Here is a 49314-nt window from a genome sequence, read left to right on the forward strand (position 1 = left end):
ACAGGATTTCGCAGTTAGGAAGTTTGCATGTGTCCAGCGCCCGTCAGCGACGGAGATCGTCGCGGCTATATCATTCCCATCGGCGGCGGCGAAGATAGAGGGCTCGAACCCGCGGTATTGAGCCGCTTTGTCGAGATCGCCGGCGGCGACAAGGCCGATATCGTGATCCTACCGACCGCATCGACGCTGGAAAGCACCGGCCCGCTTTACGAGGAACTCTTCGACGGGCTAGGCGCGGCGTCCGTCCGCTCGATGCCGATCGCCACGCGCGAGGATTGCAACGATCCGGCGCATGTGGAGAGTTGCGAACAAGCCACCGGCATCTTCATCACCGGCGGCAACCAATTACGGCTGTCTACCATTCTCGGCGGCACCGATGTCGCGCAAACTTTGCGCCGGGTGAATGCGCAAGGCGTGCCGATCGCCGGGACCTCGGCGGGCGCGTCGATCATGTCGGAACATATGATCGCGGGCGGCGAGGCGGATGCCGGACCGGCGGAAGGTGGCGCGGTTCTGGCCCCGGGTCTGGGGCTCACCAACGCCGGCGTGATCGACCAGCATTTTTCCGAACGCTATCGCTTGGGCCGGCTGCTCTCTGCGATCGCGCTCAATCCGTTTCTCCTCGGCATCGGTATCGATGAGGATACCGGCGCCTTTATCGATCCCGATGGCGTCGCGGAGATTGTGGGCAGCGGCACGGTAACGATTGTTGACGGCGCGGACTTGAAATATTCATCGGCCCATGCGGCCAATCGCAAAGAGGGGCTGGGCATGCTGGGGCTCAAACTGGATATCCTGCATGAGGGCTGCCGCTATGACCTGAACGCCCGCAAGGCCTTTGCACCGGGCGAAGGATAGGGCAATCATGCGTATCGGCGCGTAGAAGCCAGACAGGTTAGCAAGGGGACGGACCATCAAGATACTGAGCACCAACCTCTATGTCGGCCCCAACCAATATGCGAGTTTTCGCGTCATCCGGCATGTCGTGGATATTGGCATCCTTGAGGAATGGCCGTCGGCGCGGCTCGGAAAAGACTTCATCGATGGCCTGATCGCGGCGCTGCCCGGGATTGAGGAGCATGGCTGCTCTTATCGCACGCCCGGCGGTTTCGTTCGCCGTATGCGCGAGGATGAGGGCACCTGGATCGCGCATATCGCCGAGCATGTCGCGCTCGAGCTGCAATGCGTGGCCGGCAACGAAGTGAGTTTCGGCCGGACGCGGTCAGCCGGCGAGGTTGGCCATTATAATCTGGTCTATGCCTATATTCACCGCGATGTCGGGCTGGCCGCTGGGAAGTTGGCGATCAAGCTGCTCATTCATCTGATGCCCGAAGAGGTGCAGCAGCAGCTCGATTACGAACTTGATCCCGATTTCGATTGGGACGAGGAGCTGCGAAGTTTCATCAAACACGCGCAGCGTCATGCCTTCGGGCCGAGTACCGCATCGCTCGTCGCGGCGGCCGAAGAACGCGACGTGCCCTGGCTCCGGCTTAACAAGCACAGCCTTGTCCAGTTCGGCCATGGCAAGCATCAGCAGCGTATTCAGGCGACGATCACCAGCGAGACCAAACATATCGCGGTGGAGATCAGTTGCGACAAGGAAGACACGCACCATCTGCTCAACGATCTCGGCCTGCCCGTGCCCAAGCAATATATGGTCTATGGCCCTCGCGAGGCGGTGCGCGCCGCGCGCAAGATCGGCTATCCGGTCGTGGTGAAACCGCTCAACGCCAATCATGGCCGCGGCGTCTCGATCAATCTCGACAACAAGACGGACGTTGCCGCGGCCTTCGATGTCGCGCAGGAGGCGGGCACGAGCGCCGCGGTGCTCGTCGAAAGCTATATCACGGGTTTCGATCATCGCATGCTGGTGGTCGGCGACGAACTGGTCGCGGTCGCCAAGCGCGTGCCCGGCCATGTCGTCGGCGACGGCAAGTCGACGATCGAAGCGCTGATCGAGAAGGTGAACGAGGACCCACGGCGCGGCGTCGGCCATGAGAAGGTGCTGACCAAGCTTGAGCTCGATCATCAGGCGATGCGGCTCATGAAAAATGCCGGCCATACGGCTGAAACCGTCCTCCCGGAAGGCGAGACCTTCTATCTGCGCGACACGGCCAATTTGTCGACGGGCGGCACGGCGATCGACCTGACCGATGTCGTCCATCCCGACAATCGCGACATGGCGATCCGTGCCGTCGGCGCGGTCGGCCTCGATGTCGGCGGCGTCGATTTCCTGACCGACGATATTTCCAAATCCTACAAGGCTATCGGCGGCGCGATCGTGGAGGTGAATGCCGCGCCCGGCTTCCGCATGCATGTCGCGCCGAGCGAGGGCGAATCGCGCGATGTGGCAGGCAAGGTGCTCGACATGCTCTTCCCGCCGGATCGGCCGCGCCAGATCCCGATCGCCGCGATCACCGGGACCAACGGCAAGACGACGACCGCGCGCATGCTCGCCCATATCATGAAGAATTGCGGCCATACCGTTGGCCTCACGACAAGCGATGGCGTCTATGTCGATGGCAAGCAGATCATGAAGGGGGACACCACCGGGCCGCAATCCGCGCAGATGGTGCTCCGTAACCCGACGGTCGATTTCGCGGTGCTTGAGACCGCGCGGGGTGGCATTGTGCGCAGCGGGCTTGGCTTCCAGAATTGCAATGTCGGGGCATGCCTCAACGTCTCATCGGATCATCTCGGCCTGGGCGGGATCGACACGATCGAGCAGCTAGCGCGGATCAAGCGGATCGTGCCAGAATCGGCGACGGACACGGTCGTGCTCAACGCCGATGACAAGAACTGCCTGCTCATGGCCGATTATTGCGACGCCGAGCATATTCTCTACGTCACGATGAACCGCGAACATGCGCTCGTGAAACAGCATATCGATGCGCATGGCAAAGCCGTGGTGCTTGAAAAAGGCATGAATGGCGACATGATCGCCATCTACGACAATTGCACGCACCTTCCGGTCATCTGGACCCATCTGATCCCGGCGACGGTCGAGGGCAAGGCGATGCACAATGTCGAGAACGCCATGTTCGCGATTGCCATGGCCTATAGCTTCGGTGTCGATGTCGAGCAGATCGAGCTGGCGATGAAGAGCTTTAATACCACCTTCTCGCAAGCGCCGGGGCGGATGAACGTCTTCGAAAAGCTGCCGTTCCGCGTGGTTCTCGACTATGCCCATAACGCCGCGGCGTTCGAGGAGATCACCGGCCTGGTCGACAAGCTCGACACGCATCACAGAAAAACCATCGTCGTCTCTTGCCCCGGTGACCGGCGCGACGAAGACGTTACCGAAGCCTGCGAGATACTGGCCGGTCATTATGACCGCTATATCCTGAAGGCCGACGATAACCGGCGCGGGCGGGGCGAAACCGAGATTCCGGACATGATGAGGGCGCAACTCCTCGGTCACGGCGTGGCCGAGGATGCGATTACGATCATTCCGGACGAGCAGGAGGCCGTCGCACATGGTCTCGAAACGTCCGAGGAGGGTGACCTGCTGCTTGTCATCGGCGACAATGTCACGCGCTCCTGGAAGCAGATCGTCCGCTTTGGCAAGGATAAGGAGCCGGTCTTCGAAGCCAGACAACCGGAAAAGTCGAAAAAGACGGCGGCTGCTCTGGAAGAGCTGATCGATTTCGATGATCTGCTTGTCAGCGACGATCGGGGCGTCCGGCTGGCGCGCAACGAAGACGAGGATGGCGACTGAGGTGGCGGAGAATACGCGCGCCGACATCGAGACGATCGAAACCTATCTTGAGATACCGATACCGGAGTCGGACCGGCTGATCCTCGAGGAAAGCCGGCGGATTACCGGGCCGGGCATGATTTGGGACCGGCGCGGGGCGCTGCTCGATATTCTCGTCGAGGGGTTTGACAAGGCGGCGGTGGTCGCCGCCTGGGAATCCGATATGCAGCGCGTGCTCGATGCGCTGGGCTGGACGGGCAGCCGGCGCATCTCGCGGATCTTCGAAAATGGCGTGACGCTGATGATCTCTGCCCCGGCGGACCTGCTCTACAGCGCCGTGTTCGCGATCGAGACGGCCTGGCATTTCACGGCGAACGCATTGCTCGGCGAGGCGCCGGACGATTTCGAGAGCATGATTGCCGATCTCGAAACGGTCATCGCGATGGAGCGCAACCCCCCGCTGATCGCCCTGGAGCGCGCAGCAACGGAGTGCGGCATCGATTTTCTAAGCGACGACGATCATGTTTCGCTCGGCCATGGCACGGGGTCTGTCGTCTGGGGTGTGGGTGAACTGCCCGATCCCGACGCAGTCGACTGGGGTTCGTTGCACAATCTGCCGGTCGCGTTGATTACGGGCACCAACGGCAAGTCGACGAGCGTGCGGCTGAGCGCGGCAATCGGCGAGGCGGCGGGCCTCGTCGCGGGGTCGACCTCCACCGACTATGTGAAGCTTGGCGACGATATCCTCGATTATGGCGATTATTCCGGGCCGGGCGGCGCGCGTATGCTGCTGCGCGACAAGCGGCTGGAAATCGCGTTTTTGGAAACTGCACGTGGCGGCATTTTGCGTCGGGGTCTGCCGCTCTTTCAGGCGCGCACGGCGCTCGTGACCAACATCGCCAACGACCATCTCGGCCAATATGGCGTGAATACGGTCGAAGCGCTGGCCCAGGCCAAGTTCGCCGTCGCGCGTGCCGTTTCGAAGGACGGTGTGCTCGTGCTGAATGCCGACGACCCGCTCGTGGTCGAGAATGGCGAGAAGTTCGACAAGACCAAATGCTGGTTTGCGCTCTCGCCGGATAATCTGAAGATCGTGGCGGCGTGGGAGAAGGGCGCGCCCTGCTGCTGGTATGAGGCGGAGGCCATCCGCTATTTCGACGGCACCGATATCGCCTTGCGGATAGCTGTCGCCGATATCCCGATCACCATGGATGGCGCGGCGGCGTTCAACGTGCAGAATGCAATGGGCGCGATGGGCCTCGCCAAGGCGATGGGCATCGACAATGCCGCAATCGAGAAGGGCCTGACCACATTCACGGCCTCGCCGGACGATAATCCCGGCCGGTGCAATGAATTCGACGTGAAAGACGCGCGGCTATTCGTCGATTTCGCGCATAATCCGCATGCGATTGGGGCCATGTCGAGCCTGCTCGATAATCTCTCGGCCAACCGCAAATATCTGATGATCTGCCAGGCCGGCGATCGGTCCGATGCCGAAATCGGCGAATTGACGCGCGGTGCGATCGGCTTCGGGCCCGATCAGGCCGTGATCGTGGAACTGTCGGACTATCTGCGTGGTCGCGAGCCCGGCGAGGTTCCGGCGCTGATCGAAGCGGCTTGCGTCGACTCGGGCATCGGGAAAGACCGGATCGTCCATGTCGGGTCCTCGGCCGAAGGCGCGCGATATATTCTTGATGCGATCGGGGAGGGCGATGTCGGGCTGCTGCTGGCGCTGGCGGATCGCGACGAGGTGTTCGAACTGATCCGCGCGGCCCAACACTAGGCTAGCGGCAGGGTTCGAAAACCGCCGTCATCATCTGCATGTCATCCGATACCGCTGCTCGCTTCATACCGTCCGAGTTATAGAGCATGGCAATCTCGCCGCTGCGCAACACCGCGATCGCGCCGCCATCGCCGCCCAGGCTTTCGACATCATCCAGCATCGCCCAGAGCGCTTGTTCCAACGTATCGCCGGCAAGCTTGAACCGGTTCGCCGCAGTTAGCGCGCCGCCCGCGCGAATAAAATGCTCGCCGGTGCCGGTGCAGGAGATGGCGACGTCCTGATCGGCCCATGTCCCGACGCCGATAATCGGCGTGTCGCCCACGCGCCCTGCAGGTTTTCCGAAAACTCCGCCCGTCGATGTCGCGGAGGCCAGATTGCCATGTATGTCCAACGCGACCGCGCCAACCGTGCCATGGACCATATCGCGCACGCTGACATCCTCTTCGCTCACACCGACCGGGAGGACGTAATAGTCACCCGCTTCATCGATTGTTTCAAAGCCCTCTTGTGTCGCAAAGGCGTTCGCGCCCGCCCCGGCCAGCATGACGCTGGCCGACCGTTCCATGACCCCACGCGCCACTTCGACCGGGCTGACGACATCGCGGATCGCGGCGACCGCACCGGCATTGCGTGTCGCGCCGTCCATGATGCTGGCATCCAGCTCGACCGCACCCGATGTGTTGCGCGCCGAGCCCTTGCCGGCGACATAGAGCCCCGAAACCTCCATCTCACGGACCATGGATTCGACGACATCGAGGCCGGTCCGGCCGCCCCGCAACATCGCCTCCCCTTGGGCAGTCAGCTCGGCCAGATGCGCTTCGACTGGCGCATAATCCGCACCGAGCTTAGCGCCCGCGCCGCCATGCAGCGCCAGCGCAAATCGGACGGTACCATCGGACATCGCGTAGACCTCAGCAATCTAGAAACTGCGGGCTATACCTCTGTTGAAGACATCCGACACATAAAATATCTGACGCAGATGCTGCGTGACGTGTTCTCAGCGCGTACTGGCGAACAAGTGGGTAGTCCTGGGTCGCAGCCTTGGTGCTGGCACGGCGTTTTCCGCTCCCGCAATATGATCCGATTTGCTCGAATTCCGCGCTTATCTTGGTGAGACCCATTTAACGGCCCTCATCGCTGTCTGGCACCAGGCCAGCGAAGGGGGCAGCCGAGATTGAGGGGATGCCATGGCTAGCGTGGCAGTGCGGGGAGATCACTGCGATACAGTGAAACTGGACAACCTCAGGGCTGCCGGGCAATGATCGTGTTCGGTGGTCATTCGGCGTTGGGGGACGCGTGGCATGGGCGAGGAAGCGGACGCACCGGCGACGCAGCTGCTGCGCCAATGGCGCAATGGCGACGAAGACGCCCAGGAAGCGCTCATCCGCCTGTTCTATCCGCGTCTTCAGAAAAAAGCCGCCGGGCTGCTCGCGCACGAAAACCAGATATCGCTGGCGCCCGGCGACCTCGTACATGAATCGATCATCCGGATCATTAACAGCGAACAGCTCGACTGGCAGGATCGTGCGCACTTCCTCGCGCTCTCGTCCCGTCTCATGCGGCGCGTGCTCATCGATCATATTCGCGCGAAAAATGCCGACAAACGCCGGCATCGGAGGGTTACCCTCATGACGGGCCTGCATAACGGCCAGCGCATGGATCTACAGGCTTTGCACCATGCCCTACTACGGCTCTCCGCTATCGATCGCGAAAATGCGGATATTGTTGAGATGCGCTTCTTCGGCGGCATGTCGATTGCCGATGTCGCTACGGTGACCGGCCTTTCCGAACCCACTGTAAAGCGGCGCTGGGCGGCGGCGCGCGTTTGGCTGGCGGACGCGCTGGGGAATGGCAATGTCGGCTGACGACATAGCGATCGAGAAACAGGCTCTCGCCCTACTGGAACAAATACTGATCGTGCCGGAAAGCGAACGTGAGGCATGGCTTACCGACAACCGGCCGGAAGACCCCAAGGTCGAGGCACGGTTGCGCAAACTGCTGGAATCGGCGGGCGTCGCGGACGGTCTGATCGAAACGGGCGGTATGGGTACCATGTCCGATGCTGACGATCCGCCTGAACGCGTTGGCGCCTATGCGATTGAGGGACTTATCGGTGAGGGCGGTATGGGCGCGGTATTCCGCGGGCGGCGCGATGCCGGGGATTTCGACCATGAGGTCGCGATCAAGCTCATCCGGCCGGGAGCGCTGACACCGGCGCTGATCGAACGGTTCGAGCGCGAACGCCAGATTCTCGCCGGGCTATCACATCCCCATATCGCGCGCCTTTACGATGGCGGGACGTCGGACGACGGCAATCCCTATATCATCATGGAATATATCGAGGGCATGCCCATCGTGAAATGGGCCGATAGCGAAAGGCTCGATCTCGACGCGCGTATGGCACTATTCGAGACCGTCTGCGAGGCCGTGCGCTTTGCGCATCAAAATCTGATCGTACACCGGGATCTGACGCCGTCGAACGTTCTCGTCACGCCCGAGGGTCAGGCCAAGCTCATCGATTTCGGTATCGCCAAACCGCCCGAGTTGGAGGACGGGCAGGGCGGCAACAGCAAGGGATCGCTGACGGGCTTAAGCCTCACCCCCGGTTTCGCGGCACCTGAGCGTATCGCCGGTGCGCCGACATCAACGCTGACCGATATCTATTCGCTCGGGAAACTGCTCAAACTTCTTGTCGTGCGATGGATGGGTGATGGCGATATCGCGGCCATCGTCGCAAAAGCGACCGCCGACGAACCTGACAGTCGCTATCTTTCGACCGACGCGCTGTTGGACGATGTCCAGCGCTTCCGCTCCGGGCGCGCCGTGGCGGCAAGGGGCGGTGGCCGGGCATATGTGTTGCGCAAATTTGTCAGCCGGCAGAAATTTGCCGTTGCCGCGATTGCCGCGATTGTTCTTCTGCTGGTCGGCGGTCTGACGGTCTCGCTGATCGGGTTCGGCCAGGCCCGCACCGCACAGGCTGAAGCCGAAGCGCGCTTCGGCGAAGTGCGTGAAATGGCGAATACGCTGCTTTTCGATATCTACGATTCCGCCGAATCCGTACCAGGCACGACGGAAACCCGGCGGATGCTCGCCGCCACCGGGCAACGCTATCTCGATGCGCTGGCCGCCGACCCCGATGCACCGGTCGATGTGCGGCTCGAGGCCGGACGCGGCTATACGAGGCTTGCGGACGTGATGGGCGGGGCAGGCGGCGGCAATTTGGGCCTACGCGATGAAGCGCTGGCGAACTATGAGCGCGCGGACGAGATTCTAACGGCTCTGTACGAGGCGTATCCGACGAATGAGGATGTCGCGCTGGCGCTCGCCAATTTGCGGTATCGGCGTTCGCTTGCAATGGTGCATATCACGAGTGAGTATGAGCGCGGGATGGCGTTTGCCCAATCCATCGGCCCGATCCTGGATCGTGCATGCGAAGACCGGGATCAGTGCGTTCTGCTGCGGGCGCAGGCCTTTGTTCTCGAAGGCGAGAATCTGCACTGGCTGGAACGGCCGGATGACGCACTCGCGCGTTACGATCGCGCGCTCGCGGAGATCGAGGGGATGAGCGCCGATTTCCGGCAGACGGAAGATGCGGTTCGCGCAGAGGCCCGCGCCTATTTCCTGAAATCGCGGGCATTTTACGCGCAGGAAGATTTCGAGGAAACGGTCCGGCAGACAGAAACTGCGGCGCAATTGCTCATCGATGCACAGGAACGCGACATGGTTTCACCTGGGCTCGATCGGGACTTGGCCGGCGTGGAATTTGTGCGCGGTGGAACGCTGAACGATCTGGAGCGTACAGCCGAAGCGCTGCCGGCACTTAACCGCGCTCATGCGATCATGCAGCGGCTTGTCGCGGCAGACCCGGAAGATATGGGCAGTCTTAGACTGCTCGCGGTTGCCGGCGGAACGCGTGCGCTGACGTTAGCGTCGGCGGGTGACTATGAGCAGGCGATCGAGGGTGGCCGCGCGGCTCTGGACATTCGTCAGCGGCTCGCAAGCCAGCATCCAGACCAAGTCGGCTTCTTCCGGGATGTCGCAATCCAGCTCAAAGATCTTGGCGACATATACAGTCGCTCCGGGCGAGTCAGCGATGCCTGTCGATATTGGCGCAGGGCGATCGAACAATTCGATACGCTCGATAGGCGATGGGGACTAAGTGATTTCGATCGCAATTTTGCTTATGCGCAGGCACAAGAATCGCTCAATTCATGTTGACTTGAAGCCTGCGCGCGGGCGGTTGTGACTGGTGTAAGGTTTTCGATGCATTTTCGAAAAAATGGTGCCCGGGGACAGAATCGAACTGCCGACACTGCGATTTTCAGTCGCATGCTCTACCAACTGAGCTACCCGGGCATCGCCGCAAGATCGTGCGGGAACAGCGCCTATAGGCCGGGTCAGCCGTCGCTGTCCAGCCCGTTTGTGCGGGCCGCGATAGCGTCCGGATCGGCGGGCGGACCGGGCACGCGATAGCCGTCTCCCAGCCATTGCAAGAGATCGCGATTGCGGCAGCCCTCGCTGCAAAACGGCTTATACTCCATGGTCTGCGGCTTGCCGCACACGGGACAGCTTTTGGAGCGGGCGGGCTGTGTCATCCTCGATGCGATATGGGAGGTACGAGCGTGTTGGCAAGTCAGGATCAGATACTCAAAATGATCCGAGACCATTTAGATCCAATATCTGCTGCGCCGGGCGTTCGGCCATGACAGCAAACATCTCGTCGCCGCGTTCGGTGCGCTCGACATTCATCGAGGCGAAGATCGCCATGACAAAGCCGGAAAAGCTGCCGCGGCGATAGGCCATGCGGCAGTCTTCGTCCGTGATCTCCACGCCCTGCGCGCGCAGCTGCGCGGCATAGTCATCGAGTAACCGAAACTCCTCGGCCTTGCGCACTTCCGGGTCGGCGATGCTGGTGCCGATCAGATAGGCGATGTCGGTCGGCCCGGAGCCGAGTCCGACGGTTTGCCAGTCGACGACCGTCGCCGCGCCGGTTTCCGGGTGAAAGAGGATATTGTCGATGCGGAAATCGCCATGGACAATGGTCGGCGCGGCGAGCGGCTGGTCGAGATAATCGTCGAGGCGCGCGATGAAGGCATCGCCCATTGCGAAGATGTCCGCGCCGAGCCGTTCGCGGTACCGTTCCTTGAAACCCTGATAGAGGCCGGGGAGAAGCGTGCGGACCAGCTCTTTGTTCGTGGCGCCAAAGCCTAGCCATGCATAATCGGCATGCCGCGGCGAATCCCAGAGCGGCGCATGAAGCTTAGCCGCCTCTGCAATTGCCGCTTCGATCATCGGAATATCGGCGCCTTCGAGTTGATCGCCCTGCTGGGCTGGGCTCATATCGCCGAGCAGCAGCGCGAAATCGACATCATCATCGGCGATCTCGGCATGATAGCAGGGCGGACAGGCGACCGGGATCTCGTCGGCCAGATCGCGGTACCAACTGATTTCGAGCGTGTAGTTGCGCAGCGTCTTGGCGATATGCCGACTTTCTGGGTTGGTGCTCGGGCATTTGGCGACGATGCGGTCCGGGCCGTCATGCCCGTCCCAGTCCAGCGTCAGGCGAAAGCTGTCGCACATCTGGCCGGTGCCGATCGTCTGGTGCGCGAAGCCGGTTAGCGAGCCGGTCGGCGCGCCGATTTTCTCCTCGAGCCAGGCGGTCGTGAACTGTTCGGGTCGGGTCGGAATGACGGACATATCAGACAGCAGGATCCAGCAGGCCGGTAAAGCCGCTCGGCGCATGCGGCCCGATCAGCAATTGCTCGAGCACGCCATGACCATGATGCTCTTCGCCGCCGAGTGTCAGTGTGGCGCGCGAAAAGGCCTGGATATGCCAGTGGAGCTGCTCGTGCGGGTTCGCGCCCGCTTCGATCGTGTCATAGGCGGTCTCGATATCACCATGGTCCATCCCATGGCCCCAGATCGGGTGAGTGTAGCCGAGGCCCGACATATGGAAATCGGGGCCCACCGGTTCAATCAGAAGCCGCGCATCGCCGGCCGGATCGAGCGCAACGTCGAGCGACGCGACCCGGCGCGTGCCGTCCGCATAGCGCACCGCATAATCGATGCGGTCGTGATCGACCGGCGCGCCATCCAGCGCATCGATTACGGCGCGCCGGTTCCATCCCGCGCCTTCGGCGTCGTCATTGGTGTGAAAGAAGGTCGCGTGATCGGGGAAGTTCAGCGGCGCCCAGAGCCAGTAGAATTGCGGCAGGCTCCCGCTGGGTGGCGGCTGGGATTCAGGGGCGCCGACCGGGCGGATGCCCCAGCTCCGGTCCCGCGTGCCGAAGTGCGTATCGCCGGCAAGCGCATGATCCTGCCCGTCATGGGTGATCGTGCCGGACCAGCTGCCGCTCTGCGTCATGCGCGTATAGTCCATGAACATGCGCGGGCCGTTGCGGCGCGTGAAACGCGGTTCTTCGATCGGCGCGTGGCGTGCAGTGAAGGTGATATCGGCGGTGACCGGGCTGTCATTGTCCGAAACGGTGAGGCGCAGCTTTTCCAGCGCCTCGACGATCTCGATACGGATCGGGCCGACTTCGAGATCGAGCCGCTCCGACCCCATCCTGCGTGAGGCACGGACATTATACTGCACGCCGTCGATCAGCAGGCAAAAGCTCGCATCGATGATATCGAGTTGCGGATAAAGGCCCATCGCGGCAGCGAAGAACAGGCTGCCGTCCGCGCTATAGCCGTTGAAGAAATAGCGGTCGTAGAAATTCCGGTCGGTGCCAGAAACGGCCATCGGCTCTGGCGTCTGGTGCAGCGGGAAATCGTCGCCCTTGGTCAGCATTCTGCTCTCTCCCCTTTCCCCTTTCCCTCTCTTTGGGCGACGTTGGCACATTCTGCGTCGTACGCAAATATCAGGCCGGGTGGGCTGCACTCGCATGTCCGCCCCACAGGCCGAGCGCGGGATCGGCGGCGAGCAGGACGTCCGCGCCGATGCGGCGTTCGAGCGCGGTGCGCCAGTCGGGATGGGCCTTGATCTGCGCGATGACGGCGGGGTGGGCGCTCAGCGTTATGGTACCCGAACCGCTGGCGCGTTCCGCCCTGCGAAGCAGCGCCCGGGCCGCGCTCGCCGCGCATTCATATTGCGCATATTCAAGGAGCGACGGGCGGACGCGCTTGCGGACGACCTGAAGCAGCCCGAAGCCGTTGACCGATGTCCGCTCGAAAGGCTGGGGCAGTACGGCGTCGAGCGCTTCCGCGGCCGCTTGCCGTTCGGCCTTGGCCGACAGGCTCGGCAGATCGATGACGATCGATCCGCCGATATCGAGCCGCCGGATCGCTTCACCCGTCGCCCGGGCTCCGGCCTGTGCCAGTTCGGCGGGCGGTAGCGTGCCGTCGACATCGGCCACGGTCATCGCCGGTGTCAGGGCGATGCGCAGCGCTCCGCCTGGAAAAGGCACCGCACCCGTCGCCGCCTGTTCAATGAGTTCCGACCATCCTGCCGCTTCCAGCGCATCGGGTTCGTGGTTGGCAAGCGTGCGGACCGGTAGGCCGCTCGCCTTTAGCCCGTCGAGCAGGCTTGGCGCAGGCGATGCCGTTCGTCCTTTGGCCGCCATCCGCGCCCGCGCGATCTTGCGCTTGCCCGGCTCGGGGATCGCGCTGCGGACGATCTCGACGAGTAGCGCTTGGCCCTCCGTCGGATCGGCGGGTAGCGGCTCCATCAGCGCATCTTCGCCATTTTCCAGTTCGAGGCGCCCGGCGCGGCGGCCCGGCAGGATCTCGATCAGCCGCGCCTCGCAAACTACACCGGGCTGCACTCCCGCGTCATCGGGCCCGATACGGGCTTCGAGGATCGCATCGCCGTCGACCAGCGCCGCGCGCGTCTCGCCAATGCCATCCTCATAAAGCCATTCAGCCAAGGGGATATCCCGCGCTTTCGAGCAGCGTTCGGGTTTCGTAGAGCGGCAGGCCGATCACCCCGGAATGGCTGCCCGACAGGAAGCGGACCCAGCTTTCGGCAAAACCTTGGATCGCATAGCCGCCCGCCTTGCCGCGCCATTCGCCGCGCGCGAGATAGGCTGTGACTTCGCGTTCGGTCAGCCGTTTGAAGGTGACGATGGTCGTCGAGAGTTTGTGGCACGCACGGCTTTCCGCATCGATCACAGTCACCGCAGACAGCACGCGATGTCGCCGCCCGCTCAACAGGGTCAGACAATCGCGCGCCGCATCTTCCTCTTCTGTTTTCGGCAATATCCGCCGGCCCGCTGCTACGACGGTATCGGCGGCCAGCACGAGCGATCCGGCATGGTGCGGCGCAACGGCCGCCGCCTTCTCCGCCGCCATCCGCATCGCATAGTCGCGCGGCAGCTCTCCGGCGTGCGGCGTCTCGTCGATATCGGCGGGGTCAATCGCATCGGGCTCGACGCCGATGCGCGCAAGCAATGCCTTCCGGCGCGGGCTGGCCGAGGCGAGGACTAATCGTTTCGGGCGCACGGGCGCGCGGCCTGCTTATTTGAAGCGATAGGTGATACGGCCCTTGGTGAGGTCGTAGGGCGTCAGCTCGACAAGCACTTCGTCGCCGACGAGCACGCGGATGCGGTTCTTGCGCATCTTGCCGGCCGTGTGGCCGAGTATCTCATGATCATTTTCGAGTTTGACACGGAACATTGCATTCGGAAGCAATTCCATCACATGTCCGCGCATCTCGAGCAGTTCTTCTTTAGCCATAATCGTCCATATAGTGCCAAAAATCCGCGCCGCCATAGCGGCAAGCCGCGGAAAAGGGAAGGGATCGCGCGGTTCCGAGCCGCGGAGCAACCGCGCTTCCCCTAGGGCGGTTTGCGACATGGTGCGACACTTTCGGCGCGAACCGGTATAATCCTGGAACATATCGGCCCTAAAGACAGGGTTGGTTGCAAACGTTTCGATGCTAGTGACGTCATGATCGGCCGACATATGGGAAGCCCTTGGTAATGCTGTATAATCCTGCGCCACGCGCATCACGGGGCATCGCTGCGATATCCTACGGGGCGCTGGCCGTTGCGCTGCTGATATCCGCACCGCCGGCGCACGCGCAAAATGCCGATCCGCCGTTATTCGGAGAAACGCTCGATCCGGGCGAAGGCGAGCCGCTGATCGTCGTTTTGGGCGGCCGGTTGAGTGGGCAGGTTATCGGCGACATTCCGGCCGAGCTGGACCTGGGCGAAGACGATATCGCCGCCTATGGGGCCTCCTCGATTCAGGACCTGCTTGAGGCGATCGCGCCGCAAACCGGCTCGGCCCGCGGCAGAGGCGGCGGCGGACGCCCGATCATCCTGCTGAACGGGCAGCGCATATCGAGTTTCCGTGAGCTGCGCGATCTGCCGCCCGAAGCGATCGAACGGGTGCAGGTGTTCCCCGAAGAATTGGCGATCCGCTATGGTTTTCGTCCCGACCAGCGCGTCGTGAATTTCATTCTCAAGCCCAATTTCGCGGCGATTGCCGGCGAAGTCGAACATGGCATGGCGACCCAGGGCGGGTTCGCGATGAGCGAGATCGAGGCGACACTAACGCGGATCGGCGAATCCGGCCGGCTCAATATCGATATCGAATATCAGCGCGAAGGCGCGATCCTGGAGAGCGAGCGCGATATCGTGCAGCCTGAGATCGACGCGCTGGGGCTGGTCGACAATGCGGATTTCCGGACGCTTAGAGGCCAGAAAGACACGGTCGAATTCAACGCGACATATAGTCGCCGCTTCTCCGAAAACACGACTGCGACGCTGAGTGCGGAATATACGTTCGAAGACACGGTCGCGCAGCTTGGTCTGCCCGATGTCGATCTGACAGTCCCGGCGTCCAGTCCGTTTGCGCAATCGCCTGTCGACGAGATGATTACGCGGCTGCTGCCTGCTATCGGCGGCACGCTTGAACGGTTCACGACCGAGCAGAATGCCGAAGCCGGGCTCACGGTCAACGGGCAGTTGGGTGATTATCGCTGGGCGTTCACCGGCAATTATAGCCGCGAAATTACCGAAACGCGTACCGAGCGGGCGTTCGGGCTTACCAGCCTGCAAACGCGGATTGCGGCGGGCGATCCATCGCTCGATCCGTTCGCGGCTGATCTCGGCGCGGGCCTTGGCTTCACGCGCGACGATGCACGCGGCGTGGTGCAGAATGCGGATGCGGAGTTCAATATTACCGGGAGCCCGTTCGCGCTGCCTGCCGGGCCGGTCAATATCAGTCTGACCGGCGGTTTCGAATGGCGTGCAATTGACAGCCGCGCGACGCAGGGCGGTATTTTGAGTGTTGCCGATCTCGACCGCACCAGCGGCGTCGGACGGGCCAGCGTCGATATTCCGCTCACCAGCCGAAGCGAGGGCTTTCTCGGCGCGATCGGCGATATCTCGCTCAATCTGAATATCGGCTATTCCGAGTTCAGCGATTTCGGCGGGCTGCTCGAATATGGCTATGGGATCAACTGGGAGCCGATCGACGGGCTCACCTTTCTCGCCAGCATTATCGGGGAAGAGGCCGCGCCGACCGTTCAGCAGCTCGGCAATCCGATCATCGCGACGCCGGGCGTAAGCGCGTTCGATTTCACCAATGGCGAGAGCGTTCTTGTCGAGCGGACGACCGGCGGCAATCCCGCGCTGCTCGGCGAAGACCGGCGCGATTTCAAGCTCGGCGTGAATTTCGCCCCTGGTGATTCGAGCGAGATCCGCTTCATCGCGGAGTATATCAATAACGATAGCGAGAATGTCACCGCCGCCTTTCCGCTGCTGACACCCGAGATCGAGGCGGCGTTTCCCGATCGCGTGACCCGCAACGGCGCGGGAACGCTGATCGCGATCGATGCGAGGCCCGTGAATTTCGCCGAAACCCGCGCCGAGCGTATCCGCTATGGCATGAACCTGTCGGGCCGGATTGGCAGCGAGCGTGAGAGACGCGGCCGGGGCGGTCCGCCTTCCGGAGCCCGACGTGCGGGCGAAAGCGGCGAGGCGCGCGCGAGCCGCGGACCCGGACGGCCACGGGGCCGGCCTAGCCGCTGGCGGCTATCCGTGTTCCACACATATCGGCTGGACGAAACCGTGCTGATCCGCCCCGGCGTCGCCGAACTCGATTTGCTCGACGGGTCGGTGACCGCCAGCGACACACCGCTCGCGCGCCATTCGGTCGAGCTCGAAGGCGGCTTCTTCCATAATGGTATCGGCATGCGCGTGAACGCCGAATATACGGGAGCGGCGCGGATCGATGGCGATCCACTGCTCGGCACCGACAGCCTCTTCTTCCGCGATCTCTTCAAGATGAATGTGCGTGCCTTCTTCAATTTCGACAGCCGGCCTGGACTGGTCGAGGACGTGCCGTTTCTTGGCGGCGCGCGTCTGGCGCTACGCGTCGACAATCTGTTCGGCGGGATTCGCCGGGTGACAGACCAAAATGGCGATGTCCCGCTTGCCTATCAGCCGGGATTCATCGACCCGCGCGGCCGCTATATAGAATTGAGCTTCCGGAAGCGGTTTTAGGCTTCGGACTCTAGTTTCGGCCCAATGCGCGTTGGGCCTTGGCCATGGCGCGCCAGGCCAGCGATTTCATATGGTTCTGGTGCGGGAAGCGTTTGGGTGGGGCAGGATTGAGGCCTAGCCGCCGCAGCGTCGCATTGAGCGAGCGGGCATATTTCTCGCGATACACCCATTCCGAGCGCCATGTGATCGAAAGCGAGAGGGACGCCGCCGGACCGTTTTTCACCCAGTGCGGCGCCTTCACCGGGACGTAGATGGCTTTGCCGGCCGGCAAGGCGTGCGCCATGCCCCGCGCCGCGAAATTGTCGCGCCATTCGAGATTGCGATGGCCGCCTTCGTGAAAGGCTTCATGCGCCTGGCTCGGCGCGAGTTCCTCGTCATCGGCCGGGAACACGGTCATCGTCTTGCTGCCGCGGACTTGCAGCAGGATATTGTGCTCCGGGTCCATATGATAGGGGGTCACCGCACCGGGCGAGGAGAGGAAAATAAAGCCTTGAAGGTCGATCATCTCGCCGGTGATATCCCGGACGATCGGTTCGATCTCCGCCAGCGTCTCGTGCAGCAGGTCGCGATAGGCGGGCACCTGCTCGATGAATTTGAGCACCATCCAGCTGCCATTGGTTTCGATATTCTCCAGCGTTTCGAGAATGCCGAGGCCGTTGGCCGGGACATCGGCGGGGTTGATGCCGACGGGCAGATCGCCGCGATTATATTCGACATCCTCGGGCCGCATCGCCCGGGCGAGATCGGCCAGCGCGGCATTGGTAAGCAGCGGGTGTTCGGACAGTCGGTGATCGAGCAGAGCGGGCGTTTCCGGATAGGCGGCGCGCAACGTGGCGCGCGCATTGTCGGTGAAGATCGCTTCAGTCGCCGTCATTGTCGCTACCCTTCATCTTTCCGGCGATCCCGCGCGCCCGCGACGCCATATCTTCGGCGGACCGGCAGGCGCGGAACACCGCCCGATGCCGGCGGCCGCCCAGTGGGACGGACACGCGGACGATATCGCGGCGCTCGGCCCACAGGCTGTCGATCATGGAATGGCCCTCTTCCGCGCAGCTATCGAGCCATTCGATATCGCGGCGCTCCAGGATTTTCAGATTATAGCGCTCGATCAATATGCCGGGGGAATAACGCGCATAGCGTTCGTCGAATGCGATCTTGTAAGAAAAACCGCCGGGCGCGGTCAGGAAGTTGACGAGCATCGCGATCGGCGCGCCATCGAGATCGATCCGGTGAAAATCGAGCTTGCCCGCCGCATGGGCGCCAGTGGCCACGATTTCGAAAAATTTCGCGAGCGTCGCCTCGCAGGCCATTGCCGAGCCGTTTTTCCCCTTCCAGCCTTGTCTTTCGAGCGCCAGAAACGCGCCGATCCAGGGGTCTGCATCCTCGTCTGCGCCGAGCGTCGCGTAGCGGACCTCGCCCTGATCGGCGAGCCGGTTCGCCAGCCGGTTCATCTCTTTGCGTTTCTTCTTGCGAACAGTGTCCGTCCAATAGTCGTCGGGCGTCTTGTCGCTGCGCAGCAGCGCGCGGCGCGTCCGGTAAACGACGTCGCAAGGCCGGTCGAGCGCGGCGCTCGCGCGTTCGAGACCGCGCACAATGCGTCCGTCCGCCGGCAGGCCGCGGATGTGCAGAAGGCCGGTCGCCCAATCGGTTTCGTCGAGCGATTGGAGCAATATCTGCCAGAATCGGTCCTCCATGCCACGCCGGATGAGCGGCGCATCGAGGAAGCTGTGATGATGTGTCCAGTTCTGCACATGGCGGAGAGGAATTCGGCCATAGTCCGTTTCGATCATCAGCGGGATGAGACCAACGAGAAGCCCGCTTGTCGATGTGACGACTGCGAGTTTGACCGTGTCCGGCTCGGCGAGCAGCGCCAGCGAGGGTTGGAGGAACCAGCCTTCGGCGAAACAATTGGGTTCCGACGCTTGATCGGCCAGCACCGACCATTGCGCCACAATGCTTGCAGACAGGGATTCCGGCGTCTGGAAAGTGCAGGCGAGCTTCCACTCGTCGGTCGCGCTTACCGGGCGTGTCGGGGCTCCCAACAGGCGGCGCCGCGAAGCGTGGGTCGTTTCCGACGGTATCGAAATGGACTGACCCGTAAACATGCATCGCTCTCCGGCATCTGGCGAACCGGTGTTTAGGCGGATGAGGTTAAATCAATTTTGAAGAGCGCGGTTTGCGGAAACGGTTAATCTGTAAACCATGTCCGTCATCGAGCCCAAAGAAAAAGCCCCACCGGACGAATCCGGCAGGGCCAAGGTTCAGGAAAGCGCTAGTTGCAACATTTTTGACGCAATTGCAAGAATTGCATGTTTGCTGACCTATACCGTGCTTCGTGGTAGAAGACGGAATGGATATTGATCCGATAGCTGCCATTCAGCAGATCATCGACGGCACGAGTGAAGGGCGTGGTCCGCCGCCCTATGTCGCCGGTTTGCGGCTTGAGCGCATGGTGTTCACCGCAGTCGAACGCGGCAAGTTCACGCTTGAATGGGTGCCTGAGATGCATCATTGTCAATATGACGGGATCGTCCAGGGCGGGGTGCTCAATGTGGTTGCCGATACTGGGTAATCGTTCGCGCACTGGTCTACGGCTGTCGAAAGCGAGAGCTATTCGACGGCGGAATTTTCGACCAGATTTTTCCGGCCAGTCAAAGCGGGCGACAAGATGATTGTCGAAAATGTCGTGCTCAATCGTTCGCGGCGAATAGCCGTAATCGAATCGACTTTCGTCCACGCCGAGACAGGTAAGCTGCATGCAAAGGTGACCGGCAGTTGGATGATCACCCAGCGGAATTTCGGGGACGGATAAGCGGGGCGAGGTCGCGGTAAGAAAAAGCCCGCCCGGATCGCTCCGAACGGGCTTTTCTGTTAGCGTGCTTGGTTAAGCTAGTGCGCGCCGCCCGCCAGGGCCGCGAGCAGCAGCAGGGCCACGATGTTCGTGATCTTGATCATCGGGTTCACCGCCGGGCCGGCCGTATCCTTGTAGGGATCGCCGACCGTATCGCCGGTCACCGCGGCCTTATGGGCTTCGGAGCCCTTGCCGCCATGATGGCCGTCTTCGATATGCTTCTTGGCATTGTCCCAGGCGCCGCCGCCGGCCGTCATCGACAGCGCGACGAAGATGCCCGAAACGATCACGCCGAGCAGCAGCGCGCCCAGTGCGGCAAAGCCGTTCTCCTGGCCGCCAACGGTCGTGATCACAAAATAGACCACGATCGGCGCGAATACCGGAAGCAGGCTCGGCACGATCATTTCCTTGATCGCCGCCTTGGTGACGAGATCGACGGTCCGCGCATAGTTCGGACGGCTCGTGCCCTCCATGATGCCCGGATTGTCACGGAACTGACCGCGCACCTCTTCGACCACCGCACCGCCGGCGCGGCCCACGGCCATCATGCCCATCGCACCGAACAGGTACGGCAGCAGCGCGCCGAGGAAGAGACCGACGATTACGTACGGATTGCTCAGCGAGAAATCGACGGTGAGGTCGGGGAAGAAGAGATCGAGGTCGGTCGTATAGGCGCCGAACAGGACGAGCGCGGCGAGACCGGCCGAGCCGATGGCATAGCCCTTGGTCACGGCCTTGGTCGTGTTCCCGACAGCGTCGAGCGCGTCGGTGCGGTTGCGGACTTCTTCGTCGAGCTCGGACATTTCGGCGATACCGCCGGCATTGTCGGTCACCGGGCCATAGGCGTCGAGCGCGACGACCATACCGGCGAGCGCCAGCATCGAGGTTGCGGCAAAGGCGATGCCGATGATGCCCGCGAGCTGATAGGCGACGATGATGCCGATGCAGATCACGATGGTCGGCAGCGCTGTCGCTTCGAGACTGACGGCAAGGCCCTGGATCACGTTCGTGCCATGGCCCGTTTCCGAGGCCTTGGCGATCGACTTCACCGGGCGATAATTGGTGCCGGTGTAATATTCGGTGATCCAGATGATGATGCCGGTGATGGCAAGGCCGAGCAGCATGCACCAGAAGAGGTTCATGCCGGTCAGCGCCGTTCCGGCCACTGTGCCGAGGGTCGCGGACATGTCGCCGAGCGTCATCTGCGTCGCGAAATAGAGCGCGATCGCCGACAACACGGCCGTGACGATAAAGCCCTTATAGAGCGCGCCCATGATGCTCTGCGACGAGCCGAGACGGACGAAATAGGTGCCGATGATCGAGGTGATCACGCAGACGCCGCCGATTACGAGCGGCAGCGCCATCAGCGGCAACAGGCTCGCACCCGCGCCGACAAGCAGCGCGATCAGCACCATCGTCGCGCCGACGGTCACAACATACGTCTCGAACAGATCGGCCGCCATGCCTGCACAGTCGCCGACATTGTCGCCGACATTGTCCGCGATCGTGGCCGGGTTGCGGGGATCGTCTTCCGGGATGCCGGCTTCGACCTTGCCGACAAGGTCGGCGCCGACGTCTGCACCCTTGGTGAAGATGCCGCCACCCAGACGCGCGAAGATCGAGATCAGCGAAGCGCCGAAGGCCAGAGCGACCAGCGCATCGACGACGATACGGCTGTTCGCCTCTTCGCCGAGCGTGCCAACGAGGATGTAGAAGAAGACGGCAATCGAAAGCAGCGCGAGACCGGCGACGAGCAGCCCCGTCACCGCACCGGCGCGGAACGCAACCGTCAGGCCGTCTTGTAGGCCTTTCGATGCGGCCTGCGTCGTGCGGACATTGGCGCGGACCGAAATGTTCATCCCGATATAGCCAGCGACGCCGGAAAGCACCGCGCCGAGCACAAAGCCGATTGCGGAGAGATAGCCGAGAAATACGCCGACAAGGACCGCCACGACAACGCCGACAATGGCGATCGTGCGATATTGGCGGCCGAGATAAGCCTGCGCGCCTTCCTGGATGGCGCCGGCGATTTCCTGCATACGTTCATTGCCGGCAGATGCAGCGAGCACCTGGCGGCTGGTCACGAAGCCATAGATGACGGCGAGAACGCCGCACGCAATGGCCACGATAACGAGTGTCATCGGATCAATAGGCATTTGGGTCAGAACCCCCTTATACGTTTGGTTTCCCGCATAGAAAGACGCGCCCGGAATCGGGCGCGTTGCGGAGTTGCGGGCGCTATAGAGGCAGTGGCAGGGTCAGTGCAAGCCGAATGATCGTTACTAACCTTCGTGTCGTTCGTTCTCTCAATGCTCCCAGCCGAGGGTCTCAGGTAGCGGGACGGGGCGGCCGCCTTCCTGCAGCGTAATGCCCGCGCCTTCTTCCACGATCCCGACGCAATGGATGTCGGCGCCGACCTCTTCGGCGACCATCTCGATATGTTTGCGCGAGCGCGGCGCGGCGGCGAAGAGCAGCTGATAATCGTCGCCCATGGTTGCCGCTTCGATCGAGGTTTCGCGCGTATCGCCGCGCGCGTCCACAAAGGCCGGCGATAGCGGCACATCGATGGTTTCGATAACAATCGCGACGCCGCTCGCTTCGGCCATCCGCCTGGCATCGACCAACAGGCCGTCGGACAGGTCCATCATCGCCGAAACGAGAGGCGCAAGCTTCTGGCCCAGTTTCAACTGCGGCACGGGCCGGCGATAGGCCTCAACCAGACTATCCGCGCCTTCGAGTTCGCCCTTGGCAATTGCGAGACCGAGTCCCGCATCGCCGAGCGTGCCGCTGACCCATATATCGTCGCCTGGCGTTGCGCCGCCACGCGCCGGAACGATATCCGCCTCCCCGATGGCGGTCATGCCGAAATGCCGGGCCGATCCGGCCGGGCTGCGCACCGTATCGCCGCCGATCAACGGGCAGTCGAACCTGCCGAGCGCCGCGCTGAGGCCATCGATAAAGCCGCGGTCCCAGTCGGTGTCGCCCGACAGATCGTAGGACATCAGCGCGCCGACGGGCTTCGCGCCCTTAGCGGCAAGATCGGATAGATTGGCGGCGACAAGCTTCCAACCGACCGTATCGGCCGGGTCGGCAGGCAGGAAATGGACGTGCTCGACGATCGTATCATGGGTGAGGACGAGCGTGCGCCCGGCATGGATCAATGTCGCCGCATCGTCTTCCAGGCCGCGCGCGCCCGGATGCGTGGCGAGCGCCCGCAATTGGCCGATAAAGTCCGATTCCCCGCTCATTAGTATATTCGCTAGCAGAAAAGCGGCGCGATATCCGCTCAAATGCGGGGCCGCTTTCAGGCGCCGTTAACCACGCACATCCTTGGCGATGGCATCGAGCAGGCCGTTGACGAAGCCCTTTTCGCGCTTCTCGTAAAAGGCGTCGGCGACATCCACATATTCGCCGATGATCGCGGCAACCGGCACATCCTTGCGCGCCAGCAGTTCATATGTGCCTGCGCGCAATATCTGTTTTTGCGGGCGGTCCAGCCGGTCGAGCGTCCAGCCCGTGGCGAGTTTTGCTGCGATCATATCATCGATTTCCGCTCGGCGTGCATTCACACCGGAAACCACATCGTCGAAGAAATCGACTTCGGCATCGGCGAATTCGATATCCTCGATGATCGCGCCCAAGCGATGATCGTGAAACTCCTTGAGCAGGCGCGCGAGCGGCGTGCCCTCCATTTCCTGCTGATAAAGGGCCTGCACGGCCGCGAGCCGCGCCGCCGAACGGGACTGGGCGCGCGTATTCATCCCGGCATCTTCATCCGCAATTGACCGAGAAAATCGAGCTTACCGATTTCGAGGCCCTGCGCGCGGAGAATGTCGTATCCCGTCGTCGCGTGGAAATAGAAATTGGGCAGGGAGAAGGAGAGCAGGAAATTTTCGGCGGTGAAAGGGATCTCCGTTTCGCCGAATTTGAAGACCATGTCTTTGCCGATAAAGCGCTCCATCTCCTCACGCTCGATCGCGCTAAGGCCCTCGGTCGCACGGGAAAGAATGTCGCGAAGTCCATCGAAACTGTCCGGCGGCGTGCTCGCATCGGGCGTGCATAGCCCGGCTCTGACCGACTCGATCGCGCCGAGGGAATGCGTGCCGACCCATTTCGCCTGAAATGCAAAGGGCAGCATGTCCTCCGCCAGCCGCGCCTGGATCAGGGCTTCGGGCGCAAGGTCATGCGCGTCGCAATGGGCTTCGGCCTTGTCGATCAGTTTGGCAAAGGCGCCGATGGTCTGGAGATAACTCGGTATCGTTGCATCATAGAGGGAAAAGGCCATGATCGTCTCCTGTGGTTCGTTTATCGCTGCGCCAAGCGGATAGCGACAGATCGGGCGTGGGCGGGTAAGCCCTCCGCTTCGGCCAGCCGCACCGCCGCGGGGCCAATCTCGCCGAGCCCGGCCGCATCGCATTCAAGAAAGCTTGTGCGCTTCATGAAATCGAGCACCGATAGTCCCGACGAAAAGCGCGCGCGCCGGCCGGTCGGCAGGACGTGATTGGGTCCGCCGACATAATCGCCGACGGCTTCGGGCGTCATCCGGCCGAGAAACACCGATCCGGCATGGCGGACGCGGCCGAACAGCGGATCCGGATCGGCGACGGCCAGTTCCAGATGTTCGGGCGCCAGCCGGTCGCAGAGCGGGATGGCGTCTTCGAGACTTTCAACGACGATAATCGCGCCATTGGCGTCCCAGCTCGCGCGCGCGGTCTCCGCCGTAGCGAGTTCGGCGATCTGCCGGTCCACCGCTGCGGCAACGGCGTCGGCGAGACCGGCATCATCGGTGAAGAGGATCGACTGGCTGGTCGGGTCATGCTCGGCCTGGGAGAGCAGGTCGGCGGCCATCCATTCGGAATCGTTCTCGCCATCTGCGACGATCACGATCTCGGACGGACCGGCGACCATATCGATGCCGACCGTGCCGAAAAGCTGCCGCTTGGCTTCCGCAACCCAGGCATTGCCGGGGCCAACGATGACGTCGGCGCGCGGGATCGTGTCGGTGCCGTGGGCGAGGGCGGCGACAGCTTGCGCGCCGCCGATGCGGAAGATGCGGTGAACGCCGGCAATCTCGGCTGCGGCGAGGATCAGCGGATTGATCTCGCCGCCCGGCGTCGGCGTCACCATCAGGATGTTCTCGACGCCTGCGACCAACGCCGGAATCGCATTCATCAGCAGCGAGGAGGGATAGGCCGCCCGCCCGCCCGGCACGTAGAGCCCGGCCGTTTCCACCGCTGACCAGCGCGATCCCATACGGATGCCAGCATCATCGCTTGATTCGCTGTCTTGCGGTTTCTGCTTTTCGTGAAAGGCGCGGATACGCGATGCGGCGAGCGCCAGCGCTTCGCGGAGAGCGGCATTGAGACCGTCCAGCGCCATGCAGCATTGCTCTTTCGCAATTTCCAGATTGAGCGAGGCGGGATCGAAGCCATCGAATTTTTGGGTATATTCGGCGACTGCCGCATCGCCGCGTTCACGAACATCGGCGATAATCGCTGCCACGTCGCGCGCGACGTCCGGATCGGAGCCGCGCCGCGCTTCGACCAGCGCGTCGAACCGCGCCGCGAAATCGCTATCGGTGGTTGAGAGACGGAAAGTCATAATAGCCCTCCCCCTTGATGGGGGAGGGTTGGGTGGGGGTGATCTATCGGTTGAGAGCTCACCCCACCCCTAGCCCCTCCCCATCGAGGGGAGGGGAATGTCATCCCTGCACGGCGAAACTCTCTAAGCATCGGCTTTATCGCTCACGATTTCGCGGAACCGCTCGACGAGCGCGAGGATCTCGGGCCGCGTCTTGAACGCCGCCCGGTTGACGATCAGCCGCGACGTCACCTCGCACAGCGTATCGACTTCGACGAGATTATTGGCTTTCAGGGTCCCGCCGGTCGAGACGAGATCGACGATCCGCCGCGTCAGGCCCAGCGCGGGCGCGATCTCCATCGCGCCGTTCAGCTTCACGCATTCGGCCTGCACGCCCTTCGCCTCGAAATGGCGGCGCGTGAAATTGGGATATTTGGTGGCAATGCGGACATGGCTCCATTCGCTGGGATGGTCGGTCGCGGCGAGATCCTTCGGTGCGGCGACCGAGAGCCGACAATGGCCGATATCGAGATCGACCGGCGCATAAATCTCCGAATAGCGGAACTCTTCGAGCACATCGGAGCCGACGATGCCGAGTTGCGCCGCGCCATGCGCAACGAAGGTCGCGACATCGAAGGCGCGGACGCGAATGATGTCGATATCGGGATTGTTCGTCCCGAAACGCAGCGCGCGCGAATCTTTGTCGTGGAAATCGGCATTGGGTACGATTCCGGCTTCCGCGAGGATAGGCAGGGCCTCGTCCAATATCCGTCCCTTGGGGATTGCAAAAATCAAACCTGCGGTCATGCGATGCGCGCTTTACTTGGGGGCGATGCGGCGGGCAAGCTAGGGGCGTGTCCGACAAAGAGTCAGAAATTCGCCAAGCGTTTCGCGATCAGGCTCGTTTCTGCCGCGGTCTGGGATCGGAACTGACCGCCGATATCCTCGATACGGTGGCCGAAAAGATCGACCGGAGCAGCGAAACCGGGCGCCGTCTGCTCGGCTGGGACGGCGATCCGCGCAGCAATGCCGACAATGTAACGCTGCGGCTCGCGGGCGGTCTCCACGCCCTCGCCCGTGCCGAAAAGGACGCGGCATTGACCGCCGCCTATCGTGGCGACGGGCCTGTTGGACCGGCCGTCGAACAGGCTTTGATCGCGCATGACGACGAGTTGGTACAATGGCTCGATCTGCCGCCGCAAACCAACGAAGTCGGCCGGGCGGCGGCAGTAATGGCGGGGTTATTGGTTGCGGCCGACCGCTATCCCCTGCCGATCGATATCTTGGAGCTCGGCGCGAGCGCGGGCCTCGTGCTCGATCTTAACCGCTATCGCTACGATCTCGGTGGCGTCGAAACGGGCGAGCCGACCTCTCCCCTGCTGCTCGCTCCTAAATGGCAAGGCCGTGCGCCGCCCGCCTCAAAGGTCGATATCATCACGCAAAGCGGCGTCGATCGCAGTCCAATCTATCTCTCGACGCCTGAAGCGGCCGAGCGGCTGGTCGCCTATATCTGGCCCGATCAGCCCGAGCGGATAGACCGCGCGGAAAAGGCGATCCGGCTTGCCCGCGCCTTCACGCCGCCAGTAGTCGCCGGGGAAGCGGCGGACTGGACAGAGCAGCGGCTGGCGCAACCTCAAGCGGAGGGCGTGCTGCGCATTCTCTATCACACCATCGCCTTTCAATATTTCCCGGAGGAACAGAAGCAGCGTATTCGCGCCGCCGTCGAGCAGGCGGCAGCCGAAGCGAGCGCGGAGCGGCCATTGGGCTGGCTGTCGCTGGAGACGAACCCCGAGACCGGCGCGATCGAGTTGCGTCTGAAGTTATGGCCAGCGGGCGAGGGTCTGCACCTCGCCAATACCCATCCGCATCTCAACTGGGTCAGCTGGCTGCTCTAGCCGATCGGCCGCTTCGGCAGCCACTCCTCGATCGCTGCAGTCACCGCATCGGGCGCTTCCCAGGGCAAGAAATGTGCGGCATCGATCTTCACGAGCGTCAGATCGTCGATAATCTCGTCAAGGCCTTCGATCTGCCCGGGCAGCAATGCATGGTCCCGCATGCCCCAGGTCACCAGTACCGGCATTGTCAGGCGCGGGAAGGGCGCATCGAGAAAGGCGGGGCGCTCCGCCGCTTCATCGGCTTCGGGAACGATCATCGGCGATCCGCGATACCAGTTGAGCATCGCGACCGCCGCGCCCGGCCGCGCCCAGTCTTCGAGCATGATATCGCGCTCTTCGTCTTCCAAAGCGGGCGAGCGCTGCCAGTTCATGGTCTTCTTGAGAAAAGCGGCGAGGCCACGGTCTGCGACGAAGGCGTCATTTTCCGGTTTACGGAATTCGCGCATATAGGCCGAGGCGAGGCGCTGGTCGCGATCCTCGATCAGCGCCTTCTGGAAGATCAGCGGATGCGGCGCATTGGCGATGATCAATCGCTTGACGCGATCCGGATGGCCGAGCGCCGTGCCCCAGGCGATGGCGCCGCCCCAATCATGTCCGGCTAGGGTGAACCCGTCGATCTCCAGCGCGTCGGCGAGCGCGAATATGTCGCCGATCATCTTCTGCGGCTGATAATTCTCGACGCCCTCGGGCTTGTCCGACTTGGCAAAGCCGCGTTGGTCGGGCGCGACGCAGAAATAGCGATCGGAGAGCGCGGCGATCTGGTGCCGCCAGGTGCGGTGCGATTCGGGAAAACCGTGCAGGAATATGATCGGCGGTCGGTCGTGCGGTCCGACCGTAGCGACATTGAGCGTTACGCCGGTGGACAAAGCGATTTGGCGTTGATCGAACTGGGGCATACCGGTCCTTCGGTTATCGAGTGTCGGCGCGGCGCGCTTACGCTTCGCTGTTGGTTTTGGGCGTTCCGGGCATCGGAATCCGCTCCTCGCTGTCGCTGGGCACTACCGGGAAGCGTTCGGCCTTCCAATCCTCGACGGCTTGGCTGATCCGCTCTTTGCTCGACGAAACGAAATTCCAATAGACATGACGCTTCGTCGTAAAGGCCTCGCCGCCGCACAGCATCACCTGCGCGCCATTCTCAGACCGCAGCGTCGCGGCGGTGCCCGGTTTCAGCACGTAGAGCGTTTGCCCGTCGAGCGGCGTCCCGTCGAGCGTCGCGTCGCCAGATGTCATGTAGAGCGCGCGTTCTTCGGCATCGGTATCGATCGGCAGGCTGCCGCCCGGATCAAGCTGGATATCGGCGTTGATCGTCTCGGCATAGGTCGTTACCGGCGCACGCGATCCCCAAAGTGATCCCATGATAATGCGCGCCATGGCGCCATCGCCGTCTATTATCGGCAAATCCGCCTTGGCGACATGTTCGAAGGCCGGGTCGATCTCCTCCTGCCCGTCCGGCAGCGCCAGCCAGGTCTGGATCAGTTTCAGCCGCGTTTCGATATCGCGATCACCCTCGACCGTTCGTTCGGAATGCACGATGCCCTTGCCGGCCGTCATCAGATTGACCGCGCCCGGCTCGATCACCTGTTCGGTGCCGAGCGAATCGCGGTGCATGATCCGCCCTTCGAGCAGGTAGGAAACGGTGGCAAGACCGATATGCGGATGCGGGCGCACATCGATCCCGTCGCTTGGTTCGAACACCGCCGGCCCGGCATCGTCGTAGAAGACGAACGGGCCCACCATGGTGCGGCCCCTGGCGGGCAGGGCGCGATGCACCTTGAAGCTACCCAGATCGTGGCTCGTCGGGGTAATAGTTTCGAGGATGGAGTCCGTCATGTCAGCTCGCTCGGCGACTTGGCGCGGATCTGCATGGCGTGGATGCGCTCTTTCATGAGATCGCCGAGTGCCGTGTTGACCGCCCGCTGCCGCTCGAGCCGGTTCATATCCTCGAACTGCAGCGCCACGATCTCGACCGTGAAATGCGATTCGCCGCTGCCATCGTCTCCGGCATGGCCGCGATGCTGGGCGCTGTCGTTGATCACGCGCAGATGAGTGGGGCCCAGCGCCTCGGTCAGCCGCTTTTCGATTTCGGCCGCGACGGGGCCTGTCGATTCTTCCTTCATCGCGCCTATATAGGATCGTTGGACGAAAGGAGCACCCTTGGCCTCGCGTACGCGACACGAAAAATTCCATGGCCGGATTTATGACAGCGAACGGATCTGCGATTATCCTGGCTGCACCAAGCCGGGCGAATTCCGTGCGCCCAAGACCGGCCATCTCCGGGGCGGATTCGACGGGCCGGGGGACTATTACTTTCTCTGCCTCGACCATGTTCGCGCGTTCAATGCGGACTATGATTATTTCGACGGGATGAGCGAGGACGAGATTCACAATCAGCAGCGACCCTGGTCGGGCTGGGAGCGCGAGACACGCGCCTTCGCTGCAAACGGCGCGAGCGCCACGCCGCGCTGGCAGGATTTCACCGATCCGCTCGATGCGATCGGCGCGCGCTTTCGCACCGGTGTTCGTGCGCCGCGCCGGGACGGCAAACCGCTGACCGACCGTGATCGGGAAAATTTACAGATACTCGGTTTGAAGGCCGATGCTGACCGAAAGACGCTACGGCGCCGCTATGCCGCGCTGGTTCGACAATATCATCCGGACAAGAATGGCGGGGACCGGAGCCGGGAGAAGATGTTGCAGCGCGTCATCGACGCCTATACTCAGCTCAAGGACTCGCCCGCATTTTCCTGATGCTGGCCGAACGACAGGACGCAGAATGAACACCATCGCCAATACGCAGCCCGACAGCCGCACCGAACCGATCATGGCCGAGCCCGATCTCATGGTGAACGTCCGCGAGGTGTTCGGCATCGATTCGGACATGGAAGTGCCCGCATTCAGCGAGGCCGATGAACGCGTGCCCGACCGCGATGAATCGTACGTTTTCGATCCCGATACCACGCTCGCGATCGCGGCGGGCTTCTCACACAACCGACGCGTCATGATCCAGGGCTATCATGGCACGGGCAAGTCGACGCATATCGAACAGGTGGCCGCGCGCCTCAATTGGCCGTGCATCCGGATCAATCTCGATTCGCATATCAGCCGTATCGATCTGGTCGGCCGCGACGCCATCGTGCTGCGCGATGGTCAGCAGGTCACCGAGTTTCGCGAAGGCCTGCTCCCCTGGGCGCTGCAGACGCCGACCGCGCTCGTCTTCGACGAATATGATGCGGGTCGCCCCGACGTAATGTTCGTGATCCAGCGCGTGCTCGAAACCGACGGCAAGCTGACCCTGCTCGATCAGAACCGCGTGATCCGACCCAATCCCTGGTTCCGCCTGTTCGCCACGTCCAATACCGTGGGCCTCGGTGATACGACGGGCCTCTATCATGGCACGCAGCAGATCAACCAGGGCCAGATGGACCGCTGGAACATCGTGGTGACGCTCAACTATCTACCCGCCGCGACCGAGGCGAAGATCGTCCTCGCCAAGAATAGCGACATGGACACCGAGGAAGGCCGCAAGACCGTCGACGACATGGTCAAAGTTGCCGAGCTGACTCGCCAGGGTTTCATGGCCGGCGATATCTCAACCGTTATGAGTCCGCGTACGGTCATCACCTGGGCGCAGAATGCCGCAATCTTCGGCGATATCGGCTTCGCCTTCCGCCTGAGCTTCCTGAACAAGTGCGACGAGGCCGAACGTCCACTGGTTGCGGAGTACTACCAGCGCGTGTTCAATACGGACTTGCCGGAGAGCGTTGTAGGGAGTGCTGAGTGAGGGTTAGCCCCAACTCCCCTTCTCCCTTGATGGGAGAAGGATATGGAGCCTTGGCGAGGAACGAGCCTAGGCGCAGTTGGATGAGGGTGAACGAGCCCTTGGCTCGTGCAGTCGTGCAGCGACTGCTTACCCCTCACCCAGCTCCGACTAGGCAGCAAGCTGCCAAGTCTGCACACCCCTCTCCCACAAGGGGAGAGGGATAAGAAGATGACCGACCCCAATCCCCTCGACGATCTAAAGGCCGCGTTGGCAGGCTGTGCGCGGGCGATGGCCGAGGATCCCGAGGTCGAACTCGCCTTTACCGCCGATTTGCCGATTTCCAACGGCAGGCATATCAAAGTTCCGATGCCCTCGCGCGCGCTGCCGCCCGACCAAGTCGCCGAGGCGCGCGGCTTCGCCGATGCCGCGGCGCTGATGCTCCGCTATCATGACGACGATGTACACGCCTCGGGGCGCCCCACGGAAGCCATCGCCCGCTCCGCATTCGACGCCGTCGAGAAAGCACGCGTCGAGGCGCTGGGTGCGCGGCGCTATGCCGGGGTGCGGGAGAATCTCGCCGAGGCGCTGGATCACCGGCTGAAATCCGATCCCATTTCCAAGGCGCGCAATCGCGACGAGGTGCCGCTCGCCTCGGCCATCGCCCTGATGGTGCGCGAGCGGCTGACCGGCCAGGCCGTGCCCGATCGCGCGCAGACGGGCGTCGATCTCGTGCGCGACTGGATCGAAGAGAAGGGCGGTGCCGATCTCGATGCGCTCGAAATGCTGCTCGACGACCAGCGCGGCTTTGCCGAGCTGACGACACGCCTGCTCGAAGACCTTGAGCTGATCGACGGCGATATGCAGCCCGACGATGCGGACGAAGGCGGCGAGGAGGATGAGGGCGAAGACGAGGATGAGGGCGATACGGACGAGTCCGACGAGGGCGATGCCGGCGCTGAATCCCAGGCCGATGCCCGCGCGGAACAGTCTGAAGAGGAGGGCGATGAGGGCGACGGCGAATCCATGGACGATGATTTCGGCGACATGGACGGCGATCCGATGGACGAGGGCGAGGAGGGCATGCTCCCCGTTCGCCCCAACCGCCCGTTCAGCGAACTGACGCCGGACTTCAACTATCGCGCCTATACGACCCAATATGACGAGATGATCGCGGCGACCGAGCTGTGCGACGATGAGGAGCTGACCCGGCTGCGCGCCTATCTCGATCAGCAGCTCGTCCATCTGCAGGGCGCGGTGACCAAGCTCGCCAACCGGCTGCAGCGGCGGCTTATGGCGCAGCAATTGCGGTCCTGGAATTTCGATCAGGAGGAAGGGCTGCTCGATGCGGCGCGGCTTTCGCGCGTCGTCGTCAACCCGGCCCATTCACTGTCCTACAAGGTCGAGACCGACACCGAGTTTCGCGATACGGTGGTGACGCTGCTCATCGATAATTCGGGATCGATGCGCGGCCGACCGATCTCGATCGCGGCGATCTCGGCCGATATCATGGCGCGGACGCTCGAACGCGTCGGCGTGAAGACCGAAATTCTCGGCTTTACGACCCGCGCCTGGAAGGGCGGGCAGGCGCGCGAGCAATGGCTGGCCGATGGCCGCCCCGCGCATCCCGGCCGGCTCAACGATTTGCGCCATATCATCTACAAGCAGGCCGACGAGCCTTGGCGGCGGGCGCGCAAGAGCCTCGGCCTGATGATGCGCGAGGGGCTGCTCAAGGAAAATATCGACGGCGAGGCGCTGCTATGGGCGCATAACCGCCTGATCGGCCGGCCCGAGGAACGCCGCATTTTGATGGTGATTTCGGATGGCGCGCCGGTCGACGATTCCACGCTGTCGGTGAACAATGGCAGCTATCTGGAAAAACATCTGCGCCAGGTCATCGCCTGGATCGAGAACCGCTCACCGGTCGAACTCGTCGCCATTGGCATCGGTCATGATGTAACGCGATACTATGAACGCGCCGTCACGATCATGGACGCCGAGCAGCTGGGCGGGACGATGGTCGAGCAGCTCGCCGGCCTTTTCGACGAAACGCCGAAATAAGCCCCGCCACGCCTCTACTCTGTCAACTTATGGTGGTGGCGCTGCATAGCCCACAGAAGTTTCGGGGGCCGGTGCAGATACGCGCGCCGGCCCCCTCATCCTCGATACGCTACCCGAGGATTAGTCTCGATACTTTGGTTGCGATCTAGCAGTCCCGGTCGATTGCCCGGCCCGCGATCGCGCCGGCCACACCGCCGATAACGGCGCCGGCCGTGCCGTCTCCGCGCCGGCCATAGCGGCCACGGCGATCGCCCCGGGCGATTTCGCGGCCGAGCAGCGCGCCGGCGATCCCGCCGATTATCGTTCCGCCCGTGCCATTGTCGCGGCAGCGGCCACGATAATAGCGCCGGTCGCGATAATGACGGCCGCCATAATAGTCGCCGCGCCGGTAGCGCCGGCCCTCATAATAATCGCCGCGGCGATAGTCCCGACGGTCGTAGCGCCGATCATACCGCCGGTCGTAGCGGTCGTCGTAACGGCTCTCATAGTAGCGGCCGTCATGATAGCCGTCGTCATAATAGCGGTCGCCCGCATGGGCGGCCGCGGGCACCAGCATCGCGCCAAAGGCTGCGGTTGCGGCAAGGACAGTTTTCTTCAAGGCCATTGCGATATCTCCAGGCGTGGTCCGTTCGGCGTGGCGGTTTTGCATCCCTGCATCGTCCGTCGACACCGGGCCTTATGGAGATGGTTAGCGGAACCTTTGCTGAACGGCGCTGTTGTCCCGCGTTCAGCTTGCGCTTTCGGCTGTGCGGGGCGGCGGCGCGGTGATAAGAGGCCGGCATGATCCGCCGCATCGCCGCTGCACTCGCCATTCTCGTCATCGCGGGCTCTACGCTCGTGATGACGCAAGGGCGGGGAGAGCCATCCGTCGGGCCATTCGCGATCCATGCCGAGCCGGTGCCGCTGCGGTCCGGCGATCCCGACAATCGCGATATCGGCAGCTTGCGCTATCTGGGCGGCTGGGTGCTGACCAGCGACGATCCCGATTTTGGCGGTATCTCGGCCATGGCGCGGGACGGCGATGGTTTCGTCGCGATAGGCGATGCCGGCGGCGTGTTCCGCTTCGCGCTGGATGCGGACGGCGCCGTAACGCGCGCCGATATAGCGGAATTGCCGGCGGGGCCGATCCCGGAAGGCGGCGGCGACGTGCAGAAGCGCGACCGGGATGCCGAGGCCATGGCCTTCGATCCGGAAACCGGCCGCTACTGGGTCGCGTTCGAACGCGCAAACGGGTTCTGGCGGTTCGACAGCGATTTCGCCGAATCCGATGCCGACAACGCGCCCGAGGCGATGGCGGACTGGCCGAACAATGGCGGGCCCGAAGCGATGATTCGCTTGGACGACGGGCGGTTTCTCGTTTTTTCGGAAGAAGGCAATGGCCCGGGCACATCTCGCGAAGTGTTTTTGTTTGCCGGCGACCCAAGCGTCGCGGGCGATCCGCCGGTCCGGCTCGGGTACCGGCCGCCGGATGAGTATAGAATTACCGATGCCGCCCAATTGCCGGATGGCCGCCTGCTCGTTCTCAATCGGTTCTTCAGTGTGCTCGAAGGCGTGTCGATCATCGTCTCGCTTGTCGAAGTTGGCGACCTGCGGGAAGGCACCATTCTCACTGGCACGCAGATCGCGCGGCTCGATCCGCCAATGACGATCGATAATATGGAGGCGCTTCTCGTCGAGGAGCGCGATGGCCAGACTATTATCTGGATGGCGTCCGACGACAATTTCAATCCATTGCAGCGAACATTGCTGCTGCAATTCGCCTTGCGTGACGATTGAGCCTCCGCCGGGTGGCGGAGGCGTATTTTGGTGCTCTGGTAAACTGGTGGGCAGGGCAGGAGTTCCACCTGCATCTAACCGTAATCTGCGGCTCGCTCTGGTTGAGCTACCCGCCCGAGCCCATAGATTTCTTCTATTCGTGAGATATATCAATACTATTATCGCGGTCTGAAAACGCTGTCCCGGACCGGGACAACCGGCGCATTTCGGCCGGTATCGGATTCCGGATATAAAACCGACGCTTAACGCAAAAAGCGGCGACAGCCGCCAAGGCTGCGCCGCTATATTGCCGCTATCTTTTCGCTATGCCGAATCGGCAAAGGCGGTCCGCGCGAGTCGGCGCGTTATGCCGCCTGCTTGCTCGCGATCTGGCGCTTCACCTTGCGGGCGTTTGCGCTGAGCTTGTCGTCCGATGTCTTGAGCAGCCAATTGTCGAGGCCGCCAACATGTTCGACCGAGCGCAGACCGCTCGTCGAAACGCGGAATTTGAAGCTCCGCTCGAGTGTCTCGGACATCAGCGTGACATTCTGCAGGTTGGGCAGAAATGTCTTCTTGGTTCTGTTGTTCGCGTGGGACACATTCATTCCCACCAGCCGACCTTTGCCGGTCAGTTCGCAAATACGCGACATAGTCTCAATCCTGAAATCTCGGGGTTTCCCGGAAAGCGGCGCAGATAGCGTTACGAAGCGCTTTCGTCAACCGGTCCGGCGGCGCGTCTGCGGCATATGTAGTTGGTCAAGCGCGCCCCGAGGGGATAGGGGAAGATCATGGCTTTTCCGCTTCCCGAACCCATGCGCAGGGCGCTTGCGCTCGCCGAACAGGCAGCCGCGGCATCAGAAGTGCCGGTCGGCGCCGTGATCATGCATGGCGACGAGATTCTGGCGGAAGCCGCCAACACCATGCGAGCGAGCGGCGATCCGACGGATCATGCCGAGATGCGGGTTATCAAGGCAGCGCTTACCCGGCGCGGCACGGGCCGCCTCGACGGCTGCGATCTATGGGTGACACTGGAACCCTGCGCCATGTGCGCCGGGGCCATCGCCCATGCACGCATCGACCGGCTCTATTATGCCGCACCCGACCCGAAGGGCGGGGCCGTCGAGCATGGACCACGCTTTTTCGGCCAATCGACCTGTCATCACCGGCCGGAGGTTTTCTCGGGGATAGGCGAAGACAGGGCGGCTGCACTATTGACCAACTTTTTTCGATCGAAGCGCGCGTAAAGGAAAGGCGGCCGGCGTGTGCCGACCGCCTCCTTCTTTTTCCGGCTTTCGCCTTAATCGCCTACCGCGTTCACATCCTGTTGGGTGATCGGCACGATGCGGATCTCCACGCGGCGGTTCTGTTGTTTGCCGGCGGCCGTCGCATTGCTGGCGATCGGTTGGCTTTCGCCAAAGCCTTCGGTGGCGATGCGCGCGCGGTTGACGCCGCGGCCGGTCAGATAGTTGGCGACGGATTCGGCACGCCGGTTCGATAGGCCGAGATTATAGGCGTCGGACCCGTCCGAATCAGTGTGTCCGTAAATATCGATATAGGTTTCCGGATAACTGGCGAGCGTTTGCGATATCTCGTCCAGCGTCGCGCGGAATTGCGGGCGGATCTGGCTCGAATTGACATCGAATTCCGCGACCGATCCCGGCATCTGCAGATAGAGATTGTCGCCTTCGCGGATAATATTGGTGCCGGTGCCCGCCGTCGCTGCTTCAAGCTCGCGTTGCTGCCGGTCCATATAGGTGCCGACCGCGATGCCCGCGACCGCGCCGAGCCCGGCGCCCACGATCCGTTCGGTCCGGTCGCGCCGTCCGCCGACCAGATCGCCGATCAGATATCCGCCGACCGCACCAGCAACGCCGCCGATCGCGGCGCGCGAAATGCGCTGCTCGCCGGTCTGCGGATTGGTCGTGCAGGCCGCCGTCGCGCCCATTAGCGCGATCGCCGCCGTACCCGTCAAAAGCCCCTTGGAAATTCTCATTGTCGTCCTCCTTCTTGCGCATCCATTATGATCAACAACCCCGCAATATCGCGCTTGTTCCCTGTCCATGGTGAACAGAAGCTGATCATATGCTTGTCCCGCCTGCCAAAAGCGGGCTAATGGCGGAAGCGGTCCCATCATGCCACCCGACCTATCTCCCTTTCCCTGGTTCGATCTATGCATCATCCTCGCGCTGGTGTTCCTGAATGGCATCTTCGCCATGTCCGAACTGGCGATTGTCTCCTCGCGCCGGGCGCGGCTGCAGGCATTGGCGAAGGACGGGCGGTCCGGCGCGCAGACGGCGCTCGATCTGGCGGCCGAGCCGGGCCGTTTTCTATCGACTGTGCAGATCGGTATCACGCTGATCGGCATTCTCGCCGGCGCTTATTCTGGTGCGAGCCTGGGCGGACCGGTGGGCGAAAGGCTGGAGTTAATCGGGGTCGAGCCGCCTCTGGCCCAGACACTGGGTTTCGCGGTCGTGATCATGCTGACCACCTATGCGTCGCTGGTGATCGGCGAGCTCGTGCCGAAACAGTTGGCGCTGCGCAATCCGGAGCGGATCGCGGTCGTCATCGCCGTCCCGATGCGCTGGCTCGCGACGCTGACCGCGCCGCTCGTCTGGCTGCTCGACGGGACCAGCGCGCTGATCTTCCGCTTGCTGCGGATGACGCGCGAATCGCGCCAACGGGTGACGGCCGAAGAGCTACATATGCTGGTTGCCGAAGCGACCAAATCGGGCGTGATCGAGGAAAGCGAACGGGCGATCATCTCGGGCGTGGTTCGGCTCGCCGACCGGCCCGTGCGCGAAGTGATGACGCCGCGCACCGAGGTCGACTGGATCGAGGCATCCTCCAGCCCCAACGAAATCCGCGAGGCGTTGCTCGCCACACCGCATACCCGTTTGCCCGTCGCCGAAGGGTCGATCGACGAGATTATCGGCGTTGTGCAGGCGCGCGATATCGTTTCGGCGCTGTTCGAGGGCCGGTCGCTGGACCTGCGCGCGCTGATGCGGCAGGCGCCGATCATTCCCGATCAAGTGGATGCCATGGACGCGCTCGAGGCGTTGCGCGAATCCGACGTGCCGATGGCGCTCGTTCATGACGAATATGGCCATTTCGAGGGCATCATGACGCCGCTCGACCTGCTGATCGCGATCACCGGTGAATTCGTGTCCGATCAGGAGGTCGGCACCGATCCGGCCTTTGTCGAACGCGCGGACGGCAGCTGGCTGTTCTCCGGCTCGCTTTCGGCGGACAATATGGCAGAGAAGCTCGGTTTCGATCTGCCCGAGGACCGCGACTATGCGACGGTTGCCGGTTTCGCGCTGTCCGTCCTGAAGCGGCTGCCGAAAACCGGCGAGATATTCGAAACCGATGGCTGGCGTTTCGAAGTCGTCGACATGGATGGGCGCAAGATCGACAAGCTTCTCGCCGAGGAAAGCGGCGGCGACAGTTGAAACCGGGCCCCTGATGTATTATATTGGTAATACACTAGGTGGAGAATACACGTGTTGCGGATCATTCTGTCCATCGTCGCAGCGATCATATTGATCATCGTTGCCGTTGCCGTCGTCCGGTCGATCCTGTCGATGGTCCTGTACGGCTTTGCGCTATTACTGATCGGCTATGTCGTCTGGTATTTCCTGAGCGGGTCGAAACGCGCGAACTAGCCCGTCTAGCGAGAGGCAACCTCTCAAGCGGCGCGTGTGCTGAGCTTTCTCTGGCGCCGCCGCTCGACCGATGAGCCGATTCCCATCGCTTCGCGATATTTGGCGACCGTACGCCGGGCGATGTCGAAACCCTGCTCCTTGAGCAGCGCGACGAGCTTGTCGTCCGAGAGGATTTTCTCCTCATTTTCGATCAGAGTCCGGATATGACTCTTCACAGCCTCGGACGATGCCGCTTCGCCGTCTTCACCGGTGCTGATGCCGCTGGTGAAAAAATATTTGAGCTCGAATATCCCGCGATCGCAGGACAGATATTTGTTCGACGTCGCCCGGCTGACCGTCGATTCATGCATATCGATCGCGTCGGCAATCTCCCGTAGCGTCAGCGGCTTGAGATGGGTCACGCCCTTGCGGAAGAAATCCGCCTGACGCTTCACGAGCTCGCTGGCGACCTTGACGATGGTCCGCGCGCGCTGATCGAGGGCCTTGGTCAGCCAATTGGCATTGACCAGGCATTCGTTGAGCCAGGCCCGGCTTTCCGCATCGTCGCCGGCTTCGGACATTTCGTGATAATAGCTGCGATTGACGATCAGTTTGGGCAGCGTCGCATTGTTGAGTTCGACCGCCCAGCCCTTTTTCCGCTCTGCCACGAAAATGTCAGGGACGACAGCCTGGACGGGATCGCCGCCGAACCGGCTGCCGGGCTTCGGATCATAGTCGCGCAGCTCGGCAATCATGTCCGCCATATCTTCATCGTCGACCCGGCACATGCGCTTGAGCCGCCCCAGTTCGCCGCGGGCGACGAGGTCGAGATTGTCGATCAGTTTCGCCATGCACGGATCGTAGCGATCCGCTTCGCGCGCCTGGATCGCAAGGCATTCGGATAGGTCGCGCGCGCCGACACCGGTCGGTTCGAACGTCTGGATCACCGCCAGCACGTCTTCGAGCGCCGCCATCGGCACGCCGAGCTGATGCGACAGGCGGAGCAGATCGGCGCGCAGATACCCGCTTTCGTCGATCCGCTCGATCAGCTGGCTCGCGATCAGCTGGTCCTGGCCTGACAGCGTCCCGCCGGCCTGGGCCAGCAAATGATCGTGCAGTGACAATTCTTCGGCGGCCAGCAGATCGAGATCGGGTCCGTCCGCGCCGCCGGCCGCGCCATCGATCCCGCTCATACCGAGCGCGCCGTCCATGCCAGCATCCGAATCCCTGTCGTCCGACAGCGCGCTATCCTCGATATCGAGCCGGGCTTCGTCGTCTGCGCCGCCATTCTGGAGCAGGCTGTCGGCCGTGGCGGGATCGGGCGTATCTTCGAAACCGTCGCCTTCGCTTTGCGCCGCGGCCTCGGTCCTGTCCCCGTCATCGGTGTCGAGTAGCGGGTTCTTCTCCAGCTCCTCGGCGATGAACCCCTCGATCTCGAGATTGGAGAGCGCCAGCAGTTTGATCGCCTGCTGGAGCTGCGGCGTCATTACCAGAGACTGGCTTTGTTTGAGGTCGAGGCGAGGACCTATGGCCATAACGCGGCCTTAGCGCTGAAACCCTTCGCCGAGGTAAAGCCGTCTCACCTCGTCATTGGCCACCAGATCGTCCGGCGATCCGGAGAAAAGCACCTTGCCGTCATAGATGATGCAGGCCTGATCGACGATGCCGAGCGTTTCGCGGACATTATGATCGGTGATCAGAACCCCGATATTGCGGTTCTTCAGATCGGCGACGAGTTCGCGAATATCGGAGATCGAGATCGGATCGATTCCGGCAAAAGGCTCGTCGAGCAGCATTATCGACGGATTGGCGGCCAGCGCCCGGGCAATCTCGCAGCGTCGCCGCTCGCCGCCGGACAGAGCCATCGCAGCGGAATCGCGCAAATGGCCGATCGAAAACTCGTCGAGCAACTGTTCGAGCCGTTCGGTGCGCGCTGCGGGGTCGGGCTCGCTCATCTCGAGCACGGCCGAGATATTCTTCTCGACGCTCAGCCCGCGAAAGATCGAGGTTTCCTGTGGCAGATAGCCGAGGCCGAGGATCGCGCGGCGATACATGGGCAGTCCGGTGATATCCGCGCCGTCGAGCATGATGCGGCCGGAATCGGGGCGGACAAGCCCCATGATTGAGTAAAAACAGGTCGTCTTACCCGCGCCATTGGGGCCGAGCAGGCCGAGCACATGGCCGCGGCCTATGTGCAGAGAGACATCGGACAGAACCTGCTTCTTGTCATAGGATTTGGCGATCGAAATGACGGACAGGCCCTCGGTCTCGGAATCGAGTCCTTCGGGCGCTGCGGGCGGTTCGATGATCTCCGCTTTGTTCATCGTTTCGCTATCTGGCATCATCCATGCATGTTGGAAAGCGCAACCCGCGATTCAATGGGTTTTCGGCAGATTTCGGGTTAGATAGTGCTCACGTCAGTTGCCGCGCTGCGGCACGGTGAAACGGCCGGTGACGCGGCCCGAGGGCGTGCCCTGGGTGACAAGGCCGTCTCCACCCTGCGAGCGTCCATCGATGACGGCGCGGCCGCTATCGAGATCGATCACCAGCCGGCCACCGCGAATGATATTCCCGCCCTGGTTGAGCTCCACGCCCCCGACCAGCGTGATCAGCCGGCGATTGAGATCGTACACCGCGAACTGGCCGCGCGCCGTTTCGCTGGGGCTGCGGACGAATACGCCGCCGCTCGCGTCCAGCCTTTGGACTTCGACGCCGCCCGTGACGCTTCCGGTATAGGCGACGGTGATCCGCGCGGCGTCGAGCGAGAGATTGCCCTGGCGGACCTGCACATTGCCCGAGAATATCGCGCGGTCCGCCCGGTCCTGCACCTCGATCCGGTCCGCGGCGACATCGACGGGTGCATTCGTGTTCATGCCGCCCAGCGCCGACTGGCTCGACGCGGGGACCGCGGCGAGCATCGCCAATGCGAATCCGGTGGCAAAGGGCGCAAGAAGATTTCTGGCCATGGCCGCTATCTGCCTGTCCCCTGCTCGATCCGCAAGCGGGCGCGGCCGTCGAGAAACACCGTTCGCGTCGGCAGGTCTACGCGCATCCGTTCGGCGCTGAACGCGCCGAGCGGGATTTCTCCGTCGACCTCGCCGGCGCTGCGCATCTCGCGTTCGTCGAGCTGGACGAGAACGTTGCTCGTGCGCAGCCGATAGCCGTCTGCCGCGCGGAATTCGAGCGGCCCGTCGATCGTCACTATCTCGTCTTCCAGATCGTACAATCCGCGATTGGCGACGATGAAGGCGAGGCCGTCATCAAGTTCGAGCTGCGCGGACAAATCGTCGAGCTCCACGATGGGTGTCGCCGAACTGCGTTGCAGCGCCGAGGCGGCATTGAGCTCGAAAGGCCGGCCGACACCGTCGATGCCGCTATAGCGCGCGGCCTCCACGCGCAGCCTTTCGGTCGCGACTTCGACATTGTCGCGCGACAGGAGGAAGCTCAGCTCGTTGCTTTTCTGCAATGGCGCCATTGCGAGAAAGGCCGCGAGAATGCCGACCGCGGCCGGCAGGATAAACTGCAGATATTTGACGATACGATCATGCCGCCCGCCCGGCGCCGCCCAGTCCTGGCGCCGGTTCAGTCGCTCTTCGGCTGCCTCAGACATGGGCGAAAATGTCGATCTCGGGCCAGCCGGCCAGATCGAGGCGCGCGCGATGCGGCAGGAAGTCGAAACAGGCCTGGGCGAGATGCATTCGGCCCTCGCGTTCGAGCCGGGTATCGAGTTCGTCCTTCAGCCGGTGCAGGAAGCGGACGTCGGAGGCCGCATAATCCTTTTGCGCGTCGCTAAGCTCCGGCGCCCCCCAGTCGGACGATTGCTGCTGTTTGGAAATCTCCGCGCCGAGCAATTCGCGGCACAATTCCTTGAGCCCATGCCGGTCGGTATAGGTGCGGACGAGCCGCGAGGCGATCTTGGTGCAATAAACGGGCGCGGCCACCACATCGAGATAATGTTCGATAGCGGCAAGATCGAACCGGGCGAAATGATAGAGTTTGAGCCGCTCGGGATCGCCGAGCAGCGCCTTGAGATTTGGCGCTGCATAGTCGCTATCCGGCGCGAAGCGGACCAGATGCTCATCCTCGCTGCCATCCGATAGCTGGACCACGCAGAGGCGGTCGCGCGGCGTCTGCAGGCCCATCGTCTCTGTGTCGACGGCGATCGCGCCAGCGCCGAGTGCATCGGCGGGCAGGTCTTCTTCGTGGAAATAGACTGTCATGTCTGCGCACATAGGCGCAAAGCCGCAGGTGCTCAATGGCCCGGCCCGCATTGCCTTGGCGACGGCGACGGGGCACATATGGTCCGTAATCCGGGCAGAATAGGTAATGGGCATGAATGACGATCGCGAGCGGGGCAGCAAATTGGAAGTCGAGGCGCCCAATACGTCCCGGCCGCCACGCGATGAGCGTGAGACGGTCCGGCCGCGTACCGACGAGGCGGAGCCTCACGATATACCGCCCCGCTCCGAGCCGAGACAGAAAGCGGCACCGGCCAACACCGACACCGGCACGAACCGTCCGGTCATCCTGTCGATCTTGTATATGACCAGCCTGCTGGTCGGCCTTACCGGCCTCGTCGCCTTCATTTTGGCACTGGTCTGGAAGTCGGAACCGGGCGAAGCATGGGAAGCTTCGCATTATGATTATCATATCATGACATTCGTGCTCTGGATCGGGACGAGCATCGTGGCGATGGTCTTGATCTTTACGATTATCGGTGCCTTGCTCGGCATTCCGCTATTGCTGTTGGCACTCGTTTGGGTCCTCATCCGATCGATCATGTCGCTGACCCGGGCTCTCAACCGGGAGCCGATGCCCAATCCCGGCACGTTGCTCGCGTAAATCGCTCGCGAAACAGGCTGATTTCGGCTATACCGAATCGCGGCACGGCTGAATCGTGCCATGAAGTTGGCGCGCATTGCCCGGCGCGAGCGCCTTCGGTTGAGAGCTTTGGGCAAACAGGAAGATTACTAGACAGATGAGTTTCGACAGGGACCGGCGGGGACGCCGGCGGGATAAGCGCGACAGTTTCGGCGACGAAAACTACCAAGGCTATAATGAGCCGTCAGGCGGATTTGGCGGTTTTCGCGAATCCGGTGGATATGAGGATCGCGGCGGAGGCGGCGGTGGATATCGCGGCGGAGGCGGCGGCGGAGACCGCATGCCGGCGCAGGTCGTTGGCGAAGGCAAGGGTGTCGTCAAATTTTTCAACGCCCAGAAAGGCTTCGGTTTCATAGTCCGCGACGATGGCGGTGACGATGTGTTCGTGCATATCAGCGCCGTCGAGCGGGCCGGCTTAACCGGCCTCGCCGAGGGTCAGCCGCTGAGTTTCAACCTCGTCGATCGCAATGGCAAAGTGTCCGCGAGCGATCTGGTCATCGACGGCGAACCGCTGCCGGTTCCCGATCGCCAGGATCGCGGGCCGCAGCGCCAGCTGACCGGAGAGAAGGCCAGCGGCACGGTGAAATTCTTCAATGCGATGAAGGGCTTCGGCTTCATTCAGCGCGATGACGGCCAGCCCGATGCGTTTGTCCATATCAGCGCCGTGGAACGCGCCGGCATGCCGACGCTCAACGAAGGCGACCGGCTGGACTTCGAACTCGAGGTGGATCGGCGCGGCAAGCATGCGGCGGTCAATCTGGTACCGAAGCATGATTAGCCGTTAGTCCGAAGCGCGGTTTCGGCCGCGCGGATTGCGGATAGAAAAAGGGCCCCGGCAGAATGTCTGCCGGGGCCCTTTTTGTTGGGACCTGGTGCTTCTCTAGAAGCGGAAGGTCGCCGTTGCGCGGTAGCTCTGGTTGCGCACATCGCTGCGCCAGACCGTCGTGTCCGCGGCAAGATCGATATCGATCGAGCCCGTCTCGATGACGAGGCCGGCGCTGACTTCGACCCAATCCCGATCCTGGCCGGCGGACAGCGCGAACGGCGCGATCCCCGTGTTCGGCCCGCCAACCAGATTAGCCGTGAACAGTGCCGGGTTCTCCGAGAAATCGTGGACATAGGCCATATTCAGCCGCGGCCGGATATTGGCCGAGCCGAAGCCGAGATCGAACCCGAACCGGCCCTGGAAGCTGTCGACCGATTCCGTGCGCCGCTGGATCGCGAGAGCCAGCGGACCGCCGGTTTCATTGGCGTTGTCGAAATCGAGTATCGCGTAACGCAGCGCCACATTCGGGGTCAGCGTGAAGTTCCCGCTGTGGATGTTGTAACCGACCATGCCTTCGGTCGAGAAGCTGAACACATCCTCGTCCAGCGCGAGATTGTTCGTCACGGGGCCCACGGTCGCCGTACGCCGCGAGGACGAATCGAGCTGGCCGATGCTGGTCTGACCGCTCAGCACGAAATTGCTGGCCGTCGTCCACGAGCCGTAGATCGTGCCCTGAAGCAGTTCGCCATTGGCCGTCTGGCCCGCCGATGCATCACCATCGAGATCGGTATAAGCGATCGAGATGCCGATTACCGCATTGGCGTGCGGCATATATTCAAGGCCGCCGGCGAGGAAATAGCCGTCGAACTGATCCCGGCCCGTTGCTAGTGCCGCGGGCATCGGAGACAGACTGCCGTCGATGAAGCCGCCGGCGAGGAAGATCGCCATGCTGTCATCGATGCTCGTGTTGTCGACTACTTGCCCGCCACCATTCGCATCCTGTGCAACCTGCTGCTGCCACGGCGCCGCGCTGGCACCATTGTCTGCCAGAGCCGCAACCTGCACCGGATTGCCGACCATCGAGATCGTACCGCCACCGCCATAGCCAGAGCCGCGCAGGGCCGACATGCGATCCCGGTAGAAACGCGACATGTGATCGATCGCGGCGATGCCGAGGCCGGTCCGCGTATTCTCGTTAAGCGGAGCGAGACCTTCGAACGTCGCCTGGATGGTCGCAACGTCCGCCAGATCGAGGAAATCGTAGATCGCGCTTAGATCGGCGCGGCCGCGATTGCCGTCGAAGATATTGGCATAGGACGTCTGCACCAACGAGGAGCCGTCGACTATGTCAGCGAAATCGCTGGCGAAGATACGGATCCGCACATCGTTCGCATTGTAAGCGACATCGGCGCGCAGAATGGCGCTGATGGTGCCAACCGTATCGAACGTGCCGGTAACACCGCCGCCCGCCGTGATCAGCGTGTAAATATCGCCTTCACGCGGCGTGGTGCCGGCGACCGGTGCGAATGCGATCGTGCCACCGAGATTCGCTGCGCGGGTAACCGCGAGCAGATCAGAGGTCGGCGCATCGCCGATATCGAACATCGTCGTGGCGCCGGACGAGAGGATCAGGTTGCCGTCCACCGTCAGCGTGCCGACTGTGCCCATGCCGCCCGGTGCGATACCGCCCATGACGCTCGTCAGGAACGGCGTCTGGACCGTGCCCGTACCCGTCAGCAGGCCAGCGACCTGCAGGAAGTCACCGAGCGTGTTCAACGAGCCGTCGACATTGATCATGCCGCCCGTCTGCGTGATGTCGATCACCGTCGAAAGGTCGCCAGTCGACGCGACATTGAGACCCGCATCGCCGGTGACCGTAAGACGGTCGATCGTAACCGCGCTGCTCAGCGTCGTCGTGCCGGCTGCGCTTAACGTGACGTCGAAATAGCGGCCATTAACACCGGCAACTGCGTCGGCGTCGATGTTATCGGGTACGAAACCGGTGGCGCCGGGCAGGCCGTTGTCCAGCGTCGGTGCTGGGTTCGGCGTGTCGGCGAACTCCGGTCCGCCGCCATTGATGCCCTGCGGCTGTTCTTCGGCGAACTCCGCGCCGTCTTCGTCATGCGGCTGGTTCTCGACCAGCTCGACGCCATTGTGCGGCGCTTCGATGGCGAATTCGACACCGTTCTGAGACTGATTCTCGGCGCCCATGATCATACCGGCGCGGACACCCGGAGCCGATGCCGGTGCTTCCGCGCCAGCTGCGGGAGCGGCGTTCGCGGCGACTGTTTCGCCTTCATCGCCGGAGTCCGCAGCAACCGCAGGGTTTACCAGATCGTCGAGATTGGCCGTGCCGATACCGGAAACGATATTGCCGCCCGTTTCGCGCGCCGGCGGCGTGGCGTCGCCGGTTTCCAGATCCTGACAGCCATCGCCCGGATTGGCGCCTTCGGGGTCGAAGCAGACCTCGCCGAAATCGGGCGAGCCGCCCTCCGGCCCGAGGCCCGGCGACGTCGGCAGGCCGTTCACGACATTGCCGTCATCGTCGATAATCCGATAGATCGGATCGAGTTCCGTTACCCAGTGACTGCCGTCTTCCCAATTGCCGTCGCCCTCGACAGCGCTGACATAGCGATAGGGGTTAGTGGCGATGATATAGTCCCAATAGAGATAGAGTGGCTGGTAGAAGCTTTCCGTGCCGTAGCTCGAAAACGACTGCGGACCGAAGAAGCGGCTGCCGCCCGAAAGGACGCCGATCTGCAGATCTTCGTCGGACAGATCGTTGTTCGCCGCGTCAAGGACCAGTGGGCCGCCAGAATCGCCGCCAGCCGTCGTTGCTTCACGTTCGAGCGGCTCATCCTTGTATAGGTTGAAGTCGAACGGGTTGGTCTTGTTCGGATCGTCGAAGTCGAGACGATAGAGGCTCGACGGCAGGTCGCCGAACGGATCGCCGAACAGGAACTGGTTGCGCTCGTCGAAAGAGGTCAGCGCGCCAAGCATATTCTCGGCCGCGCGCCGGCGCCAGTCGATGCCCTGGATGTCACCCTGTGTGCCGTTGCCCGAACGGCCATAGCCGGTAATGTTGACATGGTAGCCGGTGCCGGTGACAGGATCGATACTGTCCGGGGCTGGCAGCGGCGAGAAGAGCAGCGCCCAAGTCGGTATTATCGGCTGCAGAGTCTGCGTTGTTGGGTCGAGCCGTGTGCCGACTGGCGATGAGAGGCTCGCGATGGCGATATCGCCTTCGAGGAAGCCTTGTGCGGCGGGATCGTCGAGCGAACGCGGATCGTAGAAAACCTGTGCGATGTCGTATACGCCGAGATCATTGCTTGAGCGGAAGCCGTTGTTGATCCAGTCGAGGAAGCCCGGCAATGCATCGTCGTCGAACGAGAAGGCCGAGCGAATGACCGTACCATAATCGCTTTCGGGGCGGTCGTTCACGCAGTGCGCGGCGAACAGAACGGTGCGTGGATTCAGCAGTGTACCCGAGCAGACAAAGCCATCATTGCGGAAGAACATGCCGACGCCGTTAAAGCCGGTATCGTCGATAATGTCCGCCGGCGTGAAATTATCGTTCGGAACGATGGCCTGGGCCGGCGTCGCCAGCGCAAGCGCCATCGCGCCGCAGGCTGTCGTCGTTGCGAGTGAGAGAAAACGAGAAGATTTTACCGACATTGTCGATGCCCCTTGTTGGAAGTCACGGAATAGTAAACTCTGCCCGCGTTTCTGGCGGTAATGCGGGGATTCAGCAAGGTTTTTCCATATCGCTGCGGAAACGACTGGAATCAGGCGGTTTCGGCAGGTGGCTGTCTATCGAGCGGCCAAAATGTGATGCAAAAATGCATCAGTTGTGCGCCTCTCAAGCGTCTGCAAACAAAAGAAAAGCCCGGCGGCCGATGGACGGTCCCGGGCTCCTCTGGTCAGAGAAAATTAACCCTATTCAACACTCAGTGCGTAGGTGCCTGTCGCCCCTCCGCCCAGCGTAGTCGCGCGGATCATCAGCGTTCCCGACCGCTGGAACGTCACCGTCAGGCGGGAGTCGAGCCCAAGCGCTTCCTCGCCCTCATTCGCGATTCCGTCATCGTTACTGTCGGACACGGCGAAGCCCAGCGGCGTCATCCCGCCCACTTCGAGGAATGCGTCGAAATCTTCGGATCTCAGCGTGATCGTGCGCGTATCGCCTTCCCGGCCGCGCAATTCGTAGAGCGCGTAATGCCGGCCCTCGACGCCGTAACTGTCCGAGACGTAGGTCGGGCTGTCCATTGTCAGCTCGCCATCGGCCGTCCCGCCGGCGCGGATGCGGATCGGCGGCGGCGGCGGCGGCGGCGGCGGCAGTTCGGTCAGCTCGATCGTGTAATTGCCGGTGGCATCCGCGCCGAACGTCCGCGCGCGCACGATATAGGTGCCGCTCTCCGGGAAGGTGAAGACGAGCCGCGAGTTCAGCCCTTCGCCGCCATCATCGTCGACGAACATCTGCATGAACTGATCGCTCTCCATCAGGCCGATCTCGAGCAAAGTGTCGAAATCGTCGGATTGCATGGCGATGGCGATACGGTCGCCGGCTTCGCCCGTCACGGTGTAGCTGTCGAGATAGTAATCGTTGCTCGTCACCCGTTCGCTTTCGCGGGTCAGTTCGCCTTGCGTAGCGCTGCCCGGCGCCAGAGGCGTCTGGGCAAGCGCCGCGGCCGGCAGAGCGGCGGCGAGTGCGCCGGCAAAAGCAATTCGGGATAGCTGGGTCGTCATTGAAAGTCTCCCTGTGCGATGGAGCCAATTGGCTCCTTTTCAATTTTTGCGACCGGATGCCGCTATCGACGAAGCGTTCTGTATCGGCGATGAACGGTTTATGAGAAATCGGATTTACGCCGGTCGGCAATATTCTCATGGCGGCACTATCGCCTAGTCGATCATATCCCGCAATGTCGCAATTGTGTCCGCCTCGTGCGCGGGCTTGTCGCGGCGCAGGCGCGAGATACGGGGGAACCGCATGGCGAGGCCCGATTTGTGGCGTTTCGATTCATGGATGGAATCGAACGCGACTTCCACGACGAGCGTCTTCTCCACCTCGCGCACCGGGCCGAAGCGGTTGACCGTGTTGGTCCGCACGAACCGGTCGAGCCATTTGAGCTCCGTGTCGGAAAAGCCCGAATAGGCTTTGCCGACCGGATAGAGCTCTCCGTCATCCGTCCAGCAGCCG

The 49314-nt window shown here is 62.5% G+C and carries 45 protein-coding genes, 2 tRNA genes and 2 pseudogenes; 18 read left to right on the top strand and 31 right to left on the bottom strand.

What is annotated here, in order from left to right:
* The first annotated feature begins 27 nt into the window (after window positions 1-27).
* From Q0974_RS06140 to Q0974_RS06150, 3 genes are all read left to right on the top strand, one after another.
* Window positions 28-858, top strand: a complete 831-nt coding sequence (locus tag Q0974_RS06140) for a cyanophycinase (RefSeq protein ID WP_299323863.1) — start codon at window positions 28-30, stop codon at window positions 856-858.
* A gap of 64 nt (window positions 859-922) precedes the next feature.
* Window positions 923-3718 carry a cyanophycin synthetase gene (cphA, locus tag Q0974_RS06145; RefSeq protein ID WP_299323965.1) on the top strand — a complete coding sequence of 932 codons (2796 nt, stop codon included), beginning with the start codon at window positions 923-925 and terminating at the stop codon, window positions 3716-3718.
* A complete protein-coding gene (locus tag Q0974_RS06150; protein WP_299323866.1) occupies window positions 3708-5480 on the top strand; it encodes a Mur ligase family protein in 1773 nt (590 codons plus the stop codon). Before cphA ends, Q0974_RS06150 begins: the two co-directional genes overlap by 11 nt.
* 1 nt (window position 5481) lies before the next feature.
* On the opposite strand, the gene Q0974_RS06155 is transcribed toward Q0974_RS06150, so the two are convergent.
* A complete protein-coding gene (locus Q0974_RS06155) occupies window positions 5482-6381 on the bottom strand; it encodes an isoaspartyl peptidase/L-asparaginase (RefSeq protein ID WP_299323868.1) in 900 nt (299 codons plus the stop codon).
* Window positions 6382-6781: 400 nt separating this feature from the next.
* Between Q0974_RS06155 and Q0974_RS06160 the strand changes: the two genes are divergently transcribed.
* Window positions 6782-7345 (top strand): ECF-type sigma factor, encoded by a 564-nt coding sequence (locus Q0974_RS06160; RefSeq protein ID WP_299323871.1) that lies wholly within the window; start codon window positions 6782-6784, stop codon window positions 7343-7345.
* Window positions 7335-9698: a protein kinase gene (locus tag Q0974_RS06165; RefSeq protein WP_299323873.1), complete on the top strand. Its 2364-nt coding sequence runs from the start codon at window positions 7335-7337 to the stop codon at window positions 9696-9698. Before Q0974_RS06160 ends, Q0974_RS06165 begins: the two co-directional genes overlap by 11 nt.
* A gap of 62 nt (window positions 9699-9760) precedes the next feature.
* Here the strand turns inward: Q0974_RS06165 and Q0974_RS06170 are convergent.
* From Q0974_RS06170 to infA, 7 genes are all read right to left on the bottom strand, one after another.
* Window positions 9761-9836: transfer RNA gene (locus Q0974_RS06170), tRNA-Phe, on the bottom strand.
* Window positions 9837-9877: 41 nt separating this feature from the next.
* A complete protein-coding gene (gene yacG, locus Q0974_RS06175) occupies window positions 9878-10075 on the bottom strand; it encodes a DNA gyrase inhibitor YacG (RefSeq protein ID WP_299323875.1) in 198 nt (65 codons plus the stop codon).
* A 52-nt stretch (window positions 10076-10127) separates the two neighbouring features.
* A complete protein-coding gene (locus tag Q0974_RS06180) occupies window positions 10128-11177 on the bottom strand; it encodes a phosphotransferase (RefSeq protein WP_299323877.1) in 1050 nt (349 codons plus the stop codon).
* A 1-nt stretch (window position 11178) separates the two neighbouring features.
* On the bottom strand, window positions 11179-12273 hold the full coding sequence (locus Q0974_RS06185; RefSeq protein ID WP_299323879.1) for a hypothetical protein: 1095 nt from the start codon (window positions 12271-12273) through the stop codon (window positions 11179-11181).
* Window positions 12274-12343: 70 nt separating this feature from the next.
* Window positions 12344-13348: a ribonuclease E/G gene (locus tag Q0974_RS06190; protein WP_299323881.1), complete on the bottom strand. Its 1005-nt coding sequence runs from the start codon at window positions 13346-13348 to the stop codon at window positions 12344-12346.
* Window positions 13341-13922: a Maf family nucleotide pyrophosphatase gene (locus tag Q0974_RS06195; protein ID WP_299323884.1), complete on the bottom strand. Its 582-nt coding sequence runs from the start codon at window positions 13920-13922 to the stop codon at window positions 13341-13343. The genes Q0974_RS06190 and Q0974_RS06195 overlap by 8 nt, the downstream gene beginning before the upstream one ends.
* Window positions 13923-13937: 15 nt before the next feature.
* The gene (gene infA, locus Q0974_RS06200) at window positions 13938-14156 is read right to left on the bottom strand and encodes a translation initiation factor IF-1 (RefSeq protein ID WP_299323886.1); all 219 of its coding nucleotides are present in this window, start codon (window positions 14154-14156) and stop codon (window positions 13938-13940) included.
* 245 nt (window positions 14157-14401) lie between these two features.
* Between infA and Q0974_RS06205 the strand changes: the two genes are divergently transcribed.
* Window positions 14402-16933 (top strand): hypothetical protein, encoded by a 2532-nt coding sequence (locus Q0974_RS06205; protein WP_299323889.1) that lies wholly within the window; start codon window positions 14402-14404, stop codon window positions 16931-16933.
* 10 nt (window positions 16934-16943) lie between these two features.
* On the opposite strand, the gene Q0974_RS06210 is transcribed toward Q0974_RS06205, so the two are convergent.
* Both Q0974_RS06210 and Q0974_RS06215 read right to left on the bottom strand, forming a co-directional pair.
* Window positions 16944-17807, bottom strand: a complete 864-nt coding sequence (locus Q0974_RS06210) for a transcriptional regulator (protein WP_299323892.1) — start codon at window positions 17805-17807, stop codon at window positions 16944-16946.
* Window positions 17794-18975 (bottom strand): GNAT family N-acetyltransferase, encoded by a 1182-nt coding sequence (locus tag Q0974_RS06215; RefSeq protein WP_299323894.1) that lies wholly within the window; start codon window positions 18973-18975, stop codon window positions 17794-17796. The genes Q0974_RS06210 and Q0974_RS06215 overlap by 14 nt, the downstream gene beginning before the upstream one ends.
* A gap of 293 nt (window positions 18976-19268) precedes the next feature.
* Here Q0974_RS06215 and Q0974_RS06220 point away from each other — a divergent pair, with 293 nt between their 5' ends.
* Window positions 19269-19505 (top strand): hypothetical protein, encoded by a 237-nt coding sequence (locus Q0974_RS06220; RefSeq protein WP_299323897.1) that lies wholly within the window; start codon window positions 19269-19271, stop codon window positions 19503-19505.
* Between the two features lie 93 nt (window positions 19506-19598).
* Window positions 19599-19745, top strand: a pseudogene (locus Q0974_RS16280) (hypothetical protein); the annotation flags it as partial.
* Window positions 19746-19822: 77 nt separating this feature from the next.
* On the opposite strand, the gene Q0974_RS06230 reads toward Q0974_RS16280, so the two are convergent.
* The 6 genes from Q0974_RS06230 to hisG all read right to left on the bottom strand — a co-directional run bounded on the left by Q0974_RS06230 (window position 19823) and on the right by hisG (window position 26171).
* Window positions 19823-21925 carry a sodium-translocating pyrophosphatase gene (locus tag Q0974_RS06230; protein WP_299323902.1) on the bottom strand — a complete coding sequence of 701 codons (2103 nt, stop codon included), beginning with the start codon at window positions 21923-21925 and terminating at the stop codon, window positions 19823-19825.
* A 165-nt stretch (window positions 21926-22090) separates the two neighbouring features.
* Window positions 22091-23032 carry a thiamine-phosphate kinase gene (gene thiL / locus Q0974_RS06235; RefSeq protein ID WP_299323905.1) on the bottom strand — a complete coding sequence of 314 codons (942 nt, stop codon included), beginning with the start codon at window positions 23030-23032 and terminating at the stop codon, window positions 22091-22093.
* A 66-nt stretch (window positions 23033-23098) separates the two neighbouring features.
* Window positions 23099-23545 carry a transcription antitermination factor NusB gene (nusB, locus tag Q0974_RS06240; RefSeq protein WP_299323906.1) on the bottom strand — a complete coding sequence of 149 codons (447 nt, stop codon included), beginning with the start codon at window positions 23543-23545 and terminating at the stop codon, window positions 23099-23101.
* A complete protein-coding gene (locus tag Q0974_RS06245) occupies window positions 23542-24069 on the bottom strand; it encodes a DUF1993 family protein (RefSeq protein ID WP_299323909.1) in 528 nt (175 codons plus the stop codon). Before Q0974_RS06245 ends, nusB begins: the two co-directional genes overlap by 4 nt.
* Before the next feature lie 20 nt (window positions 24070-24089).
* Window positions 24090-25385: a histidinol dehydrogenase gene (gene hisD / locus Q0974_RS06250; protein ID WP_299323911.1), complete on the bottom strand. Its 1296-nt coding sequence runs from the start codon at window positions 25383-25385 to the stop codon at window positions 24090-24092.
* 123 nt (window positions 25386-25508) lie between these two features.
* Window positions 25509-26171 (bottom strand): ATP phosphoribosyltransferase, encoded by a 663-nt coding sequence (gene hisG / locus Q0974_RS06255; RefSeq protein ID WP_299323914.1) that lies wholly within the window; start codon window positions 26169-26171, stop codon window positions 25509-25511.
* 47 nt (window positions 26172-26218) lie between these two features.
* Here hisG and Q0974_RS06260 point away from each other — a divergent pair, with 47 nt between their 5' ends.
* The gene (locus Q0974_RS06260; RefSeq protein WP_299323915.1) at window positions 26219-27259 is read left to right on the top strand and encodes a DUF2332 family protein; all 1041 of its coding nucleotides are present in this window, start codon (window positions 26219-26221) and stop codon (window positions 27257-27259) included.
* On the opposite strand, the gene Q0974_RS06265 is transcribed toward Q0974_RS06260, so the two are convergent.
* Genes Q0974_RS06265 through Q0974_RS06275 form a run of 3 tightly spaced genes read right to left on the bottom strand, consistent with a single transcriptional unit; the run spans window position 27256 to window position 29376 of the window.
* Window positions 27256-28155, bottom strand: a complete 900-nt coding sequence (locus Q0974_RS06265) for an alpha/beta hydrolase (protein WP_299323917.1) — start codon at window positions 28153-28155, stop codon at window positions 27256-27258. The two genes, Q0974_RS06260 and Q0974_RS06265, sit on opposite strands and share 4 nt — an antisense overlap.
* Before the next feature lie 37 nt (window positions 28156-28192).
* Window positions 28193-29089, bottom strand: a complete 897-nt coding sequence (locus Q0974_RS06270; protein ID WP_299323918.1) for a pirin family protein — start codon at window positions 29087-29089, stop codon at window positions 28193-28195.
* On the bottom strand, window positions 29086-29376 hold the full coding sequence (locus Q0974_RS06275) for a BolA family transcriptional regulator (RefSeq protein WP_299323920.1): 291 nt from the start codon (window positions 29374-29376) through the stop codon (window positions 29086-29088). The genes Q0974_RS06270 and Q0974_RS06275 overlap by 4 nt, the downstream gene beginning before the upstream one ends.
* A gap of 37 nt (window positions 29377-29413) precedes the next feature.
* On the opposite strand from Q0974_RS06275, the gene Q0974_RS06280 reads away from it, so the two are divergent.
* The 3 genes from Q0974_RS06280 to cobT all read left to right on the top strand — a co-directional run bounded on the left by Q0974_RS06280 (window position 29414) and on the right by cobT (window position 33077).
* The gene (locus Q0974_RS06280; protein WP_299323921.1) at window positions 29414-30007 is read left to right on the top strand and encodes a J domain-containing protein; all 594 of its coding nucleotides are present in this window, start codon (window positions 29414-29416) and stop codon (window positions 30005-30007) included.
* Window positions 30008-30032: 25 nt separating this feature from the next.
* Window positions 30033-31040 carry a cobaltochelatase subunit CobS gene (gene cobS / locus Q0974_RS06285; protein WP_299323924.1) on the top strand — a complete coding sequence of 336 codons (1008 nt, stop codon included), beginning with the start codon at window positions 30033-30035 and terminating at the stop codon, window positions 31038-31040.
* Between the two features lie 207 nt (window positions 31041-31247).
* Window positions 31248-33077 (top strand): cobaltochelatase subunit CobT, encoded by a 1830-nt coding sequence (gene cobT, locus Q0974_RS06290; protein WP_299323927.1) that lies wholly within the window; start codon window positions 31248-31250, stop codon window positions 33075-33077.
* Between the two features lie 145 nt (window positions 33078-33222).
* On the opposite strand, the gene Q0974_RS06295 is transcribed toward cobT, so the two are convergent.
* On the bottom strand, window positions 33223-33681 hold the full coding sequence (locus Q0974_RS06295) for a glycine zipper 2TM domain-containing protein (RefSeq protein ID WP_299323930.1): 459 nt from the start codon (window positions 33679-33681) through the stop codon (window positions 33223-33225).
* A 176-nt stretch (window positions 33682-33857) separates the two neighbouring features.
* On the opposite strand from Q0974_RS06295, the gene Q0974_RS06300 reads away from it, so the two are divergent.
* Window positions 33858-34853, top strand: coding sequence for an esterase-like activity of phytase family protein (locus Q0974_RS06300; RefSeq protein WP_299323932.1), 996 nt, complete (start codon window positions 33858-33860; stop codon window positions 34851-34853).
* Between the two features lie 44 nt (window positions 34854-34897).
* Here Q0974_RS06300 and Q0974_RS06305 read toward each other — a convergent pair.
* Window positions 34898-34969: transfer RNA gene (locus Q0974_RS06305), tRNA-Ile, on the bottom strand.
* 228 nt (window positions 34970-35197) lie between these two features.
* Window positions 35198-35482 (bottom strand): 50S ribosomal protein L28, encoded by a 285-nt coding sequence (rpmB, locus tag Q0974_RS06310; protein ID WP_299323935.1) that lies wholly within the window; start codon window positions 35480-35482, stop codon window positions 35198-35200.
* Between the two features lie 138 nt (window positions 35483-35620).
* Here rpmB and Q0974_RS06315 point away from each other — a divergent pair, with 138 nt between their 5' ends.
* Window positions 35621-36076: a nucleoside deaminase gene (locus Q0974_RS06315; RefSeq protein WP_299323937.1), complete on the top strand. Its 456-nt coding sequence runs from the start codon at window positions 35621-35623 to the stop codon at window positions 36074-36076.
* Between the two features lie 53 nt (window positions 36077-36129).
* Here the strand turns inward: Q0974_RS06315 and Q0974_RS06320 are convergent, their stop codons facing one another.
* Window positions 36130-36825, bottom strand: a complete 696-nt coding sequence (locus tag Q0974_RS06320) for an OmpA family protein (protein ID WP_299323940.1) — start codon at window positions 36823-36825, stop codon at window positions 36130-36132.
* A gap of 139 nt (window positions 36826-36964) precedes the next feature.
* On the opposite strand from Q0974_RS06320, the gene Q0974_RS06325 reads away from it, so the two are divergent.
* Together Q0974_RS06325 and Q0974_RS06330 are read left to right on the top strand one after the other, a co-directional pair.
* Window positions 36965-38281: a hemolysin family protein gene (locus Q0974_RS06325; protein ID WP_299323943.1), complete on the top strand. Its 1317-nt coding sequence runs from the start codon at window positions 36965-36967 to the stop codon at window positions 38279-38281.
* Between the two features lie 51 nt (window positions 38282-38332).
* Window positions 38333-38494, top strand: a complete 162-nt coding sequence (locus Q0974_RS06330) for a hypothetical protein (protein ID WP_299323945.1) — start codon at window positions 38333-38335, stop codon at window positions 38492-38494.
* 23 nt (window positions 38495-38517) lie between these two features.
* Here the strand turns inward: Q0974_RS06330 and rpoN are convergent, their stop codons facing one another.
* From rpoN to Q0974_RS06355, 5 genes are all read right to left on the bottom strand, one after another.
* Complete coding sequence (gene rpoN / locus Q0974_RS06335; protein ID WP_299323947.1) at window positions 38518-40008, bottom strand: RNA polymerase factor sigma-54; 1491 nt, start codon at window positions 40006-40008, stop codon at window positions 38518-38520.
* A 9-nt stretch (window positions 40009-40017) separates the two neighbouring features.
* Window positions 40018-40797 (bottom strand): LPS export ABC transporter ATP-binding protein, encoded by a 780-nt coding sequence (lptB, locus tag Q0974_RS06340; RefSeq protein ID WP_299323968.1) that lies wholly within the window; start codon window positions 40795-40797, stop codon window positions 40018-40020.
* A 93-nt stretch (window positions 40798-40890) separates the two neighbouring features.
* Window positions 40891-41439 (bottom strand): LptA/OstA family protein, encoded by a 549-nt coding sequence (locus tag Q0974_RS06345; RefSeq protein ID WP_299323948.1) that lies wholly within the window; start codon window positions 41437-41439, stop codon window positions 40891-40893.
* A 5-nt stretch (window positions 41440-41444) separates the two neighbouring features.
* Window positions 41445-42083: an LPS export ABC transporter periplasmic protein LptC gene (locus Q0974_RS06350; protein WP_299323951.1), complete on the bottom strand. Its 639-nt coding sequence runs from the start codon at window positions 42081-42083 to the stop codon at window positions 41445-41447.
* Window positions 42076-42693: a ribonuclease H-like domain-containing protein gene (locus Q0974_RS06355; protein WP_299323952.1), complete on the bottom strand. Its 618-nt coding sequence runs from the start codon at window positions 42691-42693 to the stop codon at window positions 42076-42078. The genes Q0974_RS06350 and Q0974_RS06355 overlap by 8 nt, the downstream gene beginning before the upstream one ends.
* A gap of 112 nt (window positions 42694-42805) precedes the next feature.
* Between Q0974_RS06355 and Q0974_RS06360 the strand changes: the two genes are divergently transcribed.
* Both Q0974_RS06360 and Q0974_RS06365 read left to right on the top strand, forming a co-directional pair.
* Window positions 42806-43315 (top strand): hypothetical protein, encoded by a 510-nt coding sequence (locus tag Q0974_RS06360; protein WP_299323955.1) that lies wholly within the window; start codon window positions 42806-42808, stop codon window positions 43313-43315.
* Window positions 43316-43451: 136 nt separating this feature from the next.
* The gene (locus tag Q0974_RS06365; protein ID WP_299323957.1) at window positions 43452-44132 is read left to right on the top strand and encodes a cold-shock protein; all 681 of its coding nucleotides are present in this window, start codon (window positions 43452-43454) and stop codon (window positions 44130-44132) included.
* 102 nt (window positions 44133-44234) lie between these two features.
* Here the strand turns inward: Q0974_RS06365 and Q0974_RS06370 are convergent, their stop codons facing one another.
* The 3 genes and pseudogenes from Q0974_RS06370 to Q0974_RS06380 all read right to left on the bottom strand — a co-directional run.
* Window positions 44235-47795, bottom strand: coding sequence for an autotransporter domain-containing protein (locus Q0974_RS06370; RefSeq protein ID WP_299323959.1), 3561 nt, complete (start codon window positions 47793-47795; stop codon window positions 44235-44237).
* A 261-nt stretch (window positions 47796-48056) separates the two neighbouring features.
* Complete coding sequence (locus Q0974_RS06375) at window positions 48057-48863, bottom strand: hypothetical protein (RefSeq protein ID WP_299323961.1); 807 nt, start codon at window positions 48861-48863, stop codon at window positions 48057-48059.
* A 153-nt stretch (window positions 48864-49016) separates the two neighbouring features.
* Window positions 49017-49314 (bottom strand): annotated as a pseudogene (locus Q0974_RS06380) (ATP-dependent DNA ligase); the annotation flags it as partial.

Source organism: Parasphingopyxis sp., assembly GCF_028279465.1.
GTDB lineage: Bacteria > Pseudomonadota > Alphaproteobacteria > Sphingomonadales > Sphingomonadaceae > Parasphingopyxis.

Bases quoted from the DNA above. Each gene is read 5' to 3' on its own strand.
- Q0974_RS06350 (WP_299323951.1), bottom strand. From the start codon at position 42,083: ATGTCTGAGGCAGCCGAAGAGCGACTGAACCGGCGCCAGGACTGGGCG.
- Q0974_RS06270 (WP_299323918.1), bottom strand. From the start codon at position 29,089: ATGACGGACTCCATCCTCGAAACTATTACCCCGACGAGCCACGATCTG.
- thiL (WP_299323905.1), bottom strand. From the start codon at position 23,032: ATGAGCGGGGAATCGGACTTTATCGGCCAATTGCGGGCGCTCGCCACG.
- rpoN (WP_299323947.1), bottom strand. From the start codon at position 40,008: ATGGCCATAGGTCCTCGCCTCGACCTCAAACAAAGCCAGTCTCTGGTA.
- Q0974_RS06315 (WP_299323937.1), top strand. From the start codon at position 35,621: ATGGCTTTTCCGCTTCCCGAACCCATGCGCAGGGCGCTTGCGCTCGCC.
- hisG (WP_299323914.1), bottom strand. From the start codon at position 26,171: ATGACCGCAGGTTTGATTTTTGCAATCCCCAAGGGACGGATATTGGAC.
- Q0974_RS06370 (WP_299323959.1), bottom strand. From the start codon at position 47,795: ATGTCGGTAAAATCTTCTCGTTTTCTCTCACTCGCAACGACGACAGCC.
- Q0974_RS06345 (WP_299323948.1), bottom strand. From the start codon at position 41,439: ATGGCCAGAAATCTTCTTGCGCCCTTTGCCACCGGATTCGCATTGGCG.
- Q0974_RS06355 (WP_299323952.1), bottom strand. From the start codon at position 42,693: ATGACAGTCTATTTCCACGAAGAAGACCTGCCCGCCGATGCACTCGGC.
- infA (WP_299323886.1), bottom strand. From the start codon at position 14,156: ATGGCTAAAGAAGAACTGCTCGAGATGCGCGGACATGTGATGGAATTG.
- cobT (WP_299323927.1), top strand. From the start codon at position 31,248: ATGACCGACCCCAATCCCCTCGACGATCTAAAGGCCGCGTTGGCAGGC.
- Q0974_RS06185 (WP_299323879.1), bottom strand. From the start codon at position 12,273: ATGCTGACCAAGGGCGACGATTTCCCGCTGCACCAGACGCCAGAGCCG.
- Q0974_RS06165 (WP_299323873.1), top strand. From the start codon at position 7,335: ATGTCGGCTGACGACATAGCGATCGAGAAACAGGCTCTCGCCCTACTG.
- hisD (WP_299323911.1), bottom strand. From the start codon at position 25,385: ATGACTTTCCGTCTCTCAACCACCGATAGCGATTTCGCGGCGCGGTTC.
- Q0974_RS06160 (WP_299323871.1), top strand. From the start codon at position 6,782: ATGGGCGAGGAAGCGGACGCACCGGCGACGCAGCTGCTGCGCCAATGG.
- Q0974_RS06300 (WP_299323932.1), top strand. From the start codon at position 33,858: ATGATCCGCCGCATCGCCGCTGCACTCGCCATTCTCGTCATCGCGGGC.
- Q0974_RS06375 (WP_299323961.1), bottom strand. From the start codon at position 48,863: ATGACGACCCAGCTATCCCGAATTGCTTTTGCCGGCGCACTCGCCGCC.
- Q0974_RS06275 (WP_299323920.1), bottom strand. From the start codon at position 29,376: ATGAAGGAAGAATCGACAGGCCCCGTCGCGGCCGAAATCGAAAAGCGG.
- Q0974_RS06295 (WP_299323930.1), bottom strand. From the start codon at position 33,681: ATGGCCTTGAAGAAAACTGTCCTTGCCGCAACCGCAGCCTTTGGCGCG.
- Q0974_RS06205 (WP_299323889.1), top strand. From the start codon at position 14,402: ATGCTGTATAATCCTGCGCCACGCGCATCACGGGGCATCGCTGCGATA.
- Q0974_RS06155 (WP_299323868.1), bottom strand. From the start codon at position 6,381: ATGTCCGATGGTACCGTCCGATTTGCGCTGGCGCTGCATGGCGGCGCG.
- lptB (WP_299323968.1), bottom strand. From the start codon at position 40,797: ATGAACAAAGCGGAGATCATCGAACCGCCCGCAGCGCCCGAAGGACTC.
- yacG (WP_299323875.1), bottom strand. From the start codon at position 10,075: ATGACACAGCCCGCCCGCTCCAAAAGCTGTCCCGTGTGCGGCAAGCCG.
- Q0974_RS06320 (WP_299323940.1), bottom strand. From the start codon at position 36,825: ATGAGAATTTCCAAGGGGCTTTTGACGGGTACGGCGGCGATCGCGCTA.
- cobS (WP_299323924.1), top strand. From the start codon at position 30,033: ATGAACACCATCGCCAATACGCAGCCCGACAGCCGCACCGAACCGATC.
- Q0974_RS06360 (WP_299323955.1), top strand. From the start codon at position 42,806: ATGAATGACGATCGCGAGCGGGGCAGCAAATTGGAAGTCGAGGCGCCC.
- rpmB (WP_299323935.1), bottom strand. From the start codon at position 35,482: ATGTCGCGTATTTGCGAACTGACCGGCAAAGGTCGGCTGGTGGGAATG.
- Q0974_RS06245 (WP_299323909.1), bottom strand. From the start codon at position 24,069: ATGGCCTTTTCCCTCTATGATGCAACGATACCGAGTTATCTCCAGACC.
- Q0974_RS06140 (WP_299323863.1), top strand. From the start codon at position 28: ATGTGTCCAGCGCCCGTCAGCGACGGAGATCGTCGCGGCTATATCATT.
- Q0974_RS06180 (WP_299323877.1), bottom strand. From the start codon at position 11,177: ATGTCCGTCATTCCGACCCGACCCGAACAGTTCACGACCGCCTGGCTC.
- nusB (WP_299323906.1), bottom strand. From the start codon at position 23,545: ATGAATACGCGCGCCCAGTCCCGTTCGGCGGCGCGGCTCGCGGCCGTG.
- Q0974_RS06210 (WP_299323892.1), bottom strand. From the start codon at position 17,807: ATGACGGCGACTGAAGCGATCTTCACCGACAATGCGCGCGCCACGTTG.
- Q0974_RS06265 (WP_299323917.1), bottom strand. From the start codon at position 28,155: ATGCCCCAGTTCGATCAACGCCAAATCGCTTTGTCCACCGGCGTAACG.
- Q0974_RS06365 (WP_299323957.1), top strand. From the start codon at position 43,452: ATGAGTTTCGACAGGGACCGGCGGGGACGCCGGCGGGATAAGCGCGAC.
- Q0974_RS06230 (WP_299323902.1), bottom strand. From the start codon at position 21,925: ATGACACTCGTTATCGTGGCCATTGCGTGCGGCGTTCTCGCCGTCATC.
- Q0974_RS06325 (WP_299323943.1), top strand. From the start codon at position 36,965: ATGCCACCCGACCTATCTCCCTTTCCCTGGTTCGATCTATGCATCATC.
- Q0974_RS06150 (WP_299323866.1), top strand. From the start codon at position 3,708: ATGGCGACTGAGGTGGCGGAGAATACGCGCGCCGACATCGAGACGATC.